At 71.8% G+C, this 52327-nt stretch carries 50 protein-coding genes and 1 tRNA gene (1 of these 51 only partly in view); 27 read left to right on the forward strand and 24 right to left on the reverse strand.

The features are described 5' to 3' along the window. On the forward strand, positions 1 to 575 hold the 3' portion of the coding sequence (locus VEL82_08010) for a DMT family transporter (protein ID HXW67799.1). It extends 370 nt beyond the left edge of the window; 575 of the gene's 945 nt are visible here — the last part of the coding sequence; the start codon falls outside the window, past its left edge; the stop codon is at positions 573 to 575. On the opposite strand, the gene VEL82_08015 is transcribed toward VEL82_08010, so the two are convergent. Next, a complete protein-coding gene (locus tag VEL82_08015; protein ID HXW67800.1) occupies positions 572 to 3031 on the reverse strand; it encodes a DNA polymerase domain-containing protein in 2460 nt (819 codons plus the stop codon). The genes VEL82_08010 and VEL82_08015 overlap by 4 nt on opposite strands. Before the next feature lie 22 nt (positions 3032 to 3053). Then, entirely contained in the window at positions 3054 to 3668 is a 615-nt protein-coding gene (locus VEL82_08020) for a uracil-DNA glycosylase (protein HXW67801.1), read from the reverse strand. Positions 3669 to 3760: 92 nt separating this feature from the next. On the opposite strand from VEL82_08020, the gene VEL82_08025 reads away from it, so the two are divergent. Genes VEL82_08025 through VEL82_08035 form a run of 3 tightly spaced genes read left to right on the forward strand, consistent with a single transcriptional unit; the run spans position 3761 to position 7078 of the window. Further along, on the forward strand, positions 3761 to 4195 hold the full coding sequence (locus VEL82_08025; protein ID HXW67802.1) for a 30S ribosomal protein S12: 435 nt from the start codon (positions 3761 to 3763) through the stop codon (positions 4193 to 4195). Then, on the forward strand, positions 4192 to 4854 hold the full coding sequence (locus tag VEL82_08030; protein HXW67803.1) for a 30S ribosomal protein S7: 663 nt from the start codon (positions 4192 to 4194) through the stop codon (positions 4852 to 4854). Before VEL82_08025 ends, VEL82_08030 begins: the two co-directional genes overlap by 4 nt. A 31-nt stretch (positions 4855 to 4885) precedes the next feature. Further along, a complete protein-coding gene (locus VEL82_08035) occupies positions 4886 to 7078 on the forward strand; it encodes an elongation factor EF-2 (protein ID HXW67804.1) in 2193 nt (730 codons plus the stop codon). 174 nt (positions 7079 to 7252) lie between these two features. On the opposite strand, the gene VEL82_08040 is transcribed toward VEL82_08035, so the two are convergent. From VEL82_08040 to VEL82_08050, 3 genes are read right to left on the reverse strand one after another with little or no spacing between them, the layout of a single operon-like run. Then, positions 7253 to 7822 carry a methylated-DNA--[protein]-cysteine S-methyltransferase gene (locus VEL82_08040; GenBank protein HXW67805.1) on the reverse strand — a complete coding sequence of 190 codons (570 nt, stop codon included), beginning with the start codon at positions 7820 to 7822 and terminating at the stop codon, positions 7253 to 7255. Between the two features lie 34 nt (positions 7823 to 7856). Further along, on the reverse strand, positions 7857 to 8576 hold the full coding sequence (gene radB / locus VEL82_08045; GenBank protein ID HXW67806.1) for a DNA repair and recombination protein RadB: 720 nt from the start codon (positions 8574 to 8576) through the stop codon (positions 7857 to 7859). A gap of 26 nt (positions 8577 to 8602) precedes the next feature. After that, entirely contained in the window at positions 8603 to 9970 is a 1368-nt protein-coding gene (locus tag VEL82_08050) for an MBL fold metallo-hydrolase (protein HXW67807.1), read from the reverse strand. An 81-nt stretch (positions 9971 to 10051) separates the two neighbouring features. On the opposite strand from VEL82_08050, the gene VEL82_08055 reads away from it, so the two are divergent. Then, on the forward strand, positions 10052 to 10468 hold the full coding sequence (locus VEL82_08055; GenBank protein HXW67808.1) for a VOC family protein: 417 nt from the start codon (positions 10052 to 10054) through the stop codon (positions 10466 to 10468). Here VEL82_08055 and VEL82_08060 read toward each other — a convergent pair. From VEL82_08060 to psmA, 7 genes are read right to left on the reverse strand one after another with little or no spacing between them, the layout of a single operon-like run. Then, the gene (locus VEL82_08060) at positions 10443 to 10577 is read right to left on the reverse strand and encodes a DNA-directed RNA polymerase subunit P (GenBank protein HXW67809.1); all 135 of its coding nucleotides are present in this window, start codon (positions 10575 to 10577) and stop codon (positions 10443 to 10445) included. The two genes, VEL82_08055 and VEL82_08060, sit on opposite strands and share 26 nt — an antisense overlap. Before the next feature lie 27 nt (positions 10578 to 10604). After that, positions 10605 to 10874 carry a 50S ribosomal protein L37ae gene (gene rpl37ae / locus VEL82_08065; GenBank protein ID HXW67810.1) on the reverse strand — a complete coding sequence of 90 codons (270 nt, stop codon included), beginning with the start codon at positions 10872 to 10874 and terminating at the stop codon, positions 10605 to 10607. Then, entirely contained in the window at positions 10871 to 11659 is a 789-nt protein-coding gene (rrp42, locus tag VEL82_08070; protein HXW67811.1) for an exosome complex protein Rrp42, read from the reverse strand. Before rrp42 ends, rpl37ae begins: the two co-directional genes overlap by 4 nt. Then, positions 11656 to 12405 (reverse strand): exosome complex exonuclease Rrp41, encoded by a 750-nt coding sequence (gene rrp41, locus VEL82_08075; protein HXW67812.1) that lies wholly within the window; start codon positions 12403 to 12405, stop codon positions 11656 to 11658. Before rrp41 ends, rrp42 begins: the two co-directional genes overlap by 4 nt. A 20-nt stretch (positions 12406 to 12425) precedes the next feature. Then, positions 12426 to 13295, reverse strand: coding sequence for an exosome complex RNA-binding protein Rrp4 (rrp4, locus tag VEL82_08080; protein HXW67813.1), 870 nt, complete (start codon positions 13293 to 13295; stop codon positions 12426 to 12428). Between the two features lie 36 nt (positions 13296 to 13331). After that, on the reverse strand, positions 13332 to 14027 hold the full coding sequence (locus tag VEL82_08085; protein ID HXW67814.1) for a ribosome assembly factor SBDS: 696 nt from the start codon (positions 14025 to 14027) through the stop codon (positions 13332 to 13334). Positions 14028 to 14054: 27 nt separating this feature from the next. Further along, on the reverse strand, positions 14055 to 14810 hold the full coding sequence (psmA, locus tag VEL82_08090) for an archaeal proteasome endopeptidase complex subunit alpha (GenBank protein HXW67815.1): 756 nt from the start codon (positions 14808 to 14810) through the stop codon (positions 14055 to 14057). Positions 14811 to 14963: 153 nt separating this feature from the next. Between psmA and VEL82_08095 the strand changes: the two genes are divergently transcribed. Further along, entirely contained in the window at positions 14964 to 17078 is a 2115-nt protein-coding gene (locus VEL82_08095) for a thioredoxin domain-containing protein (GenBank protein ID HXW67816.1), read from the forward strand. Here VEL82_08095 and VEL82_08100 read toward each other — a convergent pair. Then, complete coding sequence (locus VEL82_08100) at positions 17023 to 17877, reverse strand: hypothetical protein (protein HXW67817.1); 855 nt, start codon at positions 17875 to 17877, stop codon at positions 17023 to 17025. The two genes, VEL82_08095 and VEL82_08100, sit on opposite strands and share 56 nt — an antisense overlap. Positions 17878 to 17957: 80 nt before the next feature. Between VEL82_08100 and VEL82_08105 the strand changes: the two genes are divergently transcribed. Together VEL82_08105 and VEL82_08110 are read left to right on the forward strand one after the other, a co-directional pair. After that, on the forward strand, positions 17958 to 18950 hold the full coding sequence (locus VEL82_08105) for a helix-turn-helix domain-containing protein (protein ID HXW67818.1): 993 nt from the start codon (positions 17958 to 17960) through the stop codon (positions 18948 to 18950). Beyond that, the gene (locus VEL82_08110) at positions 18947 to 19600 is read left to right on the forward strand and encodes a hypothetical protein (protein ID HXW67819.1); all 654 of its coding nucleotides are present in this window, start codon (positions 18947 to 18949) and stop codon (positions 19598 to 19600) included. Before VEL82_08105 ends, VEL82_08110 begins: the two co-directional genes overlap by 4 nt. A gap of 20 nt (positions 19601 to 19620) precedes the next feature. Here the strand turns inward: VEL82_08110 and VEL82_08115 are convergent, their stop codons facing one another. The 4 genes from VEL82_08115 to VEL82_08130 all read right to left on the reverse strand — a co-directional run bounded on the left by VEL82_08115 (position 19621) and on the right by VEL82_08130 (position 23449). Beyond that, entirely contained in the window at positions 19621 to 20166 is a 546-nt protein-coding gene (locus VEL82_08115) for an AAA family ATPase (protein ID HXW67820.1), read from the reverse strand. After that, a complete protein-coding gene (locus VEL82_08120) occupies positions 20163 to 20783 on the reverse strand; it encodes a hypothetical protein (protein ID HXW67821.1) in 621 nt (206 codons plus the stop codon). Before VEL82_08120 ends, VEL82_08115 begins: the two co-directional genes overlap by 4 nt. Positions 20784 to 20852: 69 nt before the next feature. Then, positions 20853 to 22358: a glycine--tRNA ligase gene (locus VEL82_08125; GenBank protein ID HXW67822.1), complete on the reverse strand. Its 1506-nt coding sequence runs from the start codon at positions 22356 to 22358 to the stop codon at positions 20853 to 20855. Continuing rightward, positions 22355 to 23449: an amidohydrolase family protein gene (locus VEL82_08130; protein ID HXW67823.1), complete on the reverse strand. Its 1095-nt coding sequence runs from the start codon at positions 23447 to 23449 to the stop codon at positions 22355 to 22357. The genes VEL82_08125 and VEL82_08130 overlap by 4 nt, the downstream gene beginning before the upstream one ends. A gap of 90 nt (positions 23450 to 23539) precedes the next feature. Between VEL82_08130 and VEL82_08135 the strand changes: the two genes are divergently transcribed. From VEL82_08135 to VEL82_08155, 5 genes are all read left to right on the forward strand, one after another. Next, a complete protein-coding gene (locus tag VEL82_08135; GenBank protein HXW67824.1) occupies positions 23540 to 24439 on the forward strand; it encodes a PfkB family carbohydrate kinase in 900 nt (299 codons plus the stop codon). Further along, the gene (locus VEL82_08140; GenBank protein ID HXW67825.1) at positions 24436 to 25695 is read left to right on the forward strand and encodes a molybdopterin molybdotransferase MoeA; all 1260 of its coding nucleotides are present in this window, start codon (positions 24436 to 24438) and stop codon (positions 25693 to 25695) included. Before VEL82_08135 ends, VEL82_08140 begins: the two co-directional genes overlap by 4 nt. Positions 25696 to 25718: 23 nt before the next feature. Then, entirely contained in the window at positions 25719 to 26555 is an 837-nt protein-coding gene (gene purQ / locus VEL82_08145) for a phosphoribosylformylglycinamidine synthase I (protein HXW67826.1), read from the forward strand. A gap of 677 nt (positions 26556 to 27232) precedes the next feature. Continuing rightward, positions 27233 to 27790, forward strand: a complete 558-nt coding sequence (locus tag VEL82_08150) for an NTPase (protein ID HXW67827.1) — start codon at positions 27233 to 27235, stop codon at positions 27788 to 27790. Between the two features lie 32 nt (positions 27791 to 27822). Beyond that, positions 27823 to 28953, forward strand: coding sequence for a hypothetical protein (locus VEL82_08155; GenBank protein ID HXW67828.1), 1131 nt, complete (start codon positions 27823 to 27825; stop codon positions 28951 to 28953). On the opposite strand, the gene VEL82_08160 is transcribed toward VEL82_08155, so the two are convergent. Then, positions 28895 to 31741, reverse strand: a complete 2847-nt coding sequence (locus VEL82_08160) for a DEAD/DEAH box helicase (GenBank protein HXW67829.1) — start codon at positions 31739 to 31741, stop codon at positions 28895 to 28897. The genes VEL82_08155 and VEL82_08160 overlap by 59 nt on opposite strands. A 49-nt stretch (positions 31742 to 31790) precedes the next feature. Next, the gene (locus VEL82_08165) at positions 31791 to 32228 is read right to left on the reverse strand and encodes a PPC domain-containing DNA-binding protein (GenBank protein HXW67830.1); all 438 of its coding nucleotides are present in this window, start codon (positions 32226 to 32228) and stop codon (positions 31791 to 31793) included. Positions 32229 to 32361: 133 nt separating this feature from the next. Between VEL82_08165 and larE the strand changes: the two genes are divergently transcribed. The 3 genes from larE to VEL82_08180 are packed head-to-tail and all read left to right on the forward strand — an operon-like array spanning position 32362 to position 36144. Beyond that, positions 32362 to 33189: an ATP-dependent sacrificial sulfur transferase LarE gene (larE, locus tag VEL82_08170; protein ID HXW67831.1), complete on the forward strand. Its 828-nt coding sequence runs from the start codon at positions 32362 to 32364 to the stop codon at positions 33187 to 33189. Beyond that, the gene (gene uvrB / locus VEL82_08175; protein ID HXW67832.1) at positions 33186 to 35225 is read left to right on the forward strand and encodes an excinuclease ABC subunit UvrB; all 2040 of its coding nucleotides are present in this window, start codon (positions 33186 to 33188) and stop codon (positions 35223 to 35225) included. The genes larE and uvrB overlap by 4 nt, the downstream gene beginning before the upstream one ends. Before the next feature lie 46 nt (positions 35226 to 35271). Beyond that, positions 35272 to 36144, forward strand: a complete 873-nt coding sequence (locus tag VEL82_08180) for a hypothetical protein (protein HXW67833.1) — start codon at positions 35272 to 35274, stop codon at positions 36142 to 36144. Here VEL82_08180 and VEL82_08185 read toward each other — a convergent pair. Genes VEL82_08185 through VEL82_08195 form a run of 3 tightly spaced genes read right to left on the reverse strand, consistent with a single transcriptional unit; the run spans position 36067 to position 39537 of the window. Continuing rightward, the gene (locus tag VEL82_08185; protein ID HXW67834.1) at positions 36067 to 37395 is read right to left on the reverse strand and encodes an ABC transporter ATP-binding protein; all 1329 of its coding nucleotides are present in this window, start codon (positions 37393 to 37395) and stop codon (positions 36067 to 36069) included. The two genes, VEL82_08180 and VEL82_08185, sit on opposite strands and share 78 nt — an antisense overlap. Next, positions 37392 to 38510 (reverse strand): iron ABC transporter permease, encoded by a 1119-nt coding sequence (locus VEL82_08190; GenBank protein ID HXW67835.1) that lies wholly within the window; start codon positions 38508 to 38510, stop codon positions 37392 to 37394. The genes VEL82_08185 and VEL82_08190 overlap by 4 nt, the downstream gene beginning before the upstream one ends. Further along, positions 38494 to 39537: an ABC transporter substrate-binding protein gene (locus tag VEL82_08195; protein ID HXW67836.1), complete on the reverse strand. Its 1044-nt coding sequence runs from the start codon at positions 39535 to 39537 to the stop codon at positions 38494 to 38496. The genes VEL82_08190 and VEL82_08195 overlap by 17 nt, the downstream gene beginning before the upstream one ends. A gap of 107 nt (positions 39538 to 39644) precedes the next feature. Between VEL82_08195 and VEL82_08200 the strand changes: the two genes are divergently transcribed. The 9 genes from VEL82_08200 (at position 39645) to VEL82_08240 (ending at position 46778) form a co-directional block, all read left to right on the forward strand. Further along, positions 39645 to 39808, forward strand: a tRNA-Trp gene (locus VEL82_08200). A gap of 109 nt (positions 39809 to 39917) precedes the next feature. Beyond that, on the forward strand, positions 39918 to 40319 hold the full coding sequence (locus VEL82_08205; protein HXW67837.1) for a VOC family protein: 402 nt from the start codon (positions 39918 to 39920) through the stop codon (positions 40317 to 40319). A gap of 66 nt (positions 40320 to 40385) precedes the next feature. Then, a complete protein-coding gene (locus VEL82_08210) occupies positions 40386 to 42131 on the forward strand; it encodes an oligosaccharide flippase family protein (GenBank protein HXW67838.1) in 1746 nt (581 codons plus the stop codon). 147 nt (positions 42132 to 42278) lie between these two features. After that, complete coding sequence (locus VEL82_08215; protein HXW67839.1) at positions 42279 to 42671, forward strand: iron-sulfur cluster assembly accessory protein; 393 nt, start codon at positions 42279 to 42281, stop codon at positions 42669 to 42671. 123 nt (positions 42672 to 42794) lie between these two features. Then, a complete protein-coding gene (locus VEL82_08220) occupies positions 42795 to 43721 on the forward strand; it encodes an ABC transporter ATP-binding protein (GenBank protein HXW67840.1) in 927 nt (308 codons plus the stop codon). Then, positions 43711 to 44475, forward strand: coding sequence for a hypothetical protein (locus VEL82_08225; GenBank protein ID HXW67841.1), 765 nt, complete (start codon positions 43711 to 43713; stop codon positions 44473 to 44475). The genes VEL82_08220 and VEL82_08225 overlap by 11 nt, the downstream gene beginning before the upstream one ends. Further along, the gene (locus VEL82_08230) at positions 44476 to 45258 is read left to right on the forward strand and encodes an ABC transporter permease (GenBank protein ID HXW67842.1); all 783 of its coding nucleotides are present in this window, start codon (positions 44476 to 44478) and stop codon (positions 45256 to 45258) included. A gap of 212 nt (positions 45259 to 45470) precedes the next feature. Then, on the forward strand, positions 45471 to 45788 hold the full coding sequence (locus VEL82_08235; GenBank protein HXW67843.1) for a hypothetical protein: 318 nt from the start codon (positions 45471 to 45473) through the stop codon (positions 45786 to 45788). Positions 45789 to 45920: 132 nt separating this feature from the next. Continuing rightward, entirely contained in the window at positions 45921 to 46778 is an 858-nt protein-coding gene (locus tag VEL82_08240; protein HXW67844.1) for a sulfurtransferase, read from the forward strand. Between the two features lie 4 nt (positions 46779 to 46782). Here the strand turns inward: VEL82_08240 and VEL82_08245 are convergent, their stop codons facing one another. Continuing rightward, entirely contained in the window at positions 46783 to 47451 is a 669-nt protein-coding gene (locus VEL82_08245) for a hypothetical protein (GenBank protein HXW67845.1), read from the reverse strand. A gap of 89 nt (positions 47452 to 47540) precedes the next feature. On the opposite strand from VEL82_08245, the gene VEL82_08250 reads away from it, so the two are divergent. Beyond that, the gene (locus tag VEL82_08250; GenBank protein HXW67846.1) at positions 47541 to 47756 is read left to right on the forward strand and encodes a hypothetical protein; all 216 of its coding nucleotides are present in this window, start codon (positions 47541 to 47543) and stop codon (positions 47754 to 47756) included. Here the strand turns inward: VEL82_08250 and VEL82_08255 are convergent. Further along, a complete protein-coding gene (locus tag VEL82_08255; GenBank protein HXW67847.1) occupies positions 47753 to 48211 on the reverse strand; it encodes an SRPBCC domain-containing protein in 459 nt (152 codons plus the stop codon). The two genes, VEL82_08250 and VEL82_08255, sit on opposite strands and share 4 nt — an antisense overlap. A 158-nt stretch (positions 48212 to 48369) precedes the next feature. Between VEL82_08255 and VEL82_08260 the strand changes: the two genes are divergently transcribed. Then, positions 48370 to 52327, forward strand: a 3958-nt coding sequence (locus VEL82_08260; protein HXW67848.1) for a thermopsin family protease, incomplete at its 3' end; no start/stop codon positions are given.

Genomic DNA, 52327 nt, shown 5'->3' on the forward strand with positions numbered 1-52327 from the left:
ACCGCGACCGCCTCGGATCGATCGTGCTGTGGACCGGCATGATCCTGTGCGCCCTCGGGGGAGCGTTGGCGATCGTCGGCAGCGGCAGCGTCGCGGCGGTCCGGGGCTGGGGCTACCTGCTCGTGATCACCATCCCGCTCACCGTCGCCGGCTACTTTCTCGGGTCCGCGCGCGAGGGGGAGCGCACTTCCCTGAGCGCGGTCGTCGCGCAGTCGATGCTGGCCGCCGGAATCGTCGGGGTCGCGATCAGTCCGCTGCTCCCCGGCGGAACGGCGGGGCTCGCGCTCGTCGATCCGACCCCGCTGCTGCTGCTCGTCGTCACGGGCCTGACGAGCTTCTTCGTCGCGCCGCTGCTCTACTTCGACGCGATCCACCGGGCCGGATACGTCGTGCCCCCCCTGTTGATGACCGGTATCCCCGTGTTCGCGGGGATCCTGAGCTGGGGCATCCTATCGATCCCGATCCCGGCCCTCGGTCTCGTGGGAATCCCGGTCGCGGTCGGGGGCGCGATCCTCGCGCTGCGCGCGGAGACCGCCGCGCCCTCTCGAGCGGCCGCGGGCTCGCCGCCGGGCTAGGTCCAGTCACTGAGCTGGCGGTTGGTGGTCCGTCGTCGCCCCGCGCGCCCGACGTCGCTGGCGGGCGTGTCGAGCGTCGCCGGTGCTCCCGGCTCGGCGGGCTCCGTCGCGGGATCCGGCGATCCGAGCCGGCGCTGGTGGCTGCCGCGCAGGAGCGATGCGGCGTCCCAGTCGAAGACCTCGGTCACTCGTGCGAGCGTCTGCGCGACGCGGTCGGCATAGTACTCCCAGTCCGGCTGCTTGGCGAACGGGCGCCCCTCGATCCAGGGCTCGACCTCCTGCGGGCTCTTGCGCGAGTCGGTGACGATCCAGGCCACGCGCATCCCGGGGATCACGTCATAGCCCTCCTGCTGCAGCTGCCGGAACACGCGGAGGAAGGGGAGCGCGTCCCGGGTCGCGGCGTTGTACTCGCCCTCGGCACGGACCGAGCGGGCGATCACGAGCCGCTCGGGCGGCACCGCGCGCTCGCGAACGGCCTGGACGAGCTCGCGCGATCGCCGGACCGCCGCGTCGGTGTCGCCCTTGAGCACGAGGTCGAAGACCTCGAGCAGCGCATCGGACTGGTAGTCGAAGGCGTCGGATCGTCGCGTCTCGTAGCCCCGGATGACCACCTCGTCCCGGGGCCACACGGCGTGGCCGACGTACCGCTTCTTCGCGCCGTGCGAGAACAGCGCCTCGTAGACCGACTGGAACTCGAAGGTGACGCCCTCGCGCGTGAACCGCCGCGCGACCGCCTCGCCGAACTCCTTCGCGCCCTCGAGGGACGCCACCGGCGAGCGGACGAACACGCTGTCGGTGTCGGAGTAGACGACCTCGTGCCCGTCGGCCTCGAGCTCGCCGATGATCGAGGTGATCGCCGCACGCGCGAACGACGTGATCGCCGAGCCGATGTCCTTGTTCGTGAACCGGTAGAAGCTGGACGCGAGGACGCCGTAGAACGAGTTCATCAGGATCTTGACCGCGTTCTGAAGCCCGTCGTAGTACGCCCCCAGCTCGGGGGTCTCGGCCGACCGGCCGAGCTGGCGGAACCGCTCGCGGTCGGCGAGCAGGCCGGCGAGGATCCCCGGGATGATGCCAGGACGGACCTCCGCCGAGAGGAACCGGGCGCCGGACGGAGCGACCGTCGTGCCCTCGGGCGAGAGCGTGGTGAAGCAGAGGTTGTGGGAGATGATGATCGACGGGTACATCGACTTGAAGTCGAGCACCACGACCCACGGATAGAGCCCGGCGCGGATCGCGTGGACGTAGCCGCCCTCGATCGGAGCGTCCCGGCCGAGGCGGTGCGTTGGCGGCACCCCGACGGAGCGGGCGTCGGCCGCCGGGATCAGCATCGCGTCGATGAACAGCGACGTCCGGCCGTTCAGCCCCTCCTCGAGCGGCAGCCGGGCGACGGTCGCCAGGTCGGCGGCCTTCTCCATCGCGCGCAGCCTGGCGAGGATGCGCAGGGCGAGGTCCGCGTCGTGCTCGCAGTACTCCATGACGCGCCCGGGGTCGCGCCGCCACTCCTCGGAGATGTTGCGGCGGTCGACGTCGAGCTTCGTGTCGTTCAGCAGGACCCGCGCGACGTACTGGAGGCTCTCCTGCTTCGGGCGCAGGTCCCGACGGGCGGACCACCAGGCGTCCGCGACGATGCGGCCGGTGATCTTCCAGAGGCGATCGTTCGAGCTGCGCGGCTCGCCCTTCTCCCGGCCGAGCGCCAGCGGCGGCAGGCCCAGCGCCTCGGCGCGCTCGACCAGCAGCGGCAGGTCGTAGCCGCCGATGTTGTACCCCGTGATCACGTCCGGGTCCTCCTCCCGGACGATCCGAACGAACTCCTCGAGGATGGCGCGCTCCTCGATCTGACCGATGCGGAACGTCCGACGGGGCCGATCGGCGCCGTCCGCGACCCCGCAGATCGTGAAGATCGTGCGCTCACGGATCGCGTTCTCGATGTCGAAGGAGAGGACGCGCAGCGACGGGCGGAACGGCTCGGCCGGTCCGATCTCCCGCCGGTCCGTGACGACCCGCACGACGCAGGGGACCGTGTAGCGCGCCCGGATCTCCTCGGGCTCGTCCTCGGCGTCGAACGCGAGCGTGAGCCCGAGGCGCCGGTCGTAGAGGAAGCGGTGAACGAAGGGGATGTCGCAGGCGAGGACGCTGGCGTCGTCGCCCTTGCGACGGTACCGGTCCCGGTACTCGGGCACCAGCCACGGACGGTGCAGGGTCACCCGGATCGCCGCGCGGTCCCGCCCACCGACCCAGGTGGTGAGACCCTCGACGCCGACGATCTCCGGGTCGGCGGCGAGGCGCGCGCGGTCGTCGTCGGTCGGCTCCGCCAGAATGAAGTACGGCCGGAACCCGTAGTAGCGAGCGACCATCGACTCGCCCTCGCGCGTGCGGCCGAACAGCTCGACGACGACGCCGTCGTCGACGGCCTGGTACGAACCTTCGAGGAAAAACAGCTCGACCGCTCGCACGCTCCGGCGAGCCCGGGACGAGTTAAACGGGTTGCGCGGGCGTCTCGCGCAGCCAGCGCCCGAGACGCTCGACGTCGGCGCCCCAGCGCGCGGCGAGCTGTCGCGAGCGCAGCGCGGCCGCGGGGTGGATCATCGGGAAGATTGGCCCACGTCCGGCGGTGCGGGGTCGGCCGGCGGCCTGCAGCATCGCCGGAGCGGAGGGGTCCAGCACCCGGAGCGCGTGGGCGCCGAGGGTCACGAGCCGCTCGGGCGCGAGCAGGTCGAGCTGTCGCTCGAGGTACGGCCGGCAAGCGCTCGCCGCTCGCGGCTCGAACCGATTGGCGGGCGGGCGGCACTTGATGAGGTTGAGGACGCCGAAGTCGCCCGCCGCCAGTCCCAGGGATCGGATCGCCTCATCGAGCCGTCGCCCGGACCGTCCCACGAACGGGAGACCCGTCGCATCCTCCGCGGCCCCGGGCGCTTCCCCGACGAACACGATCCGGGGGGCGAGCCCTCCGCGGTAAACCACCGCATGGGTGCGCGAACGCCCCAGCGGGCACTTCTGGCACGTCGCGATCTCCCGGGAGAGCGCGCGCCACCGCCGACGCCATCCGGCAGGCGGTCTCGTCCGCGGTCCACCGGCGTACGTGCCCATCATCGCGGCGCGAGACGGCCGGCGGCACTTACGCGCTCGCTCGCCGGGACGCACCTTAAATAGGGGTACCCTGTGGCTCGGCCTCTCCGCCGATTATGCCGCCGCCGTCGGGCCTCAACACCGCCGGGCGACTCGCCGCCCTCCGCCAGCGGCGACGCTGGTCCGACCGGTACTACAAGCGGCGCACGCTCCACCTCAAGGAGCGCTCCGATCCGCTCGAGGGAGCTCCGCAGGCCCGCGGGATCGTGATCGAGAAGGTCGGCGTCGAGGCCAAGCAACCGAACTCCGCGATCCGCAAGTGCATCAAGGTCCAGCTGATCAAGAACGGGCGCCAGGTCACGGCGTTCGCCGTCGGCGACGGGGCGATCAACTTCATCGACGAGCACGACGAGGTCCTCGTCGAGGGCATCGGCGGCCGCATGGGGCGGTCGTACGGCGACATCCCCGGGGTGCGCTACAAGGTGATCCAGGTCAACGGCGTCTCGCTCGATGAGCTCGTACGCGGCCGCAAGGAGAAGCCGGCCCGATGAGCGGCGATCCGGTGCCGATCCCCCCGGCCGAGCCGACCGGCGAGGACGTCGGTCCTATCGTCCAGCGTCCCCAGCCAGCGGCTCCGCCCCCGTTCCCCGTGCCCCCGCTGTTCGGCAAGTACCCGTTCGAGGGGGTCGAGGTCCACGACCCCGGGCTCGTGCCGTACCTGTATCTGCACGCGGTCTACGCGCCCCACACGGAGGGGCGTCTCTCGGGGAAGCCGTTCCTCAAGACGCGCATGCACCTGGTCGAGCGGCTGGCGAACCACCTGATGAAGGGCGGCAAGTTCACCGGCAAGAAGTCGAAGGCGCTCGCGACGGTGCGCAGCGCGTTCGACGAGCTCGCGAAGCGAGAGGGGGCGAACCCACTGCAGCTCCTGGTCGACGCGGTCGAGAACGCCGCGCCGCGCGAGGAGGTCACGCGGCTCCAGTTCGGCGGGATCAGCGTCCCGCGGGCGGTGGATGCCTCGCCCGCCCGGCGGCTGAACGTGGCGATTCGCAACCTCGCCCTCGGCGCGATCCAGGCCTCGCGCAAGTCCACGAAGCCGATCCACACCTGCCTCGCGGACGAGATCGCGCTGGCCGCGAAGGGCAACCTGTCGAGCTTCGCCGTGGGTCGCAAGGAAGAGGTCGAACGCGTCGCCCAGTCGGCCCGCTGAGGCCGCAAGGAGGGACAGCACCGTGACGCATATCCGGGCGGAGTTGGCGAAGGCCATCCCCGAGATGATGCACCAGGTCGACAAGATCCGCAACATCGGGATCGTCGCTCACATCCATCACGGCAAGACGACCCTCAGCGACAACCTCCTCGCCGCCGCCGGCATGATCTCGAACGAGCTCGCCGGAAAGCAGTTGCTGCTCAACTTCGACGAGCAAGAGCAGGCGCGCCTCCTCACGATCAACAACGCCGACGTCTCGATCGTCCACGAGTACGAGAAATCGAACTACCTGATCAACCTCATCGACACGCCGGGCCACGTCGACTTCGGCGGGGACGTCACGCGCGCGATGCGCGCGGTCGACGGGGCGGTCGTCGTCGTCTGCGCGGTCGAGGGCGTCATGGCACAGACCGAGACGGTGCTGCGCCAGGCGCTCCGCGAGAAGGTCAAGCCGGTCCTGTTCATCAACAAGGTCGACCGAGCGATCAAGGAGCTCCAGCTGACGCCGGAATCACTGCAGCGGCGCTTCGCGACGATCATCTCCGAGGTCAACGAGCTGATACGGCGCATGGCCCCCGAGGAGTTCGTCGACGCCTGGAGCGTCGACCCGCGCGACGGGTCCGTCGCCTTCGGCTCCGGCTATGAGAACTGGGCGATCAGCGTGCCGTACATGCAGCGGACCGGCGTGAAGTTTCCCGACATCATCGAGTACGTCACGAGCGGCCGGTCGAAGGAGATCGCGCAGCGCGCGAAGATCAACGACGTGATCTTCGACATGGTGGTCAAGCACCTTCCCAGCCCGCGCGTCGCGCAGCAGTACCGCATCCCGAACATCTGGCGGGGCGACATCGGCTCGCCGATCGGTCAGGCGATGCTCGCGACGGATGCCGCGGGCCCGACGGCGTTCATGGTCACCGACATCACCATGGACCCGAACGCCGGCGAGATCGCGACCGGCCGGGTCTTCTCCGGCAAGCTGCAGAAGGGCATGGAGCTGCAGATCATCGGGACCAAGATCAAGAACCGGATCCAGCACGTCTCGCTCTTCATGGGCCCCGAGCGGCTGATGGTCGAGGAGGTCACGGCCGGCAACATCGGCGCGGTCATCGGCCTCACGGACGCGTTCGCGGGGACGACCACGTCGACGGCCGTGGACATGGTGCCGTTCGAGGAGATCCGGCACGTCTCGGAGCCGGTCGTCACGGTCGCGATCGAGCCCAAGCGGATGGCCGATCTGCCCAAGCTGATCGAGACGATGCGCAAGGTCGCCAAGGAGGACGCGAGCCTGCGGGTCGAGATCAACCCCGAAACGGGGGAGCACCTGCTGAGCGGGATGGGCGAGCTCCACCTCGAGATCACCCAGTACCGGATCGTCAACGACTACAAGGTCGAGATCGAGTCGTCCAAGCCGATCGTCGTCTACCGCGAGCTCGTCCAGCATCCGGGCGGCCCGTTCGAGGGCAAGTCCCCGAACAAGCACAACCGCTTCTACCTCGAGGTGGAGCCGCTCCCGATGCCGGTCGTCCAGGCGATCAAGGACGGCGAGGTCCCCCAGGGCAAGTCGTTCAAGGACGTCAAGACCCTCGTCACCAAGCTCGAGGGGCTGGGGATCCCGCGGGACGAGGGCCGGGGGATCGTCGCGGTCGAGGGGACGAACGTCCTGTTCGACGTCACGAAGGGCATCCAGTACCTCAACGAGACGATGGACCTCATCGTCGACGCGTTCAAGGAGGCGATGAACCGCGGCCCGCTCGCGAACGAGAAGGTCTACGGCCTCAAGGTCCGACTCGTCGACGCCAAGCTCCACGAGGACTCGATCCACCGCGGTCCGGCCCAGACGATCCCCGCCGCCCGGTCCGGGATGTACGGCGCGATGGTGCTCGCCGACCGGATCCTGCTCGAGCCGTTCCAGAAGGTGACGGTGAACGTCCCGCAGGAGGTGCTCGCCGGCGCGACCCGGGAGCTCCAGCGTCGCCGCGGCGAGATCCTCGACATGACGAGCGTCGGCGACCTGCAGACGATCACGGCGAAGGTCCCGGTCGCCGAGATGTTCGGCTTCGCCTCCGACATCCGCAGCGCGACCGCCGGCAAGGTGCTCTGGTCGACCGAGTCGATGGGCTTCGAGCCGGTGCCGGTCGAGCTCCAGCCCGGCGTGGTCGCGGAGATCCGCCAGCGCCGGGGGCTCAAGCCCGAACCCTACGACGCGGCCTACTACGCCGGGTGAGCCAGTTCCTACTACGAACTGTAGTAGCTACTTCCTTCCTTTCTTACTACGTACCGTAGTAGCTACGGCGGACATCACCTACTACGATCCGTAGTAGGTTACGTCCCAATACCTACTACGACGCATAGTAGGTAAGCGAACCGTTCGGCGCCGGGCGCGGGGATGGGCCGCGGTTCACGCCGTCGCGGAGGAGACGTCGAGCGTCCGCTGGGAGCGGTCCCGCGGCCCTTCGGCGGAGCGGGAGCGGATCGGCCAGGCACCCTCGTGGTCGAGGAGCCAGCGCTTCCTCCAGAGGCCCAGTCCGTAACCGGTGATCGAGCCCCCGGTGCCGATCACGCGATGGCAGGGGATCACGATCGGTATCGGATTGCGGGCCATGGCGCCGCCCACGGCCCGGGCGGACCCGCCGTAGCCGGCCCGACGGGCCAGCTCGGCGTAGGTGAGGGTCTGCCCCGCCCCGACGCCGCGCAGGGTCGCCCAGACGGTGCGGTCGAACTCGGAGGCGGTGTCCGGATCGACCTCGAGCTCGAAGCCGCGGCGGTCGCCGCGGAAGTACTCCTGGAGCTGGCGGGGCGGGCTGCCGGCGGGGAACGGCGCCTTGCGCCGGGCCGCACCGACCGGCGTACCGGTCTGGGCCACGCCGTTCTCGAGGAGGTCCACGACCCGCACGGTCGAACCGCGATAGGCGACGCGGAACGTACCGATCGGCGTGGGGACGTCCGCGAACTCGACGGAGAGGTCCACGGGCCGCGACACGCTGTCCTGCCTTATCTGCCTTCTAGTCCGCGGCGGGAGAGGTCGCGAAACGCTCCCCGCCGGCGACGGACTCGAGGCCCGTCGGCCCGATGCGGAACTCGGCCGAGGCCTCGGGCCGGCTCCGGTGCTTCACGAGGACCGCCCGCCGCCGCGCGCCGGCGAGGCGCTCGAAGCGCAGGATCGTCTTCGCCGCGTGGTTCAGGAACGATCCGCCGAGGGGCTCGAGGGTCCCCGCGCTCACGCTGCGCCAGACCTGGTTCGTGAGGACGACCGGGACCTCGGCCTGCAGGGCCGTCGCGACGAGCTCGGCGAGCTCCAGGCTGAGCGCCTGTCGCGCCTCGTCCTCGTCCGATCCCGACAGCGAGAGCCGGTAGTAGTAGGTCGCCGAGTCGACGACGATCAGGCCGACCGGACGCTGGCCCTCCCGGGTGAGCGCGCAGGCGGTCGCGATCGCCCGCCCCTGCTCGGCGAGGTCGCGCGGCGTGGACAGGAGGATGCGGTGCAGCAGTCGCTCGAGCTCGTCGCCCGCGATCGCCCGGAGCCGGTCGACGCTCACCCCCTCGGTGTCGACGTAGAAGACCCAGCGGTCCTCCCGCGCGGCCCGGACCGCGAGCTCGAGGCAGAACAGCGTCTTGCCGCTCCCGCCCTCCCCGTAGATCTCGGTAAGGCAGTCGGTCTCGAGCCCCCCGCCGAGGAGGCCGTCGATCGATCCGATCCCCGTCGGCCAGCGCTCGGTCGGCACGCGGCTCGCGAGAGGGTCGAGGCGCCTTAATGGCTCGGAGCGCGCGCCGCGCTCCCGATGCGGTAGGCTCTCCCGAGCTCGGGAGCGCGCACGGGGACGTCGGCGGACCCGAACGCTTCCGGATGCTCGGTGTGGATCGGGTAGACCGAGCGGGGCGCGACCGAGCGGACGATGTCGGCGAGCTCGGGCGCCGAGGCGTGGCCGCTCGCGTGCATCTGGTGGAACGCGAGCCCGAAGTGATCGAGCCAGTTGTGGAGCACCCGATCGTCGACGTCGTCCTCGCTGAACGGCTCGCTCATCGAGTGGACGAAGGGGGCGCCGCGCGGGGGTCGCAGGTCGATCAGCTCGGCGAAGTGCGGGAGGTCCAGCGCGAGCAGGTAGCGGCGTCCTTGGCCGCGCACTTCCTCGGCCGACAGCGCGGTCTCGAGGTACGGGCGCTCCCAGAGCGACGATCGCTGCTTCTTGCGGGCGTAGACCCGTAGACCCTCGGCGCGGCCCGGGACCGGTATCGATCCGGCCCGGAACCGGGGCGCCACCGCGCTCAGGAGATGCGCGGTGCGGGCCGAGACGACGAGCTCTCGGTCCGCGGCCAGCGCCGCGGTGTGGAGCGTGACGAGGCGGTCGACGTCGCGCGGGTAGGTGCACGCGAGCGCGAGACGCTCTTCCGACGCGAGGATCCGGTCCACGCCCTCCCGCACCCCCGCCTCGCTCAGGTTCGCGCGCGCGTCGGGGCCGGCCCGCGTGCCCTCGATGAGGAGCCCGTCGACCCGCTCCTGGGTGGCCGCCGCGACGAACGCAAGGGTATCGGCGGCCCGCGGACCGTGCGCGCGGAAGTCCCCCGTGTACGCGAGGCTTCCCTCGGAGGTGCGCACGAGGAAGCCGAAGGCGAACGGGATCGAGTGGTCGACGGGGAACGGTACGACCTCGATGCCGCCGACGCGGATCCGCTCCCCGCCGTGGAAGAGCCGCCACGGATGCTCGCCGTAGCGCATCTGGGTCGTCGACGTCTCGATCGCGTCGAGCAGCGTCTTGGTCCCCTCGCCGACGTGGACCGGGATCTCCGGATCGAGGAGGTGGAGGTAGCCGGCGTGGTCGGCGTGCGCGTGGCTGACGAACACCGCGTGCACCTCCGGCGGCCGGTAGGCGAGCTCGGCGTCGGCCAGCGCGGCCCGCGAGTACAGACCCGGCAGGGCGGGGATCAGGTCGAATTCGAGGAGGTCCTTCGCCGGGCAGGTCGATCGGGGTCGGAGGTAGTTCACGTAGAACTCCTGCGCGCGGCGCGAGAACGACGGTCCGAAGTCGAACAGGACGCGGTCCGGGCCGTCCTCGATGAGGATCTTGTTGCCACCGATCTCGCGCACGCCGCCGAGAAAGGTGACCGTCGCCCGGCCCACGCCGGGCCACGAGCGCTCGCGCCTTAGGGGTTTCGCGCTGTGCGGGGAACACCCCGGCCCGTGCCGGGGCCGGGGGATCCGATGGGATTCGTGTATACCGGTCTTCGGGTGACCGACCTCGAGCGTTCCCTGCGCTTCTACCGCGACGGGCTCGGGCTGGTCGAGCGCGGACGCGGCACGATGAGCCACGGCGGCACCTTCGTCGGCCTCGAGGATCCGTCGACCCACTTTCAGCTCGAGTTGAACGTCTATCCGCCGGACTCGCCGTACGCGTCCCCCTACTCGGTCGGGGAGGGGCTCGACCACCTCGGCGTCGAGGTCCCCGACGCCCGGGCGGTCATCGAGCGCCTGCGCGCGATGGGGGCCCGGATCGCGATCGAGCCCTGGCTCGAGCGCGACCGCTACTGGATCGGGTTCGTCGAGGACCCGGACGGGATTTGGATCGAGATCCAGAGCGCCGTGCCCGCGCCGCCTAGCGGGCCTTCAGCACCTTCTTGACGTTCGGGTGCTCCTTGGTGAAGATCTTCCCACCGCAGTTGTCGCACCGCACGCCGAAGAGGTTCGCGTCGGAGGGGAGGGCTTCCCCGCACCGGATGCAGCGGAACATGGAGACCGTTCGAGCGGGCCCGCGGGCTTAAGCCTTGCCGCCGCCGGCGTCCTTCTCCGTTCGCGTGATCGGCGGCGGCGGAGCGAAGACGTAGGCGTTCGAGGCGAAGCGCGTCCCGCACCGCCGGCACTCGAAGATGCCGCTCGCGACCCGGTGGAGCGTCGACGTCGAGCAGCGAGGGCACGGCGCGTTCCGCGATCGGTTCCGGTCGATCTCGAGCACGCGGCGGCGGATCCGGATCCCGTAGCGCGGCCCCATCCAGCCAGTCCGGCCGACCTTCTTCGTCCGCTTGCTCATGCGCCCTTCCCCGTCGCGATCGCGCGCATCCGGTCACCGTGGCGGAACGCCCGCTCGACGACCGACTTCACGTCGTCGGGGGAGAACGCACCGATCAGTCCCTTCTGCATCGCGACGATCTGTCCGGCTTCGTCGGTCGCCACCGTGATCCGACCCTGGCAGGCCCGCTCCTCGTCGAACGTCGGGTCGACGACGATCGCGTCGCCGAGCCGCACGAAGGTGCACTCGACCGGCTGGTGGCGGACTTCGAGGGGAAAATCGGCGTCGGCGATGCCGAAGCGCTGGGCCGGCACGACGGTGTGGGTGAGGGCCGTCAGCGCGGCGAGGAGCGAGGCGTCGATGAGGTTCCCGCCGTGGTCGAGGATGTGAACATCGACGTAGCAGACCCAGCTCTTCTCGCCGGGGGTGACGCACAGCCGCGTCAGGTCGATCGTCTCCGCCGCGCGGATCGCGCGATCGACGACCCGGGAGACCTCGATCGCGCCCGGCTGGGGGGGCCCGGGCTCGAAGATCGGGCTGGAGAGGGGCACGAGCTCGGCGTTCGTGGTCAGCACGCCGGCGTTCGGCGTGTCGGGGAACGGTTTGCCCGGCTCCAGCTTGATGCCCGCGACGGCCGTGGTGTCGCCGATGCGGACGAGCCCCGAGCCGTCCGCGGTCACCACGAAGCCCGGCTCGACCGAGATCGGCCGGTACTCGTCGGCGCCCCGGCCGTCGAGGCGCTTGCCGCTCCCGGCGAGCTCGAGGATGTGCGTCGTCAGGATCTCGGCCGTGACCTCTTCGCTCATGCCGCCGTCTCCGTCGGCGCGCTCGCGTAGCGCTCGCGCAACGCCTGCTTCATGAGGTCGTGGAGGTGGCGGCAGCCGGCGACGCCGAGATCGAGCGCCTGGGCGAGTTCCTCGCGCGTCAGGTGGCCCTCCATCTGGAGGAGCACGAGCCGGCCGGACTGCGGGACGATCGCCATCGGAAGGTCCGCCTCGCCGAAGTTGTCCTCTTCCTTCTTGAGGTCGAGGACGATCGCGCCGCCGGCCTTGCCGACGGCGACCGCGGGCAGGAGGTCGACCATCGGGATGCCCGCGTCCGCGAGCGCGACCGAGGCGGCGACGATCCCCGCGCACCGGGTGCCGGCGTTGGCCTGCAGTACCTCGATATAGACGTCGATGCTCGTGCGGGGGAATTCCTCGACGAACACCACGCTCTCGAGCGCCTCCGCGATCACCTTGCTGATCTCCTGGGATCGGCGGTCGAGGCCGGGCCGCTTGCGCTCGTCGACGCTGAAGGCGGCCATGTTGTACTTGCACTGGATGACGGCCTTCGTGTTCTGCTGGAGGTGGCGAGGGTGCACCTCCCGCGGCCCGTAGACCGCGGCCATCACCTTGTTCGCTCCCCACTCCACGAACGCCGAACCGTCGGCGTGATGGAGCGCCCCCGCCCGGATCCGGATCGCGCGCAGCTCGTCGACGCGTCGCCCGTCGATCCGGAGCCCCTCGGGGCTCAGCAGCACCGGCACCTCCTTGGCTCCCACACTTCCCATCGTTGATACCTCCTGGAACGTCACTCGGTCTCGGTGCCCTCCGAGGGCTCCGGGTCGAGATCGAGGTCGGGGTCCCGATCCTCGGGCGGACTCGAGCGGAACGGGGGCTCGGGAGCGTCCCGCCGCGCGCTCTCGGAGAGCGGGTCGTGCGGGCCCTCCTCGGCCGTGGGCCCGGTCGAGCGCAGGTAGCTATCGACCCGCTCGGTCAGCCCGCTGCGGTGGCCCTCTTCGTCGATCATGCGGAGCACGTCGCGGACCCGCTCGATCGCGGCGGGATCGCCGTCGACCCAGATCCGGCCGTTCTCCCCGACGACCATCTTCGCGCCGGTCCGCTGGAGGATCGTCTGGATCATCGAGCCGCCCCGCCCGACGACCCGGGGGACGCGGGCCGGCGAGATGCTGACGATCGTGCCGCCCTCGAGCTTGCCGAGTCCCTCGCCGTTCATCGTGACGCCGATGCGCCCGGTCGCGTCCAGGTTCTCCACCTGCACCACGACCGCGTCCCCGACCCGCAGGAACTGCTCGGTCTCGCCGACCTCGATCTTCCACGGTGTCCCGGTCATGTGCAGCGGCGCCCAGCGCGGCGCGCCGATGTCGAGCAGCCAGAAGGTGCCCTGCACGTCCGTGACGGTTCCGAGGACGACATCGGTCGGCTTCGGGATGTAGCGCCCCGACAGTGGGATCACCCGGACGAACGGCGGTCGCGGCGACAACAGGCCCAGGACGCTCGCGTAGACGCGTCCGCCGACGCGGTAGGTTCCCGGACCGGGCTTGAGGCCGCGGCTCGGGAGCTCCTCCCCGGGTAGAACTAGAGTACGGCCCCCCGCGACCGGCGGGGCCGAGCCCTCGCGGCCGTGCCGGCGGGGGCCGGGACGATGACCTCGAGCCATTGTACGTGCTGCACCGGGCCGCGCGACGGAGGTGGCCTATTTAACTAACGCGGTCTCGGCGGCGCCGCGCGTGCGCGCGTTGAGCCTCTCGTAGAGCTCCGTCTGCACACCGGCGGGGATCTCCAGGATCCCGCTCCACGAGCCGTCGCCCAGCCACTGCTCGTCGAGCAGCCGGCCGAGCCCCTTCAGGTCGCCGATCACCCGCGGGTAGTGCTGCGCGGGGAGCTTCACGCGGACCTTCACGACGTCCAGGCGGATCGGCAACAGCGGGCGGAGTTTCGCGAGGACCTCCTGCACCTGCGCATCGACGGGCCGGAACGGGTCGACGTGGACCTTCGCCTCGACCATCGCGGCCTCGATCCGCGCGCTCGGGTGCGGGGCGCCGGTCTGCGGGTTCATGGCGTTGCGGGCGATGGTCGCGACGATCTGCCGCCGCTTCGCCTCCTGCAGGCGGTGCCGCTGCTCCGTGGTGATCTGGACCTCGCCCTTCAGCACGATCTGCTTGGCGATCTCGGCAAGGCTCCGCGTGTGGAACGTCCGCTCCAGGTGCTCCTCGGAGATCTTGTCGCCCTTCTTCGCGTCCTTGAAGACCTGGTCGAGGGCCAGCTTGTCGGCGAGATCGACAACCTTGCCGTCCTTGATCGCCTGGACGGCCTCGGGGTCGACGAGGACCTCGAAGCGCGAGCCGCCGGTCTCCCAGCGGGCGATCACCGCATCCTCGACCTTGACCATCGGCGCCTCTCCCGGCGCGCCGCCCGACTAGGACTTCGCGCCCTTGCCGGCGGAGCCGGTGCCGGGGAGCCGCGCGACGTACTTCTGGATGTCGTCCGTGGCCAGGCGGACCATCCCCCGGGCGGGCTCGACCGTGCAGACCTCGACCTGGGCGAGGCTCCCGCCCTCGTCGAGCCCTGCTCGCAGGCCCTCGAGCGCGAGCAGGATCGCACCGTCGCGGTCCAGGCCCGCGCGGTACTTCTGCTCGAAGAGGTCCATGACCGGCCCCTTGTTGCCGCCGGTGCTCGCCGCACGGAAGCTCGTCAGCGAGCCGGACGGCTCCGTCTCGAACAGGTGGATTCCCGTGTCGTCGTAACCGCCGACCAACAGGGCCGTGCCGAACGGTCGGACCCCACCGAACTGGGTGTACTGCTGCTTGTAGTCGCAGATGCGCCGAACGAGGAGCTCGACCGCCATCGATTCCGCGTAGGTCACGCGGTTCACCTGGGCGACCAGCCGCGCGTAATCGACCAGCACCCGCGCATCCGCGACCAGGCCGGCGGTCGCGCAGGCGACGTGCTCGTCGATCTCGTGGATCTTCTCCAGGCTCGCGGCCTCGGCCAGCTTCGGGTTCGGTATCCGCCGGTCGGCGATCAGGACCACCCCATCGGCATAGACGACGCCGGCGGTCGTCGCGCCGCGGCGGACCGCCTCGCGCGCATACTCGACCTGGAACAGTCGACCGTCGGGAGAGAAGACCGTGATCGCCCGGTCGTAGGCCATCTGGCCGGGTTGCATCTCCATCGGTGCGCCTCGCGGCGGGCACTCGGGTCCCCTTTATAACGGGGCCCCGGGCAGTAACGCGGCCGATAGCCGGTTACGCCTCGTCGCTCGGGCGTCGGCGTGCCGGTCGCGCCGCGTCGACAAGGGTAAGAGCGCCGCGTGGCCGTACCGGCCGTGACGGAGCCGGAGCCCGCGCCCCCCGATCGGAGTCGAGGGTCCTCGCGGCTCGCGCGCGAAGGCTCCTCCTACCTCCGCGCCGCCGCCGAGCAGCCGATCGACTGGTATCCGTGGGGCCCTGAGCCCTTCGAGCTCGCGCGGCGCACCGGTCGTCCGATCCTCCTCGACATCGGAGCCTCCTGGTGCCACTGGTGCCACGTGATGGACGAAGGTACCTACTCCGACCCCGAGGTCGCGCGCCTGCTCTCCACGCACTTCGTCGCCGTGAAGGTCGACCGCGATCAGCACCCGGAGGTCGATCGGCGCTACCAGCGCCAGGTCGGAGCCCTGACGGGTGAGGGCGGTTGGCCGCTCACCGGCTTCCTCACGCACGACGGGGAAGTGTTCCTCGGCGGGACCTACTTCCCGCCGACCGACGGCCACGGGCGCCCGGGCTTCCGACGGGTCCTGAAGGAGGTCGCGCGCCTCTGGCAGGAGGAGCCCGAGCGGATCCGCGAGAACGCCGAGGGGATCCGGGGCGCGCTCGAGCGGATGCGCGCCCGGCGCGCGCCCCGCGAGGTCGCGCTCGTCGAGTTCATCGGCGCGGTACGAGCGGATCTGCTGTCGTCGTACGACCCGGTCCACGGCGGCTTCGGGGGTGCCCCGAAGTTCCCGCATCCGACCGGAGTCTCCCTACTGCTCTGGGATGCGTTCGCGAACGGCGTGGCCGCCAGCGCCGACCGGGCCCGCGACACGCTCGTGCGCATGGCGGAGGGCGGCGTCTACGACCAGATCGGCGGAGGATTCCACCGCTACTCGGTCGACGAGGGATGGCACATCCCGCACTTCGAGAAGATGGCGGTCGACAACGCGGCCCTCCTCGGCGCCTACGTCGAGGGGGCGCAACGCTTCGCCGAACCTCGGCTCGAGCAGACGGTCGGTGGGATCCTCGGCTGGGTCCGCGGCGTCCTCGCGGACCCCGCGGGCGGCTTCGGCGCCAGTCAAGATGCCGACAATGCCCCGGGCGACGATGGGGACTACTTCACATGGAGCCGCGCAGAGCTGAAGGAAGCGCTCGCGGGGGACGAACTGCGCTTCGCCACCCGGCTGTTCGGGATCGGCACCGACGGCCGGATGCCCCACGACCCCGAGCGCAACGTCCTCTTCCGCGCGATCCCCACCGCCGAAGCCGCGAGTGGGCTCACGCTTTCCGGTCCCGCGGAGGCGGTGCTCGCGCGGGTCATCGAGCGCCTGGCCGCGCGGCGGGCGCTCCGGCCGACGCCCTCCGTGGACCGCGCCCTGTACGCCGACCTCAACGGTCGGTTCATCGGCGCCCTCGCCCGGGCCGGGTCGCTCGCGAGCGACCCCACGGTGCTCGCGGACGCCCGGCGCGCCGCGGACCGCTTCCTGCGCGAGGCGGTGCGTCCGGGCGAGGGCGCCGCCCACCGGCTCGACCCGTCCGGCCCGAGCGGCTGGGGTCTGCTCGAGGACCAGGTCGCGGTGGCGGGCGGGCTCGTCGAGCTCGCGGGAGCGACGGTCGACCCGCGCTACGTCGCACCGGCGATCGCCCTTCTCGAGCTCGTCGACCGGGAGTTCCGCGGCGAGGACGGGCTCCTGCGCGACATCGCCCCCCGTCTCTACGACGGCGCGGAGATGCCGTCGCTCGCCGTCCCGAGCTACCCGCTCGAGGACAGCCCCCACCTGGCCGCGAACGCCGCCGCCGCGCTCGCCGGCTATCGATTGTCCTCGCTGGTCCACGACGAGCGCTGGCGCGCGACGGCCGATGCGCTCCTTCCGCCGATCGCCACGCGGATCGCCGGGGCCGGCCTGTTCGCGGCCGGCTCGGCGCTCGCCGCCGGCCTCTCGATGACGGAGCCGGCGACGGTCGTCATCGAGGGCGAGGGCGCCGCCGCGGATCGACTGGTGACGGCCGCGCGCCGGGCCTGGCACCCGAACGTCTGGGTCTTCCGCGGGACCCCGCCCGAGCCGTTCTCGCTGCCCGAGGCGCTCCGCGTCGCCGAACGGCCGAAGGAAGCCCGGGCGCTCGTCTGCTTCGGATCCGCGTGCGCGCCCCCGATCACGGAGCCCTCCGAGATCGCGCCGCGGCTCGCGCGGGGACGGGCGAGCGGGTGAGGACGGGGCCGAGGTCGGTCCCGTCGAGCAGATAGGCGCGGGCCCGGCCGAGGGACAGGAACCGGCCGACCAGGAACGAGCGGCCCCGCGCCGGCCGCTCCCGGTTCAGCGCTTCGAGCCCGGCGAGCGGATTGAAGGCGGGCACCACGACGATCTCCTGCGCACGGATCTCCGCGTGTCGTCGCCCTCTCCGGTTCCCGCGCGGTGGCGGGTCCCGCTCCACGCGCACCCAGCACGGACGCTTCCCGAGGGGGTGCTCCGGCGTGGGTGCCAGTCGGAACCCGGGATGGAGGTGGCCCGTCACGAGCCGAGCGCAGGCCAGGACCTCGTTCGAGGGCCAGCGGTGGCCGTGGAAGACGCCGGTGCCGGCCCGCACCGTTCCCGTCGGACCATGCACCTCGACCTCGCGCGGTAGATGGGGGACGAGTCCGACGTCGTGGTTGCCCAGGATCACCCCGACCGCGGCGCTCGCCCCGAGGAGCCGGGCGAAGAAGTCGAAGAGGACCGGCCGCAGGGTGCGCGGCACCCCGACGATCGGGTGCTTTACGTCGCCGGCGACGAGCAATCGTTCCGCCCGGGAATGGTCGAGAAGGCCGAGGAGCCGGTCCGCGAGCTCATCGGCGGACCCCCCCGGGGGACCGCCGGGCCGCTCCGCCGTGCCCCCGAGGCCGAGGTGAAGGTCGGCGACCACGAGCGTCGGCCCACCGTCGTGGGGCCCGCCCAGGAGCAGGGCGGGGGCGTCCGGCACCGGTCGCGCGGGGCCGTCGACGGTGGGAGCCCGGCGGTTCGCGCGCGCCACGGCCCGGACCCCCGACCCCCGAGGACGTGCAGCGGGTCCGCTCTTATAGACGGCCCAGATGGATATCTCGAGGTTCGTCGATGCCCCGGTCCCGAGAGCGCTGGATCGAACAGGTCCGCGAGACGCTCGAGCGGGCCGGCTTCTACGTGTCCGACACGCACGGGGTCCGGCCGTCGAGCTTCGATCTCGCCGCCCGCCGCGACGCCACGCTCCTGCTCGTCAAGGTGCTCAAGAACATCGACGCGCTCGATGGCGAAGAGGCCACCCGGCTGCTCGAGCTCGGTCGCCTGTTCCCGGCGATCGTGCTCGTGGTCGGCCAGGCGTCCGGCACCTCGGAGCTCGACGCCGGCGTCGTCTACACCCGCTATGGGGTCCCGATCATCAGCCAGTCGACCCTCCAGGAGTACCTCGACAAGGCGCTCCCGCCCTTCCTGTACGCGAGCCCCGGCGGAACGTTCGCCCGGGTCGATGGCGAGCGGCTAAGGTGGCTGCGCCTGCACCGCGGGCTCTCGCTCGGCGCGCTCGCCGGCATCGCGGGTGTCTCGCGTCGGGCGATCCAGCTCTACGAGGAGGGCGCCGGCGCGGAGATCGAGGTGATCGACCGGATCGAGGGATTCCTGGGCGAGCCGATCGTCCGTCCGATCGAGCTGTTCGAGCCGAAGCGGCCGAGCGCGCGCCTGGCCGGCGGGGCGAGCGACCCCGAGGCCACGGGCGTCGCCCCGGCCCCACGGCGACCGCCGCGGACCGGCGACGCCCTGCGGGACCACGTGATCGAGCAGCTCGACGGCATGGGCCTCGAGGTCGTCGTGACGGTGCGGGCCCCGTTCGACGCCCTGGCGCGCACGCCGGAGATCCTGCTCGCGTCGACCGGCAGCCTGCGCGCCGCGCTCCACCGCGCCGAGGTGCTGCAGAGCCTCGCGCGCGTCGCGGAGGGCCACGCGATGTTCATCGTTCGCGAGGCGGTCCACCGCGCCTCGATCCAGGGCCTTCCGATCCTGTCGGTGAACGAGCTCAAGCGCCACCGCGATCCGGACGACTTCCTCGACGAGATCGCCGCGCGCGAAGGCCGGTGATCGCCGAACCGCTCGGTCCCGGTCGCGCGCTCCTCCTGGTGGGGGCCGTGCGGGGCCTCGAGTCGGAGAGCCCGCGTGTCCTCGCCGCCGTCGATGGCCACGCCCCGACCGCGGTCGGGATCGGCCTGTCGACCGAGGAGGTGGCGAGCCTGCGCCGCTACTTCGTCGCGTCGGACGCCGAGCCGGTCGTCCCGCTCACCTCCAACGAGACCGGGGAGGTCCGGGGCCTCTCCCGCTTCGGCCGCGTGCGCGTGCCGAACCCGTCGTTCATCGACCTGATCGCCTGGGCCGACGAACGCGCGCTACCGATCGAGGCGCTCGACCCGAGCGAGGACGCGAGCGCCGAGATGTTCGCCGAGCACATCGGGTACGTCGAGCTCGTCCGACGCACCGTGCGCGAGCGCTCGACCGGCCGCAATCCGCCGGCCCCTTCGAGCCCGGACGAGTTCGCGCTCGCCTGGGACCAGAGCGTGGCGGGCGGACGGGGATCCCGTGCGTTCGCGCGCTCGCGAGACGGGCATCTCGTCCGCGGGGCCCGTCGGCTCGCGCAGGGGCGGGGCCGGATCGCGGTCGTGGTGGACCGGGAGCGTTTCCCGCTCGTGCGCGAGCTCCTCACGGGCCGCGAGCCCGAGCGCCTCGGCGACCCGTAGGCCACCGCGCGACCCGTCGCTCAGTCGCCGTCGTCCCGCGCGAGGACCCGCTCGAGCGTGGTGCGCGCCAGGCGGCGGAACTCGTCGAGCGAGCCCTCGTTGACGATCATCCCGTCGGCCAGCGCGAAGGCGTTGCCGATCCCCCACTTGAGCTCCCGCCGGTCCCGGTCGTAGAAGTCCTGTAGGTCGACGTCGTCGGAGCGCTGGCGGGCGCTCAGGCGATTGTACCGGGTCTCGGGCGACGCGAAGATCCCGAGGACGAACAGGTCGCCGAAGTGGTGGCGGAAGACCGAGATCTCGCTGTCCGACCGGCAGCCGTCGACGAGCATCCGGGTCTCGGTCAGCTTCGGGAGGGCCCGCTGCGCCCAGACCCCGGGGCCGTGCTTGTCGCGCTCCTCCGAGGCGACCCGGCCGACGTTGGCGTTCGTGAGCCCGAGCCCGCGGCGCCGGGTCTCGTCGCGCACGAGGTCGCCCATCTTCAGGGTCGCGAGCCCCATGCCACGCGCGACCTCGATCAGCTCGTCCTTGCCCGAGCCGGGCATGCCGACCGTGACGATCAGTTTCATGGCGCGCGGGAGCCGGCGTCGGCCGGGGGCGGAGGCGGCGGCGCACCGCCCAGGTTCCCGGCGACGTCCTTCTCGGTGACCAGCTGGAGCCGGTCGGCGCGCTGTCGGTACGCGAGCGCCTCCTGCTCCTGGAGCCGGGCGCTCTCCAGGTACCGGTCCACCTTGACCTTGAGTTCGGCGGTCTTCTGCGTCTTCTGCGCGGCCTTGAGCTCGAGGGCCCGCGCCTTGTGCTGGCGGTCGACGACCTTCTGCTGCAGCTTGCGGACCCGGTAGTGGAGGTTGGTGACGTCGGAGCCGACGGGCGCCCCGCCGGCGCGGCTCGTGCCGGCCTCGATGTCCCGTTCGTGCTGCTTCATCTGCTGCTCGATCTCGGGGATCTCGGCGAGCACGCGCTGGGCCTTCTCCCGCAGCACTGTCGACTGGTGGCGGAGCCGCTCGATCTTGGTGTTGATCCGCGAGGCGCGCTGCTGGAAGCGCGCGGCGAGCCGGTCGTGGTGGGCGGAGCGCTCGCGCAGCTTGGTGATGTCCGCGTAGCCCTGGCCCAGCCAGCGCGACTGGCGATGCTGGAGCGGCGTCAACCCGCTCGTGGGCGGTGGGGCGCCTCCGCCGGCGGCCATCGATGGGGAACTACGTCGGAGCGAGGTATATCCGTTGTTCGGTCAAACCGAACGACGCACGGTGGCCGGTCACGCGCGAGGCGGGCGCGGCGGCAGGATCGCCGGCCGGATCCGCGCGGCGAGCTCGCCGACCGGCAGGCGCTCCTGTGCCTTCGAATCTCGGTCGCGCAGCGTGACCGTGTCCCGGTCGGGACCGTCGGCGACCGTCCGGCCGTCCACCGTCACGCAGAACGGCGTGCCGGCCTCGTCCATCCGGGCGTAGCGCCGGCCGATCGCCCCCGCATCATCGTATCCGCTCGCGATGCCGGCTGCGGCGAGCCCGTCGGCGACGCGGAGCGCGTAGGCGGCGTGCTCCTTTTCCATCAGGGGAAAGACGCCGGCGGCGAGCGGCGCAAGGTACGGCGGCAGGTGCCAGACCGTCCGCTCGCCCTCCCGCGCCAGGTGGACGTCGGCGAGCGCCCAGACGTTGCGGTCGACCCCGAAGGTGAGCTCGAGGACGTGCGGGAGCACCTTGGCGCCTCCGTGGAGCGTCACGGAGAGGTCGCGGCCCGAGCCCTGCCCGTGCCGGGAGAGATCGTAGTCGCCCCGGTAGTGGACGGCGCCGAGCTCCTTGAAGCCGCCCAGGCTCTCCAGCTGGACCTCGACGTCGAACTGGATCCGGTTGTAGAACGCCCGTTCGCTGTCGGATTTCTCGAACAGGCGGATCCTCTCGGGGGGCACGCGCAGCACGTCGCGGAAGAAGCGGAACGTGTGGACGAGGTGGTAGACGTAGAACTCGGGCAGGCCCCCCGGGCCCGCGAGCTCGCCGGCGGCGACCCACTCCGGCGTTTCCTCCCCGGCCGTGCGTCGCGCGACCCGCAGGAGCGGGAGCCGCTCGTCCCGGACCCGCTCGAAGGGCAGGGGGAAGTGGGCGGGGTCGAAGAAGATCTGGAGCTCTGCCTGCGTGAACGCCCTCATCCGGAACAGGACCTGCCGCGGCGCGATCTCGTTGCGGTAGGCCTTCCCGACGACCGCGATCCCGAGCGGGAGGGCCCGGCGGCCGACGTCCCACATCCGGGCGAACGCGAGATAGCTGCTCTGGGCGGTCTCGGGCCGCAGGTAGGCCCGCTCCTTTCCGGTGACGCCGAAGTCGACGCCGAACATCAGGTTGAACGAGCGGGGGACGCTGAGCGCGCTCGAGCCGCAGTTCGGGCACTTGAGTTCTCGGGCGTGCACGATCTCGCCGATCTCCACGGGCGAGAGCCCGTCGACGCCCTCGGGTCGCACCTTCTCTAGGATCGTCTCCGCCCGGAAGTGGGCATGGCAGTTCTCGCACGTGATCTCGGGGTCGGTGAAGTTCTCGAGATGGCCCGACGCGCGGACGACGGCCTCGGGCAGGATCTCCGCCGGCTCGATGACGTGATAGTCGTGCGAGAGCCCCGCGAACCAGGCGACCCAGGCCTCCTCCACCCGCCGCTTGAGCGCGGCACCTAGGGGCCCGTAGTCGTAGAGGCCCTGCGCGCCCCCGTAGATCTCGGCGGTGGGCCAGAGCACGCCGCGACGGCGCAGCAGCGCGAACAGTTCGTCGCTCTTCATCCGGCGCCTCCGGCGCGGACGGGCCGGGGCGCGACCGGGACGATAAGATGTTCGGTGGTGCGCGTGACGACCTGGTAGGCCGGGTCGTCGGGCGGCAGCCGCAGGACGAGGGGCCGGACCGGCGTGCCGGGCGCCACCCGTGCCGCCTCGGGTTCACCGAGCCAGCGCCACGGCTCCACGAGCGCGCTGCGCGCGAGGAACGCGGCGGAGACCGGCCGCCGTCGCAGCCGGGTCGCGACGTACGCGAACTCGAGCTCGCGCCAGATCGACGGCGCGTGGAACATCGCGTTGTCGGTGCCGAGCAGCATCGAGACCCCGAGCCGCTCCATCGCTCGCAGGTCCGGCTGGCGGCCGAACAGCGCATTCGATCGGGGGCAGACGGCGACCGCGACGCGCGCGTCGCGCACCGCTGCCAGATCGTCCGGGGTCGCATGCGCGAGATGGATAACGAGGTCCGGTCGTGGACGGAGGAAGGAGTCCGGGGCTTCGCGCCGGGCCTCGCTGGCGTGCAGTCCGAACGGCTTACCCGCCCGCCGACACGCCCGCGCGACGGTGTCGCGCGTCGCGAGGGACTCCTCGAGCGCGCTCGAGAGCCCCACGCCGTCCCCCACCGCCAGCAGCCCCGCGAGCTCCCGCGGGTCGACGGGGCGGGCGATCGGGCGGCCGAGGATCACGACCCGCAGCCCCGACGTCCGCGCGGCCTCGCGCAGGAGCCGAACGCCCGCGACGCCCTCCTCCCGGAAGTCGACGGCCGCCGCCACCCCGTCGTGGACCATTCGCTCGAGGGCCCCGCGCAGCGCCGCGAACTTCGCGGCGCGCGTCGCCTCCGCGAGCAGCCGGAACTTGTAGCCGTGCGGTGGGCGGACGAGGGAAGCGACCGGGCCCGCTGGCGGTTCTCGTGTCGAGACCGCGTCGCCGAGGTGCGTGTGACTGTTGACCGGCGCGGGCACCACGATGCCCCGGATCCGGCGCTCCCGCCCGCGCCGCGAGTCGGTCCCGCGAGCACCGACCTCAACGACCCGGCCCTCGCGCAGCCGCACGTAGCCCGACCGGGCTCCCTCCGCGTCGAGGATCGCGCCGTCGACGAGCATCGACCGCCGCCGGAGCGGCAGGAGGGCATAACAGCGTCCCGCGTGCCCGAAGGGCTATGCGAGGCGAGGGCTAGCGCGCGGCGACAGGCTATGGCCGAGGCGCTCCGCGAGCGGCCGCGCGAGCTGCTCGTCTCGGGTCACGTCAACGTCGACCGGTTCTTCTCCCTGCCCCGGTTCCCTCCTCCGGATCGAACCGTCCCGGTGCTCCGCGAACGCGTGGTTCTCGGGGGAACGGCCGGCACGATCGCGCGCACTGCGAGCCACTACGGGGTGCGGACCGGGCTCATCGCCCGCCTCGGCGACGCGTTCCCCGAGTCGTTCCGACGCCAGCTGCGGCGCGACGGCATCGACCTGCGGGGGCTCACGTCGCTGCGAGGCGTTCCGACCCCCACGGCCTACGTCCTCGAGGAGCCCGGCGGTGCCCAACGGACGCTGATGGCCCAGGGGGCGATGGCCGACGGGATCCGGGCGCAGGGCCTTTCCTGGCCATGGATCGGGGAGTATGCCTGGGTGCACCTCACCACGGGACCGCCCGATCTCCAATTGGGGGTCGCCAGGCAAGCGCGCGCGACGGGCGTCCGCATCGCGGCCGACCCGGCGCAGGAGGTGTACTACCGCTGGGACGCGCGCCGGCTCGCCCGGCTGCTCCGCGACGCCGAGATCGTCTTCGGGAATCGAGCGGAGATCGCCCGGATCGCCGCGAAGCTCGACCTGCCCGGACCGCGCGCGCTCGCGGCGAAGGTCCCCCTCGTAGTGCGGACGGAGGGCCCGCGGGGCGCGAGCGCGTTTTCTCGCACCGGCACCGTCCACGTGCCGGCCCGACCGGTCCGGCACGTGGGCTCGGTGGTCGGGGCCGGTGATCGGTTCCGGGGCGGATTCTACGCCGCGTGGTTTGCCGGCCACGACCTCACCGGATGTCTGCGCGCCGGCGTAGGCGCTGCCGCGCGCGGCCTGGAGGAGGGTCCTTTGCGCCCGGAGCTCCGACGATGAAGATGCACGCCTTTCGCCACCTCACCTCGGTGAGGCGCGCGCGACAGCAGCTGCTCGCCGCGACCCGCCCGATCGCCCGGACCGAGCGGGTCCTCCTGACCGACGCATTCGGCCGGATCGCGGCCGAGTCGGTCCGCGCCCCCCGGCCGGTCCCGGCGTTCTCGCGCGCCACGTGGGACGGCTACGCGCTCCGGAGTGCCGACAGCCGCCGCGCCTCCCGGGACCGGCCCGTGACGCTCGCGATCGTCGGCGAGGTGTTCGCGGAGGAGGCGTTCCGGGGTACCTTGCGGCCCGGCACGTGCGTCGCGATCGCGACGGGCGGCGCGATGCCGCGCGGCGCCGACACGGTCGTGATCTTCGAGGACGTCGAACAGCGCGGCGATCGGATCCGGCTGCGCCGGCCCGTGGGTCGCGGCGAGCGCTTCTCCCAGCCGGGACATGACTTCCCGCGCGGCCGCCTGCTGGTGCACCGGGGGGCCGAGCTCACCGCGACCCGGCTCGGGACCCTTGCGGCCTGCGGGATCCCGAGGATTCGCGTCTACGCCCGCCCGGTGGTCGCGATCGTTCCCAACGGCAACGAGCTCCTCGCCCCGGGCGCCCGCGGACGCACCGGCCGCATCTACGAGAGCAACAACGCGATCCTCTCGGCGGTCGTCGCGGCGGCGGGCGGGATCGCCTGGCCCCTGCCGCCGGTCCCGGACGAGCCGGAGCGCATCGTGCGCGCCCTGCGCCGCGCGCGGCGGGGCGCGGACCTCGTGCTGGCGACCGGCGGCAGCTCCGTGGGCGAACGCGACCACCTGCCGCGGATCCTCCCCCGGTTCGGCCGAGTGCTCTTCCACGGGATCGCCGTCCGGGCCGGCAAGCCGACGCTGGCGGCACGGGCCGGTCGCACGGTGATCGTCGGCATGCCCGGCCACCCCACCTCGTCGCTCGTGAACATGTACTGGCTCGTGCTGCCGGTGATCCGCAAGCTGGGCCGTCGCCCGGGTCCGGGGTGGACGGACGGGTCCGCGATCCTGGGCAGCGACGCCGTCGCCCCGACCCCCGGGCTCGCGACGGTCGTGCCGCTCGCCTTCCGCGGCGGCCGGGCGTTCTCGACGTTCCGGGGCTCGTCGGTGATCACGAGCATGGAGGGGGCGACCGCCTACGCGATCCTGCCGCCAGGCCGCCGCGTCGTCCGGGCCGGATCGCGCCTTTCGGTCCACTTCCTCGACCCGCCGCTGGGCCCCGGACCTTCGGCCGCGAGGAACGGTTAAGCCCCGCCGACCGCTCGCCGGCCGTGGCCCGGACCCAGCTGTCGATCGCGATCCTTGCCATCGAAGGAACGAACTGCGACCAGGAGCTGGCCGTCGCCCTCGCGAACCTCGGTGCCCGACCCGAGATCGTCCAGCTCCGGCAGCTCGCCGACCGCGACGTCGCCCCGGAGGAGCGACGGCGGCTCGATGACTATGACGCGCTGTTCGTGCCCGGCGGTTTCTCCGGCGGCGATTACGTGCGCGCCGGAGCGATCCTCGCGGCGCGGGTCCGCGCCGCGATCGGCGACTCGCTCGAGGCGTTCGTGCGCTCCGGGCGGCTCGTCGGCGGCATCTGCAACGGCTTCCAGGTCGTGGTCGAGCTTGGGCTCCTCCCCGGCCGGCCCGGTGGCCGACTGGGGCCGCCCGACGCGGTCCTCATGACGAACGATTCCGGCCACTTCGAGTGCCGGCCGACGTTCGTCGCCTGGGAGGGCGGGAAGTTCCCGCCGCTCCGGGCGGTCGCGAAGGGCACGCGCTTCCTCTTCCCGTCCGCGCACGCCGAAGGAAAGCTGGTCCTCTCCGGGGACGCCGCCGCGCGGCGGCGCGAGCTCGCCGAGGCCGGGCAGATCCTCTTCCGCTGGGTCGCGCCCGATGGCACCGAGGCGAGCTATCCGTGGAACCCGAACGGCTCGGACGGCAACGTCGCGGGCCTCACGAACCCGGAGGGGAACGTCTTCGGGCTGATGCCGCACCCCGAGCGCGCGTTCTTCCGCGCGCAGGCACCGGACTGGACGAGGAACGGCGGGCCCGAGGGGGTCGGCGACGGCCATCGATTCCTCGAGGCGATCGTCCGACACGCCGAGCGCGCCCGCGCGGGCTGACGACCGCGCCGCGGCTGAGGCGCCAGAGTCCGAGGCGCTCGCCCTCGAGCCGGCGCGTCGCGACCGTCCGCACCCGGCCTCCGGCGTTCGTCCAGCGCCGTCGGATGCGAGCGAGGGCCCGCGGGTCCTGCCGCGAGGAGACCACGAGGAACGCCACGCCCCCGCGCGACAGGTGGCGGGCGAGGCCGCGGACCAGGCGCGCGGTCGTGCGGCTGCCGTCCGGGCCGCCGTCGAGCGCGAGGTTGTGCCAGCGGTCCGGGTCGCGCTGCCCGGGGGCCGTGGGCAGGTAGGGCGGGTTGGCGAGCACGCGGTCGAAGCGTCCGAGGCCCCGGGCGAGGTCGGTGCGGACCGCGGCGACCGAGAGCCCCAGCGCTCGCGCCCGATCGCGCAGCGAACGCAGCGCGTGGGGATTCAGGTCCGTCGCGACGACCCGGGCGCCGCCATGGGCCGCCCGCAACGAGGCGTCACCGGCCCCACATCCGATCTCGAGCAGCGTCGAGCCCGCGGGCACGTCAGCGAACGGCAGCAAGAGCCGGGAGTCTTCTCGGGCCGGATAGACCGGTCCCGGGTCGTCCTGGAGCGCGTGCGGCAGCCGTCTCGCCCCCGTTTCAACCCCGGAGGCGGGGATACGCTCTTATTGCATACCGCCCTAGAAGGCCCATTAACAGGGAGTTCCCGTGCCGCGTCGACTCTCCCCTCCGGTCAAGATAGGTATCACGGGCCTCCCGGGCTCGGGGAAGACGCAGACCCTGCTGCGGATCATCGAGCTCCTCGAGGAGGAGGGGGTGAAGGTCGGCGGCATGGTCACCGAGCCGATCGTCGAGAAGCAGCGTCGCGCGGGCTTCCAGATCACCAACTGGCTGACCAAGGAGCACGAGGTGTTCGCCCACGAGGGGCTCAAGTCGCGGATCCGCTCCGGGCGCTACGGGGTCAATCTCGGCGCCCTCGAGGGCCTCGGGACCCGCGCGCTCGCGGAGGCGCGGGAGGAAGCGGACGTGATCGTCATCGACGAGGTCGGCAAGATGGAGGTCGAGAGCGAGCCGTTCACCCAGAGCGTGGTCGAGACCCTCGACGCCAAGAAGTCGATTGTGATGACCCTGCACAAGAAGTCCCGCAACCCGTTGCTCCAGGATATCCGGCGGAGGGACGAATTACGCCTGCTCGAGGTCACGCCGATCAACAAGAACCTCCTCGCGTTCAAGATCGTGCACCTCATCACGGGCCGCTCCCACTGAGCCTCTCGCGCGAGGGCGGCACCGAGCTCGAGCTGCCGCCGGCGCCCCCGGGCCGTGGGCCACGGGCGCGATCACCGGTCTTCTACAACCCGGCGATGGCCGGCGACCGGGACCTCGGCGTCAGCCTGGTCCGCGCCTGGGCCGGTCTCGCCGGCGGCCGGACCGGTTGGGAGGTGACCGCCGCGACCGGCGTGCGGGGTCTGCGCCTCGTGCGCGAGAGCGCCGCGTTCGACCGGTTCCTGCTCACCGAGGCGAACCCCACCGCGGCCGAGGTCCTGCGCCGCAACGCCGGCCGCGTCGCGGGCGCGGTCGCCGCCGAGCGGGACGGGCGCGGTCTCCCGGGGGAGGCGCCCTTCGACTACGTCGACGTCGACCCATACGGCTCGCCGGTGCCGTTCCTCGGCACGGCGCTGCGCGCGGTCCGTCCGGGCGGGCTGCTGGCCGTGACCGCGACCGATATGATGGTCCTCGCCGGCGTCCAGCCCGGTGCGGCCGAGGCGCGCTACGGGGCGCGTCCGGTGCGCGGCCGCCTCGGCCCGGAAGGCGGGTTGCGCATCCTGCTCGGTTATCTCGCGCACCAGGCCCGCTCGCTCGGTCGTCGCGTGCGGCCGGTCCTCGCCTACGTGCGCGACCACCACGTCCGGGCCTACGTCGAGGTCACGGAGGGCGGGGAGGACACGCCCGGGCCGATCGCCGCGATCGTCCCGGCGTTCTGGCACGGACCCCGACTCGGCGAGCGCGGGCCGTACGGCCCGCTGTGGCTGGGGCCCCTGTTCGACGCGTCGCTCGTTCGTCGGCTCGAGGTGCCGATGGCGGCCGCCGAACCGCGTTCCACGGCCACGTTCCTCGACCGCGTGCGGGAGGAGCTCGCGGCGGACGTCCCGTTCTACTACGAGCCGAACGAGCTGTCCCGCGCGCTCGGGCTCGCATCCCCACCGTCCCGTGCCGCGCTGTTCGAGCGGCTGAGGGACCGCGGCTACCGGGCGGCGCGCACCCACGCCCGCGCCGAGGGGTTCCGCACCGACGCCCCGCGCGAGGAGGTCGAGGCGGCCGCGCGCGCGCTCGCCCCGGGCGGCCGTCGCGAGGGTCTGGCCGGCGCGTCGGTCAGTCCCAGAACGCCCGGGTCCGGGCGTAGCTCCGCTCCGCCCGCAGGATCTCCGTGAAGAACGCGTCGTCGTCCCGGTAGAGGCGCATCAACAGCCGCCGGGCGGTCTCAGGCCCGATCCCGCGGGCCGCGAGAGCGAAGAGGGCCCGCTCGCCGTAGTGGGCCACGAGCTCCGCGCTCGTGTAGCCGGTCCGGACCAGCGCGGCGAGCTCCGGGCCGGGCGGGCGCTCGCGCCGGCGCGCGCGCCCGCCCGATCGGCCGGCCGGCTTCCACTTCGCGCGCGCGTAGCGCGAAAGGCGCTGGACCTCCTCCGGTCGCCGAGGGGAGAGGACCGCGCTGAGCGACCCGTGGCAGAGCAGGCACCGGCTGCCTCCCTCCGTCCGGTAACGGGCCGGGGTCGTCGACCGGACGAACCCGCAGCGCAGGCAGACGAGGTCGAGACGCTCGTGCTCGAGGCGCTCGCGGATCGCCTTGAGCAGCGTCGGGGGCGGCCGATCGGGGAGCGTCTTCCATCCGAGCCGCTCGAGAGGACCGTCGGTGAGCGCGCTCGGGGCGGCCGGCGTGACGGCGATCGCCCCGGAGCCGATGCGCTCGAGCACGGCTTCGGCGTGGGCGAGGTCGAAGCGGTCGTGGAGCGTCTTCTCGAGCACCTCGTCGCCCAGCGGGCTCGTCGCCGCCGCCTCGAGGAGCGGCTCGAGAGTGCGCAGGTCCCGCGGGTCGGCCGACTCGGGCAGGACGCCGAGCTTGCGGGCGACCGCGAGGAACACCCAGCGGTACTCGAGACCCGACGGGACGAGTCGCTCGATGAGGGGGCTCAGCGCCGACGGGTCGAGGCGGACGGCGTCGACGAGGGTCGCGTCGTCGGCGGCGATCGGAAGCTCGAGCACGAACCAGGTCGGCTCGACGGCCGCCACGGTGGCCCGTGCCCCGAGGCGGGCGGTGAGCAGCCCGGCGGCCGCGAGCGCGAGGGTCTCGTTCGTTCGCGTGCCGAAGCAGGCGCCGTAGACGACGAGGCGCCCCCGCGCGGTGACGGTCAGGCGCTCATCGGTCGGCAAGGTGTCGGCCGCGAGCGCGGCCGCCCGGCGGTCCGCGAGGCGCGCCCGATCGCCGGGCGGCAGGGGGTAGCGGTCGAACGCACCGTCCCGACGCAGGCGCCCGATCTCCTGCGCGACGTCGTACGGGACGGGCAGGTCCTCGCCGGCCCACCGCGGCTCGCGCCCGATCTCGTTGACCGTCTCGACCAGGAGCTCGCCGTCCCGGTACTCCACGACCTTCCAGGTGCGGCCGTGCAGGAGGAAGATCTCCTCGGGCTCGGCGAGGATCTGGGTCAGGACGAAGCGCTCGTCCAGCGTGCCGATCAGTCGCCGGGTCGCCAGGTCGCGCAGGCGGTACGTCCGCTCGTCCGGTATCAGCGACAGCGAGGCGTAGAACCGCGGCAGCGTCGCCCGCCCGGAGGTGAGACGCCCGTCCTCGGCTCGGGCGAGCTTGAGGTCGACGAGGTATCCGATCAGCCGCCGCCACTCGGTCTCGGAGAGCTCGCGGACCGGCGCGGCCCGTCGCAGCATCGCGATCAGCCGGTCCGCATCGACCGATCCCTCCGCGCGCAGGGTCGCGACGATCTGCTGCGCCGCGGCCAGACGATTGGACGTCCGCCAGGTGACCGGCTCGATCTCGCCGGCGTCGGCGCGTCGGGCGAGGACCGCGGCCTCTTCGAGATCGTCGTCGTCCAGGGAGATCACGACGCCGTGGATCGTCCCGTCCTGCCGGTGACCCGAGCGTCCCACGCGCTGGACGAGGCGACCGACCTGGTGCGGCGAGCCGAACTGGACCACGTGGTCGATCGCCCCGATGTCGATCCCGAGCTCGAGCGACGACGTGGCGACGAGCGCCCGAAGGCGGCCCTCGCGGAACGCGTGCTCGGCCTCCTCCCGGACCTCGCGCGAGAGCGAGCCGTGGTGGACGGCGATCGCGAGATCCGGCGCGAGGCGCTGCAGCCGGGCGGCGAGGCCTTCCGCCGTCGGTCGGGTATTGACGAATACGAGGGTCGTGCGGTGGGCCCGGATCTCCCCTTCGACGGCCCGAAGACCGGCGAGCAGGGTCGCGTCGGCCTTCAGTTCGCGCGCGAGTTCGGGCGCGAGCGGGGGCGCGCCGGGGTCCGGGCGTCGGGCCTCGAGCTCGAGCTCGCGGGGCTCCCGGGCCGCCCGCACCTCGATCGAGCGAGGCGCCGGCGCGAGGAACCGCGCCACCTCCTGCGGATTGCCGACGGTGGCCGACAGACCGATCCGCCGCACGGACCGGCCCGTCCAGGCGTCCAGTCGTTCGAGCGTCAGCGCGAGCTGGGCGCCCCGGTCCGAGCCGACGAGCTCGTGGATCTCGTCGACGATCACCGTGCGGACGTGGCGCAGGCCCTCGCGCAGCCGCCGCCCGACGAGCAGGATCTGCAGCGTCTCGGGGGTCGTGAGCAGGAGGTCGGGGGGCGACTTCGACTGCGCGAGCCGCGCGGCCGCGGTCGTGTCCCCGTGACGGACCGCGGCCGTGAGCCCGACCTCGCGCGCGATCGACACCAGGCGGTGCTCGAGATCGCGGTTGAGCGCCCGCAGCGGCGTGACGTAGAGGGTCGAGATCGGGGGCGACGGACTCGCGAGTCGCTGTGAGAGCAGGGGGAGGATCGCCGCCTCGGTCTTGCCGGTCCCGGTCGGCGATATCAACAGGGCGTCGTCGGCCCCCGCGAGTAGCGGCAGCGCGAGGCGCTGGATCTCCGTGTACGCACGGATCCCTCGCCGACCCATCGCGTCGGCGAGGCGGGAGTCGATCCCCGAGAGCGTAGCGGTCGCGTCGCTGGCCATGATCGCGGTCCGTTCGAGTCCGAGGGAGCGCAAAGGGGTGTCGGCGGGCTCAGGGATGGTCGCCCGGCTCGAGGTCGAGCATCCGCAGGCCCCAGCTCTCGACGAACGGTCGGCCGAACGTGCGGCCGGGGAATACCTCGATCACGATCTCCTGCAGCACTCCGACCGTCGCCCGGAGCAGGTGGCCGCCGACCAGGCGGTGATCCGGGCCGGCCACCGCGCCGTGCAGGTGGATCGAGGGGCGGCCGTCCGACTGCGCGATGGAGCCGTGGAGCGCGACGACCTCGTGGGGAACGCTCAACTCCTGCGGGCGGTACTCATGCCCGTCCCAGTAGCCGAACGCGGCGCTGCGGAACATCCCGATCCCCGAGACGATCGCGGCGGCGCCGATCTCCTCGTGACGGGCGAACGCGTCGAGCGCGTCGAACAGGTCCTGCCCGTCGTCGAGCCGCAGCATCCAGCGGGTACCGTCCCTAAGGCTCTGCACGCGGAGACCGAGCGCCCCGGACACAAACCGTTTGCCGGCGCGCGCTCGAAGGGCGCGGACGCAGGAGCCGGGCGCCCGCGCTCCGGACGGGCGACAACCGTTTTTCCGACCGCGGAATGGGCGCGGTCCTTCCATGGGAACGGTCCTCGCCCCCCGGTCGGCACTCCGGTCCGCGGACGCGCTCGTCCGACGCCTCGCGGAGGGCGGGGGCGCCCTCGTGGCGCTCTCGGGCGGGGTCGACTCGTCCCTCGTCGCCTCGCTGGCGTGGGAAGCGCTCGGCCGGAGGTCCGTCGCCGTCACCCTCGCCGGACCGGCGGTTGCCCCGCCCGAGGTCGCGCGCGCGGGTCGGGTGGCCCGATCGATCGGGATCGAGCACGTGGTGCTCTCCGTCGATCCGCTCTCCAACGCGGAGTACCGGGCGAACCCTCCGAACCGCTGCTACTTCTGTCGGTCGATCGAGACCTCCGTGCTCCGCGGGGAAGGGGAACGCCGCGAGGTGGCCCAGTACCTCGACGGGATCCAGGGGGACGACCTCGCGGTGGAGCGCCCCGGTCTCCGGGCCATGGACGCGGCGGGCTTCGACCATCCGCTGGCGTGGGCCGGCTGGGGCAAAGCGGAGGTCCGCCGCGTCGCGCGCGCCCGCGGCCTCGAGAACTGGGACGAGCCGTCGGATGCCTGCCTCGCGTCCCGGATCGCGCACGGCGAGCCGATCTCCCGGGAGCTCCTGGATCGCATCGCGGCGGGCGAGGCGTGGATCCGCGCCCGGGGGTTCCGCCGGGTGCGGGTGCGCGTGAGCGCCGGCGCGGCCCGGATCGAGGTGGATCCGTTCGACGTCCCGCGCCTGACCACCGAGCCCCTCGCCTCGCAAGTCGTGCAGGCCATCGAGGGGCTCGGCTTCGCGCCCGTCCGCATCGACCCGCTCGGCTACCCGGTCGCCGCTCGCCGGCCGGCGGCGCGATGACGCTCGAGCGCGCCCGACCGAGCCCGCCCGAGCTGCCGGGGCGCTTCGAGCTCGAGACCGACCTCGTCCCCCAGGGCGACCAGCCGAAAGCGATCGATGAGCTCGTACGACGCGTGGAGCGTGGCGAGAAGTACGTCACGCTCCTCGGCGTGACGGGCAGCGGCAAGACCTTCACGATGGCCCACGCGATCGCGCGCCTGCAGCGCCCGACGCTGGTCGTGAGCCCGAACAAGACGCTGGCGGCCCAGCTCGTGAGCGAGTTCCGCGCGCTGTTCCCCCGCAACGCCGTCGAGTACTTCGTGAGCTACTACGACTACTATCAGCCCGAGGCGTACGTCCCCCAGATCGACCTGTACGTCGAGAAGGACGCGTCGATCAACGAGGAGATCGACCGCCTTCGCCACCGCGCGACCCAGGCGCTGCTGACCCGGCGAGACGTCCTGATCGTCGCTTCGGTCAGCTGCATCTTCGGCCTCGGCTCGCCCGAGGACTACCGGGCCTCGGTGATCGAACTCGCCGTCGGGCAGAAGATCCTGCGGCAGGAGCTGTTGAGCGGCCTCGTCCGCATGAAGTACCGGCGCAACGACGTCGAGCTGAAGCGCGGGCGATTCCGGGTCCGCGGGGGCACCGTCGACGTGATGGGGGCCGGCGAGACGATCCATCGCGTGGTCCTCGACGGGAGCGCGATCGGATCGATCTCCGAGCTCGACCCCGTCACGCAGGAGGATGTCCGAGACCTCGATCGCCTCGCGATCTTCCCGGCGACCCACTTCCTGACGATCGACGAGCGGATGCGCGGGATCCTCGCGGAGATCGGGCGGGAGAAGGAGGCGCGGGTCCGAGAGCTGCGGCGCGAGGAGAAGATCGTCGAGGCCCAGCGTCTCAACGGCCGCGTCGACTACGACCTCGAGATGATCCGCGAGACCGGCTACTGCTCGGGGATCGAGAACTACGCCCGGTACTTCTCCGGTCGCCGGCCCGGCGAGCCCCCGTACACGTTGATGGATTTCTTCCCGGACGATCGCTTGGTGTTCCTGGACGAATCGCACGTCACGATCCCCCAGCTCCAGGGGATGTACAAGGGCGACCGCGCCCGCAAGGACAACCTCGTCGAGTTCGGCTGGCGCCTCCCGTCGTGCCGCGATAACCGGCCGCTCAAGTTCCCCGAGTTCCTCGAGCGCGCGCCCGAGCTCCTGTTCGTCTCCGCGACTCCGGGACCGTTCGAGCGGAAGGTCTCGAAGGGCCTCGTCGAGCAGGTCATCCGGCCGACCGGTCTGGTGGACCCGCCGGTCGAGGTCCGGCCCCTCAAGGGGCACATCGCCGACCTGATGGCCGAGCTCCGCCGGAGCGTCGAGTCCGGTGGGCGGGCGCTCGTCACCACGCTGACGAAAGCGACGTCCGAGGAGCTGTCGAACTACCTCGCCAACGCCGGCTTCCGGGTCCGGTACCTCCACTCCGAGGTCGAGACGCTCAAGCGAGTCGAGGTCCTCCGCGACCTGCGCGTCGGCCGGTTCGACGTCCTCGTCGGGATCAACCTGCTGCGAGAGGGGCTGGATCTCCCGGAGGTCAGCTTCGTGGCGATCCTGGACGCCGACAAGGAAGGGTACCTGCGCAGCGAGACGTCGATCGTGCAGACCGCGGGCCGCGCGAGCCGCAACGTCGAGGGCAAGGTCGTGCTGTACGCCGATCGCACGACCGGCTCGATGGCGCGCGCGATCGCGGAGATGACCCGCCGCCGGGAGAGCCAGCTCGCGTTCAACGCCGCGCACGGCATCGTGCCGGAGACCGTGGTCAAGGAGGTCCGATCGTTGCTCGCGCCGGAAGAGGAGGTCCCTTCCGGAGATCTGTCCGTGTCGGGCCTCGGCAAGCGCTGGAAGGACCGGATGCCGCTGCTGATCGCGAACCTGGAGGAGGAGATGCGCCTGGCCGCGGAGCGGCTCGACTTCGAGGAGGCGGCCCGGATCCGCGATCGGATCCGCTCGCTCAAGCGCGGGCCCGAGCCCGCCGCGCGCGCACATCCCGGGGCGACGGCCTGAGGCCGACCGGGCGGAGCGTCATATCCCGGGCGTACGTGGGGCGGCCGTGCCCGCGTCCCCACGAGCCCGCGCCGACCGCCATCGGGGGCTGGCGACGCTGCGGCGCCTCGGTGCGGTGAGCGACCTGTTGTTCCTCTTCGAGACCGAGGCGCATCCGATCTCCCAGCTCCGCGAGGCCGCCGAGCGCCTGGGCGTCTCGGTCCAGGCCGCCTCGCACACGTTCCGCAGCCTGCGCGGTCGCGGGCTCGTCGAGATCCGCGGGGGTCTCTACCGGCCCACGGTCCGGGGCGTCGACTGGCTGCACGGGGCGCTCGGCAGCGTTCGCGACGATCTCGCCGAGCGACTCGACCGGTTGCACATCGTGCGGACCACCCGCGCGATCGCCGCGGCACCGCTGCGGTCCGGCGAGGCGGTGGCCCTCGAGATCGTCGACGGCCGGCTGACCGCCCGGCACGGTCCGGGCCGCGGGTCCCGCGGCCGGGCGCGATCGGCCGCCCGGGCGGGCGAGATCGTGGAGGTCGGCGAGCTCGCGGGCATCGTGCCGCTGCCGCTCGGCCACCTGTGGGTCGCGGCCGTGCCGGCCGATCGCCTCGGCGATCCGTCCCTGCGCCGGGATCTCGCGCGGGCCGTCGCCGCGGCGCCACCCGGCCTGCTCTTCGCGTTCGGCCTGGAGGCGGACCACCTGCTCGCACGGGTCCTCCCGCGCCGTCCCCGCATCCGCTTCGGCGTCGCGGCCGCGATCGCCGAGGCGACCCGCCTCGGCGTCGACTGCACCCTCGTGAGCGTGGATCGCGAGCTGCCGCGGGTGTTCGAGGCGCTCCGCGGTCCGGACGTGCCGCCGCTAGAGTTCTTGCCGATCGGCGGGGCCGGCGGTCGACCGGGGCGCGTTCGCCGCCAGCGCGTCCGCCACCGCGCGTAGCGCCTCGGGCACGTCGCGCACCGTCCGAGCGCCCGCCGCGACCAGCGCGGAGCGCGCGGCCGTCGCGGCGCCGCCGATGAAATCGATCGGGCGATCCGGCGGCGGTTCGAGGAGGATCGTCGGGATGCGCGGGACGAACGGCCGGAGGTCCTCGAGGTTCGCGAGGTTGGACGGACCGACCGGGAACGGCGCGACGACGATGGCGCGGGCCTCCTCGAGCAGGGCCCGATGGCGCGCCCGCGTCGCGTCGCTGAGCGGCGCGAACGGGGCCTCGACCGCCGCCACGATCCCGAGGGCCTCTGCCGTCTCCGCGTCGGAGTCGAGCAGGTGGAGCGCGCCCGCGCTGACCCGGAAGCCCTCGTCGATCAGCGCGCGGAGGATCGGCGCGCCCGCGCCGCCGCCGCCCACGACGTGCACCGGACCGCGGCCGAGCGCCCCGGGAGCCGCCGGACCCTCGCTCACGAGCCGGCGCGGCAGGAGGTACGGGAGCCCCGTCCGCTCGTCGACCCGCAGGTCCGCATCCACGCCCCAGACGCGGGCGAGGAGCTCCTCGGACAGCACCGTTCCGGGGGGCCCGTCCGCGACCCGCCGGCCCCGGGAGAGCACGACGATCCGGTCGGCGTAGCGCGCGGCGAGGTTCAGGTCGTGGAGCGCGGCGACGACCGTGACGCCCTCGCGTCGGGCGAGCGAGCGCACCCGGCCGAGCAGGTCCAACTGGTGGGCGATGTCGAGGTGCGTGGTGGGCTCGTCGAGCAGGAGCAGCGGGGCGCCCTGGGCGAGCGCGCGCGCGAGGATTGCCCGCTGCCGCTCCCCGCCGCTGATCGACAGGAGGCCATCGTCCGCCCGGTCGGCGAGGCCGACGTCCGAGAGCGCGCGCTGGGCGAGCGCCCGGTCCGCCGCCGTGTCCCGGTCGAGGAAGTGGTGGTAGGCGTAGCGGCCGTAGAGGACGTACTGCGCGAGGGGCACGTCGTCGCGCACCGATTCGCTCTGCGGGACCCAGGCGACGCGTCGCGCCCGCTCCCGGATCGGGAGCGCATCGACGGGGGCCCCGAACAGCCGCACGCGACCGGCGTCCGGGACCTGGAAGCCGAGGATCGCGCGGAGGAGTGTCGTCTTGCCCGAGCCGTTCGGCCCGGTGAGCGCGACGAACTCGCCCCGCGCGACCTCGAGATCGACCGCGTGGAGGGCCCGGCGGCCGTCGAAGCTCACCGAGAGGTCGGCGACGTCGATCGCGCGGGCCGCCGCCATCATCCGGCCCCCATCGGGCTCGACCGTCGCTGGCGGTAGAGCAGGTACAGGAAGAACGGGACGCCGCTGAACGCGGTGAAGATGCCGATCGGCAGCAGCGAGGTCGGGAACGCGAGGTACGACGCGTCGCTGGAGGCGAGGAGGAACAGGCCGCCGAAGACGGCCGCGCCGGGAAGGACGACGCGGTAGTCGCTGCCGAAGAGGCGCCGCACGATGTGCGGCGAGACGAGGCCGACGAAACCGATGATCCCCGTGAAGGCCACGGCGGCGCCCGTGAGCAGCGCGGCGAGGAGGAGGACGCGCTGACGGACCCGAGCGGCGTCGACGCCCGCGCTCTGGGCGACGTCCGAGCCCAGCTGGAGCAGATTGAGCTCGCGACCGTGCAGGGCGAGCAGGGTCCCCAGCACGAGGACCGCACCGAGCACCAGCCCGTCGACCGGCCAGTCCGCGAGCCCGAGACTCCCGAGCAGCCAGAACGTCACCTGCTCGCTGCCGACCGGATTGTACAGCAGCACCAGCGAGAGGACCGCCGAGAGCAGGTTCGCGATCGCCACGCCGGTCAGGAGCAGCGTCTCGACCGATCCGTAGCGACCCCTCGCGACGGCAAGGACGACGAGCCCCGTGGCGCTGGCGCCGAGGAAGGCGAACAGGGGAAGGTAGAGCTCCGCGTTCGCCTCGCCGATCCGGTAGACGTACAGCACCGCCGCCCCGAGGGTGCCGCCACTCGAGATCCCCAGCAGGAACGGATCGGCCAGCGGGTTGCGGAAGACGCCCTGGAGCGCGCCTCCCGAGAGCCCGAGCGCCGCGCCGACCAGGAGCGCGAGCAGCACCTCCGGCAGGTAGAGGTCCCAGACGATGAACGTCAACCGCCCGCAGTCGGTCGGTCCGACGCCGGTGCCGGCGCACGCCGACGGGAAGAGGTAGCCGTGGCTGAGCTGGTGGAGGAGGATCTGGAAGCCGAGGCGCGGCGCGATGTCGGGTAGGCCGATCAGCGACGAGACGAGGACGAGCGCGACCCCGCCGACGGCGAGCGCGACGGCAGCCGGCCATCGCCGCCGGGCGGCGACCGCCGCCGCGCCCGTCCGTCCCGCCCCCGTCCCCCTATCCCGTCCCCGGATAAAACGCGGCCTGGAGCGCGGGGAGCCCGTCGAGGATCATCGTCGGGTCGGGCTCGGTGAGCCAGTTGGAATCCAGCCCGGTGAGGTTGCCGTTGATGACGGCGCCGAAGCTCGACCAGTCCGGTCCCGCGGCGTAGGTACTCTCGTTGAGGCCGAAGCCGACCCCGTAGACGATCAGTTGCGGGTCGTCGGTCAGCACCTGCGACGGGGAGAGCTCCGGGTAGGGCGTGGTCGCCGAAGCGCTGATGCTCGCGCCGCCCGCGACCTCGATGAGCGACGTGCCGAACGTGCCGGGCCCGAACGACCAGTAGCCGGAGGGGTCGACGGAGTAGGTGATCAGCACGGTCGGCAGGGTGAACTGGTTCGACGTGAAGTTGGTCGCGTTGTAGAGCGCGCCGGCGAGCTCGGCGTTCAGGCTGTTGGCCACCGCGCCGGCGCCGAAGATCTCCCCGACGAGGCTGTCGTCGACCAGGATGCCACTGAGCGTCGGCGGTTGCAACATCACGACCGGGATGCCCAGGTTGTCGGTGATCTGGAGGACCTCCGGGATCGAGACGATCGTGGCCGCGAGGACGAGCTGGGGGTCGAGCGCGGCCAGGGTGGACGGGGCGAACTCCGGTCCGATCTGCACGCACATCGACGACGAGAGCTGCCAGAGCTGGATCTGGTCCGGCGAGTAGTCCTCGGCGAGCCCTCCGTCCGCGGCGGCGTAGCAGTCGACGCCCACGACATGGCTGCGGAGCCCGAGGCGGTAGACGATATCCATGATGCTCGGGCCCAGCACGACGATCCGGGCCGGGTCGTAGGGGACGGTGACGCTCCGCCCGAGGTCATCGGTGAGATGCAACGAGCCGGGGGGGCCGGCCACCGTCGCCGGCCGGGTCGAGTAGTAGGCCGCGGTGGCCGCGACCGCGACGCCCGCGACCACGACGAGCAGCACTGCGACCACAGCGAGCGACGCACGACGGGGGGCCGCGACAGGGACCGGCGGATCGTTCAATGACATGAGAATCAGGACAAATACCATTTCAAATAAGGATTGCGCGCGCGACGTGTCGGACGGACGTCGTATCGGCGCGCGCCCACCGGACCACAACAAACGCTATCTTTCCCGGGCCTCCCGGGGAGATCGGAGGGAGCATAGGCTAACTTGGCAGACCAGCGGGCTCCAGTCAGGGTGACCGATCGGTCCCCTGCACACTGAACGGGTCTGCGGAGGGGCGCGTCGCGCCCCCGTGACGAGTGACTGGAGCGCGCGGAGAGACCCGCATATGGGGGTTCAAATCCCCCTGCTCCCACCTCTCCCCGCGCGCTCCGTCCACCCCGCGTGGGCCCGGTGACCCGTCGGCACCCCGGCCTTGCCGCGCGAGGGGCCGATTCAAATAATCCGGCGTCGAAGCGGCCGGCGTGCTGGAGTACACCGGCATCCGGGTGCGGGACCTCGAGCGGTCCGTCCGCTTCTACACCGACGGGCTCGGCCTGCGCCGCGGTCCGACCGGCCGGATGGCCGCGGGCGGGACGTGGCAGGAGCTGAACGACCCCGAGACCGGGGCGGTCCTCGAGCTCAACTTCTACCCGGGCGAGCCCCCGTACCGCGAGGGGGACGAGCTCGACCACCTCGGGTTCCGCGTCGACGACCTCGAGGCCGCCGTGCGACGGCTCGAGCGGCTCGGGGCGCGCGTGCGGATTCCCTCGTTCGCGGAGGGTGACACCCGCCTGGCCTTCCTGTCGGACCCGGACGGGGTCTGGATCGAGCTGTTCGAGCGCCGGGCCGACGACGTGCCCCCGACCTCGCGGGGCGGGGGCTAGCCGGTGCCCGTGTCGCTGGACCGAGCTAAATAAGGGGAAGGGGCCGCCTCGTAGCCTCGGCCGATCGTGGAACCCCCGACCCCGCCGACGGGCACCCCCGCCACGAAGGCGGTGGTGCCGAAGCAGGCGCTCTCGCTGACGCTGAGCTCGGGCGCGGTCTTCGCGGCGAGCCTGGCAATCCAGCTGCTCGGGGTCGCCGCCAGCTACTTCCTCTACCACCGGATCGGCAACGTCTCGACCGAGGGGGCCGCGCTCCTCGGCACGGTCCAGCTGTTCCTGCTGATCGGCTCGTCGATCAACGGCGTCGGCGACCTGAGGCTCGGCACGGCGTACACCTACTACCTCGCGCGCGGCAAGCCCGCGACCGACAACACGACGGCCTACCTCTTGGTCCGGATGATGATGGTCGGGCTCGTCGGCCTCATCCTGTTCGTCGTCGCTCCGCTGAGCGTCGACGGCCGGCAGCTCGCCGCGGGCAACATCGAGTGGACGTCGCTCGGCGTCTTCCTCGCGCTGCCGGTCCTGTGGTCGTTCTCGACGGTCTACAACCAGCTGTTCATCGGCGAGGGGAACTCGCTCAAGGCCCAGTATCCCAGTCTGATCGAGGCGCTGGCCCGCCTGCCCGCGCTCATCTACGTCGCCTACTACGACCCGACGATCCAGGGCCTCACGATCGCCTACGTCGTCGGCGCCACCGCCTCGACGCTCTTCTCGCTGCCCGCGATCCTGCGGCGCGCCCGCCGCTTCCGCGCGTTCGAGGCGTCGCGCCTGTTCCGGTTCGCCTGGCCGCTGATGGGCAGCCTCATGCTCAACTACCTCGTCACGAACATGATCCCGTTCATCGTCGAGTTCTCCGGCGGGCCAGCCCAGCTCAACGCGTTCCTGCTCGCGAACGGCTTCCGGATCCTGGTGCTCTCGCTGCCGGCCGCGGTGACGACCCCCCTGTTCCCCTACATCGCCGGGCTGCACAAGCAGGAGGAGTACGAGGCGGTCCGTCGCGGTACCTGGCAGGCGTTACGGTACACCTCGCTGCTCCTCGTCCCGGGCGTCGTCGCGCTGGTGACCTACCGCAGCAACTTCCTGGTCGTGCTCGGCGGCAGTCGCTACGTCGCCTCCGCCTCCATCCCGCTCGCGATCCTCGTCGTGGGGGCGATCCCGCTCGCGCTCAGCCAGATCATGCAGTCGTCGATCAACGCCATCGGCCGCCAGCGTCTCGAGCTCTACATCACGAGCACCCAGGTCGCGGTCCTGTTCGCGGCCGCGTTCCTCCTCCTGCCGCCGTACGGGCTCCTGCCCGCGGGCGACGTGCTGGTCTCGGCGTCGATCGCCGTCCTCCTTTCCTCCTGCGCGGCGATCGCGCTCAACACCTACTTCCTCGAGACCCTGATCGCCGTGCGGATCCAGGTGCGTTCGGTGATCGCAATCAGCGTCGGCGCGGCGCTGAGCTTCGGCGTGATCTCTCGCTTCAACAAGCCGGGGTTCCTTCCGGCCACGACCGGTTACGAGCTCGCCGGCGTGATCGTCCTGTGCTTCGCGGTGTACTTCGTCGTCCTCGCGCTCTTTGGCGAGCTGACGAAGCAGGACGTGCACCTGATCGGTCGGTCGATCGGTCTGCCGGAGTCGTGGTGCCGCGCGATCGCCCGCCTGTGCTGGCGCAGCACGTCGGCGGAGCTCGCGCCGGTCCGACCGGAGCAGGCCCGCGGCCTGCGCCAGCCCGAGCTCCCCGAGACGTTCGTCGGCACGCGGGAGATGCCCGACATCGGCGCCCCGCTGCCGGCGACACCCCCCGAGGAGGACCGCAAGGGTCCCTAGGCGCGGGGCGAGCCCCCCGCTCCGTGTCACCGCGTGCGCTACGGCCGAACTCCGAGGGCGCGGCCCCCGAAGACACGGTGGTTGTCGCTGCCCCGGCTTCGCAGAGCTTAAGCCAAGGTGCGGGCTCGTTCGGTCGAGGTCAGTTCCATGATCCACGTCGAGATCCGTCCCGCGGCGGTCGATCAAGTCAAGACCCTGATCCGGGGCCAGAAGCCCGAGATCGGGGTCCGGGTCTACGCCCAGCCGGGCGGAGGCGGCTGCTGCGGCGGCGGCAGCGCGGTGCAGTTCGGGCTCGCGTTCGCCAAGCCCCGGGCCGACGACGAGGTCGTCCGCGCGGACGGCTTCCAGCTCCTCATCGATCCGACGAGCACCCAGTTCGTCGACGGCGCGGTCATCGACTACGTCGAGGACCTCAACCAGTCCGGCTTCAAGATCACCAACCCGACCCTCCCCGAGCCGGATGCCGCCGGCCGGGCGGGGGGATGCGGGTCCTGCGGCAGCAACTCCTCGAACGGCGGCGGCTGCGGCTGCGGGCACTAGCGGACGGGGTTCGACGAGGGCGTCGGCTGGATCGCATCGCCCGGGCCCGGGCCCTCCCGCGCCGGCGCGTCGCGCCCCGGGCGCCCGCGCGCGAGGCGGGGCCCGCGCCGACGGGGGCCCGGCGTGAGCGAGCTCGCGCTGCGGAGCATCGACCTGCGCAAGACCTACCGCTCGCGCGGGGCCCCTCCGGTGGCCGCGCTCGTCGGGGTGTCCATGGAGGTGCGCCGGGGCGAGCGCGTGGCGCTGCTCGGCCGCAACGGCGCGGGGAAGACCACGTTCCTGAAGATCGCCTCGACCTTGCTGCGCCCGACCTCTGGATCGGTCGAGATCTTTGGCCTCGACGCTGTGCGAACGCCCGACCGCGCGCGCCCGTACATCGCGGTCGTCCCGCAGGAAGGCAAGCCGTTCTCCCACCTCTCCCCGCGCGAGCAGGTGTACACGTACCTGCGGGCGCGGGGGATCTCCCGCGAGACCGCGAAGGCCCGCACCGAGGAGGCGCTGAGCCGCATGGGACTCCAGGAGATCGCCGATCGTCTCTCCGTGACGCTCAGCGGTGGGCAGCGCCAGCGCACGATGGTCGCGACGGTCATCGCCACGGAGGCGCCGCTCCTGTTCCTGGACGAGCCCACGATCGGCATGGACCCGTTCGCGCGCCGCGAGGTGTGGGCTTCGCTGCGGGAACTCACGCAGAAGGGCTCGACGATCCTGCTGACGACCCACTACCTGGACGAGGCCGAGGTCCTGAGCCAGCGCCTCTACATCGTCGAGCGGGGCTCGGTCCTCGTGAGCGGGACCGCAGAGGACCTCAAGCGCTCGGTCGGCGGCACCCTACGGGTGTCGATGCCGAGCGGGGCGGGCCAGCTCGAGGCGTTCCGCTCCTTCGGGGAGTGCACGGCGGACGGGAGCGCGCTCACCGTCATCGTGCTGCCGCACCGGCTGGGCGAGCTGATGGACCTCGCCGTCGAGCGCGGTCTCACGGCCACGGTCGGCCCCGTGACGCTCGAGGAGGCGTTCCTGAAGGCCGTGGGACGGTCGATCGATGAGGACTGAGCCGGCTGCGACGGCCGCCCGGGCGTTCCGGGGGACGGCGGCGTTCCTCTGGGCCGAGGTGCTCCAGCAGCAGAACGAGCGCCTGGCGATGGCGACCTCGATGGTCGTCCAGTCGGTGATCCTCGTCTTCGTCTACATCCTCGACCCGTCGCTGCTCGGGGTCGCCTTCGTGGGCGCGATCCTCTTCTCGACGTTCGTGATGGGCCAGCGGGTCCTCAACGAGGCCGCCTACCTGAGGATCGACCACAAGGCGAACGACCTGTACCTCGCCGGGCCGATGACCCCCGAGGCGTACTTCCTCGGCATGTCGGTCGGCATCCTGATCGTCTACCTGCCGCCGGTCGTCCTGCTCGGCGTGCTCGCCACCCTCATCGTCCCGCTCTCGGTCGCGACCGGCCTTCTGCTGCTCGGCCTCTCGGGCGTCGTCTGGCTCGCGGCGGCGTCGATCGGCTACATCTTCTCGACGTTCTTCCGGGACAACCGGGCGATCTGGGCGTACTCGAGCCTGTTCTTCAACATCTTCGGGGTCCTCGCACCGGTCTTCTATCCGCTCGGCTACTTCCCGGCCGCCCTCCGCCCGTTGGTGCTCCTGATGCCGCCGAGCGCGGCCGCGGCGCTGATGCAGTCGGTGCTCGGGGTGACCCAGCTGCCGCCGCTCGAGGTGGCCCTGGCCGCCGGCGGCCTCGTGGTCGAGGCGCTCGCGCTGTTCGCCGTCGCGGTCTACTGGGCCCGGCGGACCGTGCGGGGGGAGTAGATGGCGACCGTCGAGGGCCGCCTGCCCGACGTCCCGACCGAGGGCCGCGCGCTCCCCGCCTTCGGGATCGTGGGCTGGCGGTGGATCTCGCGGAACCCGGCGGTAGCGATCACCCCGGTGCTCCTGCCGTTCATCTTTCTGTACTTCCTCTCGCTGATCTCGCCGCCGTCGCTCCTGCCGCTCGAGATCGTCGGGGCGATGCTGTTCACGATGCAGAACATCGGCTCCTGGACGCTCGGCGACAGCGCGTTCTGGCGGATCGAGAGCTCGCTGCAGGACCTGTTCGTCGCGAGCCCGTTGAGCCGGGTCCGCTACCTGTTCGGGATCGCGTTCTCGAACCTGATCGCGATGCTGCCCGCGCTCGCGATCCTGACGGCGCTGCTCGCCTGGGTCGGCGGCGCGCGGGGGGTGCCCCTGACGCCGTTCGGCGCCCTCGCCCTCTTCGTGGCCCTCTTCACGTTGTGGGTCCTCTTCTCGTCGGTCGGCATCGCGATCTCGAGCCGGATCCACACCCAGCGGGAGATCTGGCCGGTGGGCAATCTCACGTTCACGATCCTCGGGATGCTGTCGCCGCTGTACTACCCGCTAGCGGCCCTCCCGCCGCTGTGGCAGGACGTGGCTCGGTTCCTGCCGACCACCTACGCCGCGCTGCTCGTCCAGGGGGCGCTCGGGATCACGCCCGCGACGCCGACCGAGCTGGCGCTCTACGCCGGGCTGCTCGCGGCGAGCGCGATCGTCGGGCTCACGATCACCCTGCGACTCTACCGGTGGGGCGAAGGGTGAGCCGGCGGCCCTCCGGGGGGCCCGTCCGCTGCGCCCCATCCGCCTCCGGTCGCGAAACGTTCAAGCGGGGGACCGCCATGGTACACGCGGTGCGCTCACCGACCCTGGATCGTTCCGTATTCCGCCCCGGCCCCTCGGCCGCGGGGCCGGTCGGTCGGCGCGATCGATGCTGGCGTTCCTCCCGCTCGGGAGGCCCGTAGGAGAGCCAAGCGATGGGCAACGACGAGTTCGACGAGATTCTGAGCGCGCTCGACCGCGAGACGGCCCGGATCCGCGTGCGCGCGGAGCCCCGCCGGTACAACAAGCCCGCCACCGTGATCGGCGGTTTCCCACCCGGCGTCGACCTCGCCGAGACGACCCGGGCGCTCAAGAACCGGCTCGCGACCGGAGGCTCGGTGGTGGACGGCGAGGTGTACCTCCAGGGCGACCACCGGGCCCGCATCCGCGACGAGCTCGCCCGCCTCGGCTTCGACCCCGAGACGATCGAGATCTCGGACGCCCCGCTGCCGAAGCGCGGTCGGCACGGCTGATCGCTCGCACGCAGAAGGTGCGGGGTTCTCAAGTCCCGCCACCGTTCCCGCGCGAAATCGGTGGCCTTAGGCGCGGAATGCAGCCTCCGTCGAGGGTATATCCTCACGCGCGTCGGGCCGCGGCGAAGAACCATGGCCGCGTACGCGCATCCGGACGTCCTGGTCGACACCGCATGGCTGGCCGAGCATCTCAACGATCCGAAGGTCCGGATCGCCGAGGTCGACTACGACCCGGCCGCGAACTACGAGCTGGGCCACGTGCCGGGCTCCGTGCTCTTCGACTGGCGCAAGGACATCAACGACCCGATCAAGCGTGACATCCTCTCCTCCGAGGCGCTCACCGCGCTGTTCCACCGGGCCGGAGTCGATCCCGACACCACGCTCGTCCTCTACGGCGACTTCAACAACTGGTTCGCCGCGTTCGCCTTCTGGGTGTTCACGTACTACGGCGCCAAGCACCTGAAGATCCTGAACGGGGGCCGCAAGAAGTGGATCGCCGAGGACCGGCCGCTATCCAAGGACGTCCCGAAGGTGCCGGCAGGCTCGTTCACGGCGCACGCTGCGGACGCCAAGCTGCGGGCGTTCCTGGACGACGTCCGCGCCGCCCTTCCCGAGGTGAAGGCCGGCAAGCTCGGCCTGGTCGACGTGCGGGGGCCCAAGGAGTTCTCCGGCGAGATCACCGCGCCCCCGGAGTATCCGACCGAGCACGCCCAGCGCGGGGGCCACATCCCCGGCGCGAAGAACATCCCGTGGGCCCAGGCCGTCCAGGACGATGGCACGTTCAAGAGCCGCGACGAGCTCGAGACCCTCTACGGCTCCAAGGGGATCACGGGGCAGGTGCCGGTGATCACGTACTGCCGCATCGGCGAGCGCTCGAGCCACACCTGGTTCGTCCTGAAGTACCTCCTCGGGTACCCGGACGTGCGCAACTACGACGGCTCGTGGACCGAGTGGGGGAACCTGGTCCGCACCCCGATCGAGAAGGCGTAGGCGCCTAGTCCCGGCGGGGACGGCGCGGCCGGGGGGCCGCCTCCTTGCGGACGAGGAACTGGTGCAGGTTCCCTTCCGAACGGTGCGCGAGCAGGCGCTCGCCGGTCTGGTCCGCCCAGCGCTCCATCTCGATCGGGCTCGTCGGATCGTCGGTGACGAGGAGGACCGCCGTCCCGGCCGGGCGCGCGCGCAACTCCTCGTTGAGCAGCGTCAGCACCGCGGAGCACTCGAGACCGATCTCGTAGAGCTCGAGGTCGGGCGTCTGGGGCCAGCAACGGATCCGCTGCGCCCGGATGCGCTCGGCGAGGCGCCCGGCGATCGCACCCGCGGTCTCGAGCCCGTGCGGCGGACCGGTCGGGCGTACGCGGACGACCCACCCGTCGTCGTACGGCGCGTCGTTGAGCAGCCGGGGCCGGATCGCGATCGCCGCGTTCCGCTCGAGCACGGTCGCGTCGACGGGTAGCCGCACGGCGCCCGTGAGGCGGACGCTCTCGATCGTGGCGACGCTCCGCCCTCGGACGACCACGCCCTCGACCGGCCGGAACGTCACCTCCCGGAACGGTCCGGCGAACCACACGAGCGGACCGATGAGCCCGACCCGCGCGCTGACGCCCGTCGCTTCGGGCTGGTACCAGACGTCGTGCTCGAGGTCATAGAGTCGGTCCTCCGGCACCGGGCACCCGCCGATCTCCACGCATATCGGACGGGGCCGACGCCCATTAGCCTCTCGCGCGCAACACGCTTTTGGCTTCCGGCCGGCTCATGGCCGCTCCCATGGCGGGGCGGTGGGCGGAGGGAGCCTCCTCGGCCGCGCCCGGGCGCGCGCGCTGCCGGTGCGGCCACCTGCCGACGCACCACATGGTGGTGGTCCCGCTGAGCGGCGCCGCCGGAGCTCGGCTCGAGGCGAGCGGTCCGTGCGCCGTGTGCGGCGAGGCGGCGTGCCGCCACTACTCGGCCGGAGCCCCGACGCTCGGCTAGCCGTACGCGGCCAGGATCAGGTAATCCTTGAGCCGGTGCAGCCGGTCGTCCCACAGGTGGAAGTGGAAGGAGCGGGCGGCTTCCCACGCTTCGCCCGCGCCCCAGCCGCTGTGCTCGAGCGTCACGTCGATCCCCTCGGGCGACTCCTGCAGCCGCACGTAGACGTGCGTGCGCGGCTCGGGCCGGTTCATCAGATCCGCGAACTCGGTCGGGCCCAACCAGCTGAAGCCGATGTCGACGTCCGGCGTGAGCTGCCGGATCCGACCGGTGCTCTCGAAGGCGACGGGTCCGTCCCAGGCGAGGTAGTACTCCCCACCGACCCGCGCCTCCACCCGCGCCCGGTCGGCCAGCCAGCCCGTCAGCTGCCGGGGGTCCGTGAACGCGGCGTGGATCATCGGGAGGGGGAGGGGGATCGTGACCTGGACGAGGATCGGATCGAGCGGATCGTCCGGCACGGGAGCGCGCTCCCCGAGCGGGCCTAAAGGGTTTTCGCGGAGGCGCTTCCGCGACTGCGAGAAGAAGGGGAAAGTTTATGCCTCGGAGCTCTCACGCATCCGTGCGTATGCACGCGCAAATGCGAGCCGGAGCGCTGGTCGCCGCCGTAGCCGTTCTGATGGTCGTCTCCACGATGGGACTCGTGAGCGGGGCGCTCGCAGCGACGCCCTCCGCGGGGGCACCGGCCGCGATGCCGGCCGTGGCGGCCGCGACGAGCCATGCCTCGGGCTCGACCCTCCCGTCCGTGCCATCGAACCACGCGAGCGCCGCCGTCCCCTCGGCCCCCGCGTCCATCCCCGCGCCTCCCACTCCGCTCGAAGCCAAGACCGCCGCCAGTTCCCAGGCGGCTTCCACCCTCCAGTCCCTCGAATCGAGGGGCGTCCCGCTCCACGACATCTACCTGCCGGACTACGCGGCGGCGGACCACGCCCCCTCTTCGGGCGTGGTGCAACTCTCCTACGGGAGCGGCCCGGCCCCCTGGGGGATCGGGGAGTTCGGACTTCGCAACGTCTCCGGCGTGATCACGCCGTTCACCCTCACCACGACCAAGGTCGCCGCGAGCTTCTCGACCGGGGAGCTGACCGGCCTCTCCCCGGACATCAGCGGGCCGGACCAGTACGGCGTCCAGGTCAACGCGGTCCTCAACAACGTCACGATCGAGGGCAGCCACGGCTACCAGTTCTGGACCCAGAACGTCTTCGACTTCTATCCCGCGCTGCACCAGATCGTCTTCGTCAGCAACATCTGGAACTTCTCGGCGATCCCGATCGCCTGCAACACCTTCTACTCCACGGACGGGAACTTCGTCTGCCCGGTGTACTACTACGGGGAGTCGGCCCTGATGCCGGCCTCCTACCCGTTCACCGTCAACTTCTGGATGAACTCCTCCCTCATCGGCGGGCGCGATGCCGTGTTCTTCAACTACTCGGTGAACAGCGGCGCCGGGGTCGAGTACGGCTCGTTCAACTACGCGATCTTCAACTCCCTCGCGCCCGGCGGCAACCCGGCCGCCACGCCGGTGCCGGCGTACGTCGCGACCGGCTCCGCCTACAACCCGATCGGGCTGCTCGACGACATGGAGATCATGATCGGCGGGCCCGGTGGCGGATCGAACTTCGATCTGTTGGGCGCCGAGAGCACGTACATGACCCTGCAGTACTTCAACGACAGCGCGGACGCCTTCCAGAACGTCCCGTCCGCCTACAACGTCGGCGGGGACACCGGCGAGACCTCCTACGGCGTCAGCGCGGCCTGGTCGTCGTTCGCCACGAACCCCGGCTACGGCCCGGCGGCCTGCGCGGCCTGCGCGCTCCTCACCGCGGGCCCATCCCTCCTGCGGGGGATGTGGAACGTGAGCGCCGCCCCGCAGGTGACGGACTGGGTGGACCAGCCGTACCTGGTCCTGACGACCAACTCCTACGACCCGTTCATGTTCGTGGCACCCGGGGCGGTCTTCACCGGCTGGCAGACGACGGACTGGTCGCTCTTCCAGTGGGCGCCCGGCCAGCTCGCGCCGGACTCGCTCTACAACCTCGGGCCCGAGCTGGGCCTCGTGCTGCCGACCGGGGAGTACACGGTGATCTTCCTGCAGGCGAACTACGACCCGCTCGAGGTGGTGGTCGACCTGACCAGCGGCGCCTACTTCCACCAGTACGCGATGACCCCCGACACCACGACCGGCGTCTACACGCCGCTGTGGGCGCAGAACGAGACCGCCGCGGGGTACGTCGCGAGCGGGATCGACGGCTTTGGCAACTACCTGTTGATGAACAACCAGTACGCGGACGTCGGCTCGATCCCGTGCTTCTCGGACTTCGGCTGCGCGAGCTTCCCGTTCTTCGGGACGGCGAACGACTACCTGTATCCCATCTTCCCCGGCGTGATGCTGAACGACGTGGAGGAGGTGGACATCGTGAACCCCCCGAGCTTCCAGACGGCATTGCTGCCGCTCGACGCGCTGGCGGTCGCGTTCTGGGGCGTCCCGAGCACCAACGACCTCCAGTTCTTCATCAATGATTCCTACGACGTGAACTTCCTCGGCGGGTCCGTCGGAGGCTGGTGGCTCTACGCCTCGTACTACGGGCCGCTCCAGTCCCTCGGCAGCGTGACCTACTGGAACACCTCGGACAGCTACATCAACGGCGTGACGTTCGACGGCGCCGGCATGGGCCTCTTCCTCTACGGGGGCTACGACAACGAGATCGTGAACTGCTCGTTCTACACGTCGATCCCGAGCTCCCCCGATCCCTATGCGACCCTCGCCGCCTACTGGGGCGGGATCGGGCTGGTCGACGCGGACTGGGGCGACGCGGGACCCTACGGGGCGGCCGGCGCCTACGAGTGCGACTACTGCGACGCGATCTACAACAACATCTTCGACACGTTCGTCACGGCGACCTCGCTCGTCTACGATCCGTACACCGGCAGCTTGCCCGCCCTGTTCCCGTACGCCTTCAGCGAGGCCTGGAACGTCGCCTACACCCCCGGCGTCACGAACATCATCGGCGGGGACTACCTGGGCGGCAACTACTGGTGGGACTACGGCTACTACTGGAACCCGTACAACGTCCTGCCCGACGTGGAGTTCAACCCGATCGTCGAGCTCGAGTTTGGCGTGCCGGCGGCGTTCATCTGCATGTCGGTCTACTTCTACTGCGACTACGGCGGCGGCGACTACTACCCGCTCGTTCCGCAGCCGGTCTACCAGATGACGTTCAAGGAGGTCGGCCTGCCGGCCGGGGTTTCCTGGGGCGTCAGCATCTACGTCGAGTACACGAGCGGCTCGGAGGAGCAGTACGACTGGCAGACCGGCTACGTCGAGAACGAGACGCTCGCGCCGGGGGAGGTCAACCTCTCCGAGACCGCGGGCGCCTGGGAGTACTACCCGTACACGAGCGATCCGTACCTCGCCGCGGCGAACGCGGTCGCGCTGATCACCGACGCGTCGATCGTCGTCACCGTGGTGTTCCAGAAGGCCTACGTGCTCAACGTCACGGAGTCCGGCCTTCCGGCCCACGCCTACTGGGAGGCGTACGCCTTCGGCGGGCCGAACGAGGAGTACTTTGGCGAGGTCGAGAACACGAGCTCGATCCTCCTCGTGGGCCTCTTGCCCGGCGACTACACGCTCTACGCCGTGGCCGAAGGCAACTGGTATGCCACGACCGAGAGCCAGTCGATCACGATCGTCGCGGCGAACGTGAGCGCGAGCGTCGCGTTCATCGCGGCCTACGTGCTGACGGTCCACGAGACCGGTCTTCCCGCGGACTCCGGCTGGGAGTTCTCCTACACGAGCGCGACCGGCGGCTACTCCGGCACCTGGATCATCTTCGGCGCGAGCGAGCTGAACGTCTCGCTACCGGCGCTCAACTACACCTGGAGCGCACTCGCGCCGGGCTACACGGCCGTGCCCGCGAGCGGCTCCGCCGCGCTGACCGGCAACACGACGCTCTCGATCACCTTCGGCGCGTCGGCCTCGCTGGTCTTCACGGCGAGCGGGCTCCCGGGCGGAACGCCCTGGACCGTCGCCCTCACCGAGTTCGGCGTGACGACCTACTACACGACGACCGCCGGCTCGCTGACCATCGCCGTCGCCGCGGGCTCGGTCTCCTACGCGATCAGCTCGGCCGGCTTCACGGCGACCCCGTCGAGCGGCATCGCGAGCCCCGGAGCCGGCGCGACCACCGAAGTGGCCGTCTCGTTCGCGGCCCCCACGGGCACGCTCTCGGGCACGATCAGCACGGGCGGCGCGACCCTCTACGTCGACGGCGCGAAGGAGGTGCTCGGCTCGGGCGGCAGCTTCTCCGTGACGTTGCCGGCGGGCGTGCACACCGTCGAGGTGACGGCGTCGGGCTACCAGACCTACTTCAACAACGTATCGGTCAGCGCGGGCAAGACCACCACGCTGTCGATCGCGCTCACGGCCACGCCCTCCACCGGGCTCGCCGGGATCAGCTCGCTCGGCTGGATCCTGATCGCGCTGCTCGCGGCGATCGCCGTGATCCTGCTCGTGACGACGCTCGTCTTCGCGCGGCGCGGTCGCCGGCCGCCGCCCCCGACCCCGTACGCCGCGAGCCCAC

Source organism: Thermoplasmata archaeon, assembly GCA_035622275.1.
Taxonomy (GTDB): domain Archaea; phylum Thermoplasmatota; class Thermoplasmata; order Lutacidiplasmatales; family UBA184; genus Lutacidiplasma.

Excerpts from the sequence above, each read along its gene's own strand:
- VEL82_08235 (HXW67843.1), top strand. The coding sequence starts at position 45,471 with ATGGGCAACGACGAGTTCGACGAGATTCTGAGCGCGCTCGACCGCGAG.
- VEL82_08215 (HXW67839.1), top strand. The coding sequence starts at position 42,279 with ATGATCCACGTCGAGATCCGTCCCGCGGCGGTCGATCAAGTCAAGACC.
- VEL82_08085 (HXW67814.1), bottom strand. The coding sequence starts at position 14,027 with ATGGTCAAGGTCGAGGATGCGGTGATCGCCCGCTGGGAGACCGGCGGC.
- VEL82_08240 (HXW67844.1), top strand. The coding sequence starts at position 45,921 with ATGGCCGCGTACGCGCATCCGGACGTCCTGGTCGACACCGCATGGCTG.
- VEL82_08230 (HXW67842.1), top strand. The coding sequence starts at position 44,476 with ATGGCGACCGTCGAGGGCCGCCTGCCCGACGTCCCGACCGAGGGCCGC.
- VEL82_08130 (HXW67823.1), bottom strand. The coding sequence starts at position 23,449 with ATGCTCGTCGACGGCGCGATCCTCGACGCGGAGGGAGCCCGGTCGGGC.
- VEL82_08025 (HXW67802.1), top strand. The coding sequence starts at position 3,761 with ATGCCGCCGCCGTCGGGCCTCAACACCGCCGGGCGACTCGCCGCCCTC.
- psmA (HXW67815.1), bottom strand. The coding sequence starts at position 14,810 with ATGGAGATGCAACCCGGCCAGATGGCCTACGACCGGGCGATCACGGTC.
- uvrB (HXW67832.1), top strand. The coding sequence starts at position 33,186 with ATGACGCTCGAGCGCGCCCGACCGAGCCCGCCCGAGCTGCCGGGGCGC.
- VEL82_08030 (HXW67803.1), top strand. The coding sequence starts at position 4,192 with ATGAGCGGCGATCCGGTGCCGATCCCCCCGGCCGAGCCGACCGGCGAG.
- rrp42 (HXW67811.1), bottom strand. The coding sequence starts at position 11,659 with ATGAGCGAAGAGGTCACGGCCGAGATCCTGACGACGCACATCCTCGAG.
- VEL82_08120 (HXW67821.1), bottom strand. The coding sequence starts at position 20,783 with ATGGCCGCCGGCGGAGGCGCCCCACCGCCCACGAGCGGGTTGACGCCG.
- VEL82_08115 (HXW67820.1), bottom strand. The coding sequence starts at position 20,166 with ATGAAACTGATCGTCACGGTCGGCATGCCCGGCTCGGGCAAGGACGAG.
- VEL82_08105 (HXW67818.1), top strand. The coding sequence starts at position 17,958 with ATGCCCCGGTCCCGAGAGCGCTGGATCGAACAGGTCCGCGAGACGCTC.
- VEL82_08160 (HXW67829.1), bottom strand. The coding sequence starts at position 31,741 with ATGGCCAGCGACGCGACCGCTACGCTCTCGGGGATCGACTCCCGCCTC.
- VEL82_08185 (HXW67834.1), bottom strand. The coding sequence starts at position 37,395 with ATGATGGCGGCGGCCCGCGCGATCGACGTCGCCGACCTCTCGGTGAGC.
- VEL82_08020 (HXW67801.1), bottom strand. The coding sequence starts at position 3,668 with ATGATGGGCACGTACGCCGGTGGACCGCGGACGAGACCGCCTGCCGGA.
- VEL82_08195 (HXW67836.1), bottom strand. The coding sequence starts at position 39,537 with ATGGTATTTGTCCTGATTCTCATGTCATTGAACGATCCGCCGGTCCCT.
- VEL82_08055 (HXW67808.1), top strand. The coding sequence starts at position 10,052 with ATGGGATTCGTGTATACCGGTCTTCGGGTGACCGACCTCGAGCGTTCC.
- rpl37ae (HXW67810.1), bottom strand. The coding sequence starts at position 10,874 with ATGAGCAAGCGGACGAAGAAGGTCGGCCGGACTGGCTGGATGGGGCCG.
- VEL82_08060 (HXW67809.1), bottom strand. The coding sequence starts at position 10,577 with ATGTTCCGCTGCATCCGGTGCGGGGAAGCCCTCCCCTCCGACGCGAAC.
- VEL82_08250 (HXW67846.1), top strand. The coding sequence starts at position 47,541 with ATGGCCGCTCCCATGGCGGGGCGGTGGGCGGAGGGAGCCTCCTCGGCC.
- rrp4 (HXW67813.1), bottom strand. The coding sequence starts at position 13,295 with ATGGCTCGAGGTCATCGTCCCGGCCCCCGCCGGCACGGCCGCGAGGGC.
- VEL82_08140 (HXW67825.1), top strand. The coding sequence starts at position 24,436 with ATGAAGATGCACGCCTTTCGCCACCTCACCTCGGTGAGGCGCGCGCGA.
- VEL82_08135 (HXW67824.1), top strand. The coding sequence starts at position 23,540 with ATGGCCGAGGCGCTCCGCGAGCGGCCGCGCGAGCTGCTCGTCTCGGGT.
- VEL82_08225 (HXW67841.1), top strand. The coding sequence starts at position 43,711 with ATGAGGACTGAGCCGGCTGCGACGGCCGCCCGGGCGTTCCGGGGGACG.
- rrp41 (HXW67812.1), bottom strand. The coding sequence starts at position 12,405 with ATGGGAAGTGTGGGAGCCAAGGAGGTGCCGGTGCTGCTGAGCCCCGAG.
- larE (HXW67831.1), top strand. The coding sequence starts at position 32,362 with ATGGGAACGGTCCTCGCCCCCCGGTCGGCACTCCGGTCCGCGGACGCG.
- VEL82_08125 (HXW67822.1), bottom strand. The coding sequence starts at position 22,358 with ATGAAGAGCGACGAACTGTTCGCGCTGCTGCGCCGTCGCGGCGTGCTC.